Annotated in this window: 40 protein-coding genes, 1 tRNA gene and 2 rRNA genes (2 of these 43 running past the window's edge); 27 read left to right on the forward strand and 16 right to left on the reverse strand. The window is 66.7% G+C overall.

What is annotated here, in order from left to right:
* Positions 1-937, reverse strand: the 5' portion of a protein-coding gene (gene lysA, locus DESTE_RS05370; protein WP_035065812.1) for a diaminopimelate decarboxylase. 329 nt of this gene lie to the left of the window's left edge; 937 of the gene's 1,266 nt are visible here — the first part of the coding sequence; its start codon is at positions 935-937; the stop codon falls past the left edge of the window.
* Between the two features lie 62 nt (positions 938-999).
* On the reverse strand, positions 1,000-1,779 hold the full coding sequence (locus DESTE_RS05375; RefSeq protein WP_035065815.1) for a TrmB family transcriptional regulator: 780 nt from the start codon (positions 1,777-1,779) through the stop codon (positions 1,000-1,002).
* 459 nt (positions 1,780-2,238) lie between these two features.
* On the opposite strand from DESTE_RS05375, the gene DESTE_RS05380 reads away from it, so the two are divergent.
* The gene (locus tag DESTE_RS05380; RefSeq protein WP_035065816.1) at positions 2,239-3,441 is read left to right on the forward strand and encodes a M20 metallopeptidase family protein; all 1,203 of its coding nucleotides are present in this window, start codon (positions 2,239-2,241) and stop codon (positions 3,439-3,441) included.
* A 290-nt stretch (positions 3,442-3,731) separates the two neighbouring features.
* The gene (locus DESTE_RS05385; protein ID WP_035065819.1) at positions 3,732-4,154 is read left to right on the forward strand and encodes an FKBP-type peptidyl-prolyl cis-trans isomerase; all 423 of its coding nucleotides are present in this window, start codon (positions 3,732-3,734) and stop codon (positions 4,152-4,154) included.
* A 150-nt stretch (positions 4,155-4,304) separates the two neighbouring features.
* On the opposite strand, the gene DESTE_RS05390 is transcribed toward DESTE_RS05385, so the two are convergent.
* The 5 genes from DESTE_RS05390 to DESTE_RS05410 form a co-directional block, all read right to left on the reverse strand.
* Positions 4,305-5,963, reverse strand: a complete 1,659-nt coding sequence (locus DESTE_RS05390; protein WP_035065821.1) for a diguanylate cyclase — start codon at positions 5,961-5,963, stop codon at positions 4,305-4,307.
* A 370-nt stretch (positions 5,964-6,333) separates the two neighbouring features.
* Entirely contained in the window at positions 6,334-8,640 is a 2,307-nt protein-coding gene (gene feoB, locus DESTE_RS05395) for a ferrous iron transport protein B (RefSeq protein WP_035065824.1), read from the reverse strand.
* A gap of 2 nt (positions 8,641-8,642) precedes the next feature.
* Positions 8,643-8,900, reverse strand: coding sequence for a FeoA family protein (locus DESTE_RS05400; protein WP_035065827.1), 258 nt, complete (start codon positions 8,898-8,900; stop codon positions 8,643-8,645).
* A 123-nt stretch (positions 8,901-9,023) separates the two neighbouring features.
* Positions 9,024-9,266 (reverse strand): FeoB-associated Cys-rich membrane protein, encoded by a 243-nt coding sequence (locus DESTE_RS05405; RefSeq protein WP_035065828.1) that lies wholly within the window; start codon positions 9,264-9,266, stop codon positions 9,024-9,026.
* A gap of 214 nt (positions 9,267-9,480) precedes the next feature.
* Entirely contained in the window at positions 9,481-9,729 is a 249-nt protein-coding gene (locus tag DESTE_RS05410; protein ID WP_035065829.1) for a FeoA family protein, read from the reverse strand.
* Between the two features lie 418 nt (positions 9,730-10,147).
* Here DESTE_RS05410 and DESTE_RS05415 point away from each other — a divergent pair, with 418 nt between their 5' ends.
* The 3 genes from DESTE_RS05415 (at position 10,148) to DESTE_RS05425 (ending at position 13,558) form a co-directional block, all read left to right on the forward strand.
* On the forward strand, positions 10,148-11,440 hold the full coding sequence (locus DESTE_RS05415) for a M20 family metallopeptidase (protein WP_245590738.1): 1,293 nt from the start codon (positions 10,148-10,150) through the stop codon (positions 11,438-11,440).
* Between the two features lie 86 nt (positions 11,441-11,526).
* Positions 11,527-12,579: an ABC transporter ATP-binding protein gene (locus DESTE_RS05420; RefSeq protein ID WP_051384330.1), complete on the forward strand. Its 1,053-nt coding sequence runs from the start codon at positions 11,527-11,529 to the stop codon at positions 12,577-12,579.
* A 328-nt stretch (positions 12,580-12,907) separates the two neighbouring features.
* Positions 12,908-13,558 carry a response regulator gene (locus DESTE_RS05425; RefSeq protein ID WP_035065830.1) on the forward strand — a complete coding sequence of 217 codons (651 nt, stop codon included), beginning with the start codon at positions 12,908-12,910 and terminating at the stop codon, positions 13,556-13,558.
* Between the two features lie 220 nt (positions 13,559-13,778).
* Here DESTE_RS05425 and DESTE_RS05430 read toward each other — a convergent pair whose 3' ends face one another.
* Positions 13,779-14,714: an Hpt domain-containing protein gene (locus tag DESTE_RS05430; protein ID WP_156925275.1), complete on the reverse strand. Its 936-nt coding sequence runs from the start codon at positions 14,712-14,714 to the stop codon at positions 13,779-13,781.
* A gap of 232 nt (positions 14,715-14,946) precedes the next feature.
* On the opposite strand from DESTE_RS05430, the gene DESTE_RS05435 reads away from it, so the two are divergent.
* The 13 genes from DESTE_RS05435 to DESTE_RS05495 all read left to right on the forward strand — a co-directional run bounded on the left by DESTE_RS05435 (position 14,947) and on the right by DESTE_RS05495 (position 32,284).
* A tRNA-Leu gene (locus tag DESTE_RS05435) sits at positions 14,947-15,033 on the forward strand.
* Between the two features lie 312 nt (positions 15,034-15,345).
* Entirely contained in the window at positions 15,346-17,331 is a 1,986-nt protein-coding gene (locus DESTE_RS05440) for a helix-turn-helix transcriptional regulator (protein WP_035065833.1), read from the forward strand.
* A 654-nt stretch (positions 17,332-17,985) separates the two neighbouring features.
* Positions 17,986-19,914: a hypothetical protein gene (locus DESTE_RS05445; RefSeq protein ID WP_035065834.1), complete on the forward strand. Its 1,929-nt coding sequence runs from the start codon at positions 17,986-17,988 to the stop codon at positions 19,912-19,914.
* Between the two features lie 11 nt (positions 19,915-19,925).
* Positions 19,926-20,474, forward strand: coding sequence for a hypothetical protein (locus DESTE_RS05450; protein WP_035065835.1), 549 nt, complete (start codon positions 19,926-19,928; stop codon positions 20,472-20,474).
* A gap of 4 nt (positions 20,475-20,478) precedes the next feature.
* A complete protein-coding gene (locus tag DESTE_RS05455) occupies positions 20,479-21,090 on the forward strand; it encodes a hypothetical protein (RefSeq protein WP_035065838.1) in 612 nt (203 codons plus the stop codon).
* Positions 21,091-21,116: 26 nt separating this feature from the next.
* Entirely contained in the window at positions 21,117-22,775 is a 1,659-nt protein-coding gene (gene pilQ, locus DESTE_RS05460; protein ID WP_051384331.1) for a type IV pilus secretin PilQ, read from the forward strand.
* Positions 22,776-22,833: 58 nt separating this feature from the next.
* The gene (locus DESTE_RS05465) at positions 22,834-24,540 is read left to right on the forward strand and encodes a GspE/PulE family protein (RefSeq protein WP_035065841.1); all 1,707 of its coding nucleotides are present in this window, start codon (positions 22,834-22,836) and stop codon (positions 24,538-24,540) included.
* A gap of 28 nt (positions 24,541-24,568) precedes the next feature.
* On the forward strand, positions 24,569-25,789 hold the full coding sequence (locus DESTE_RS05470) for a type II secretion system F family protein (RefSeq protein ID WP_035065843.1): 1,221 nt from the start codon (positions 24,569-24,571) through the stop codon (positions 25,787-25,789).
* A 157-nt stretch (positions 25,790-25,946) separates the two neighbouring features.
* Complete coding sequence (locus tag DESTE_RS05475) at positions 25,947-26,420, forward strand: type II secretion system protein (protein WP_035065845.1); 474 nt, start codon at positions 25,947-25,949, stop codon at positions 26,418-26,420.
* A gap of 86 nt (positions 26,421-26,506) precedes the next feature.
* A complete protein-coding gene (locus tag DESTE_RS05480) occupies positions 26,507-27,826 on the forward strand; it encodes a type IV pilus twitching motility protein PilT (RefSeq protein ID WP_035065847.1) in 1,320 nt (439 codons plus the stop codon).
* 260 nt (positions 27,827-28,086) lie between these two features.
* On the forward strand, positions 28,087-28,569 hold the full coding sequence (locus tag DESTE_RS05485; protein ID WP_281172067.1) for a pilus assembly FimT family protein: 483 nt from the start codon (positions 28,087-28,089) through the stop codon (positions 28,567-28,569).
* Entirely contained in the window at positions 28,566-29,033 is a 468-nt protein-coding gene (locus tag DESTE_RS05490; protein ID WP_035065849.1) for a PulJ/GspJ family protein, read from the forward strand. Before DESTE_RS05485 ends, DESTE_RS05490 begins: the two co-directional genes overlap by 4 nt.
* An 11-nt stretch (positions 29,034-29,044) precedes the next feature.
* A complete protein-coding gene (locus DESTE_RS05495) occupies positions 29,045-32,284 on the forward strand; it encodes a PulJ/GspJ family protein (protein ID WP_035065850.1) in 3,240 nt (1,079 codons plus the stop codon).
* Positions 32,285-32,499: 215 nt separating this feature from the next.
* On the opposite strand, the gene DESTE_RS05500 is transcribed toward DESTE_RS05495, so the two are convergent.
* Positions 32,500-33,111: a DUF4124 domain-containing protein gene (locus tag DESTE_RS05500; RefSeq protein ID WP_035065851.1), complete on the reverse strand. Its 612-nt coding sequence runs from the start codon at positions 33,109-33,111 to the stop codon at positions 32,500-32,502.
* 11 nt (positions 33,112-33,122) lie between these two features.
* On the opposite strand from DESTE_RS05500, the gene DESTE_RS05505 reads away from it, so the two are divergent.
* Positions 33,123-33,851 (forward strand): lytic transglycosylase domain-containing protein, encoded by a 729-nt coding sequence (locus DESTE_RS05505; RefSeq protein WP_245590741.1) that lies wholly within the window; start codon positions 33,123-33,125, stop codon positions 33,849-33,851.
* Between the two features lie 76 nt (positions 33,852-33,927).
* Here the strand turns inward: DESTE_RS05505 and DESTE_RS05510 are convergent, their stop codons facing one another.
* Positions 33,928-34,731 carry a prepilin peptidase gene (locus DESTE_RS05510; protein ID WP_035065853.1) on the reverse strand — a complete coding sequence of 268 codons (804 nt, stop codon included), beginning with the start codon at positions 34,729-34,731 and terminating at the stop codon, positions 33,928-33,930.
* 192 nt (positions 34,732-34,923) lie between these two features.
* Between DESTE_RS05510 and DESTE_RS05515 the strand changes: the two genes are divergently transcribed.
* From DESTE_RS05515 to mtgA, 4 genes are all read left to right on the forward strand, one after another.
* Complete coding sequence (locus DESTE_RS05515; protein WP_035065854.1) at positions 34,924-36,042, forward strand: type IV pilus twitching motility protein PilT; 1,119 nt, start codon at positions 34,924-34,926, stop codon at positions 36,040-36,042.
* A gap of 50 nt (positions 36,043-36,092) precedes the next feature.
* On the forward strand, positions 36,093-38,135 hold the full coding sequence (locus tag DESTE_RS05520; RefSeq protein ID WP_035065858.1) for an AAA family ATPase: 2,043 nt from the start codon (positions 36,093-36,095) through the stop codon (positions 38,133-38,135).
* Between the two features lie 368 nt (positions 38,136-38,503).
* The gene (locus tag DESTE_RS05525; protein WP_051384332.1) at positions 38,504-40,090 is read left to right on the forward strand and encodes a PhoH family protein; all 1,587 of its coding nucleotides are present in this window, start codon (positions 38,504-38,506) and stop codon (positions 40,088-40,090) included.
* A 149-nt stretch (positions 40,091-40,239) separates the two neighbouring features.
* Positions 40,240-41,496, forward strand: a complete 1,257-nt coding sequence (gene mtgA / locus DESTE_RS17900) for a monofunctional biosynthetic peptidoglycan transglycosylase (RefSeq protein WP_035065860.1) — start codon at positions 40,240-40,242, stop codon at positions 41,494-41,496.
* A gap of 76 nt (positions 41,497-41,572) precedes the next feature.
* Here mtgA and DESTE_RS05535 read toward each other — a convergent pair whose 3' ends face one another.
* The 3 genes from DESTE_RS05535 to DESTE_RS05545 all read right to left on the reverse strand — a co-directional run bounded on the left by DESTE_RS05535 (position 41,573) and on the right by DESTE_RS05545 (position 44,549).
* Positions 41,573-42,421, reverse strand: coding sequence for a glycine betaine ABC transporter substrate-binding protein (locus DESTE_RS05535; RefSeq protein ID WP_035065863.1), 849 nt, complete (start codon positions 42,419-42,421; stop codon positions 41,573-41,575).
* 68 nt (positions 42,422-42,489) lie between these two features.
* Positions 42,490-43,356, reverse strand: coding sequence for an ABC transporter permease (locus tag DESTE_RS05540; RefSeq protein ID WP_281172044.1), 867 nt, complete (start codon positions 43,354-43,356; stop codon positions 42,490-42,492).
* A complete protein-coding gene (locus DESTE_RS05545; RefSeq protein WP_035065866.1) occupies positions 43,356-44,549 on the reverse strand; it encodes a quaternary amine ABC transporter ATP-binding protein in 1,194 nt (397 codons plus the stop codon). The genes DESTE_RS05540 and DESTE_RS05545 overlap by 1 nt, the downstream gene beginning before the upstream one ends.
* Positions 44,550-45,609: 1,060 nt before the next feature.
* On the opposite strand from DESTE_RS05545, the gene DESTE_RS05550 reads away from it, so the two are divergent.
* The 4 genes from DESTE_RS05550 to DESTE_RS05565 all read left to right on the forward strand — a co-directional run bounded on the left by DESTE_RS05550 (position 45,610) and on the right by DESTE_RS05565 (position 50,329).
* Positions 45,610-46,401: a 4Fe-4S double cluster binding domain-containing protein gene (locus tag DESTE_RS05550; RefSeq protein WP_035065869.1), complete on the forward strand. Its 792-nt coding sequence runs from the start codon at positions 45,610-45,612 to the stop codon at positions 46,399-46,401.
* Positions 46,402-46,486: 85 nt separating this feature from the next.
* Positions 46,487-47,053: a rhodanese-like domain-containing protein gene (locus DESTE_RS05555; protein ID WP_035065872.1), complete on the forward strand. Its 567-nt coding sequence runs from the start codon at positions 46,487-46,489 to the stop codon at positions 47,051-47,053.
* 380 nt (positions 47,054-47,433) lie between these two features.
* Complete coding sequence (locus DESTE_RS05560; RefSeq protein ID WP_035065875.1) at positions 47,434-49,029, forward strand: SEL1-like repeat protein; 1,596 nt, start codon at positions 47,434-47,436, stop codon at positions 49,027-49,029.
* Between the two features lie 34 nt (positions 49,030-49,063).
* Positions 49,064-50,329, forward strand: coding sequence for an MFS transporter (locus DESTE_RS05565; protein ID WP_035065878.1), 1,266 nt, complete (start codon positions 49,064-49,066; stop codon positions 50,327-50,329).
* A gap of 218 nt (positions 50,330-50,547) precedes the next feature.
* Here the strand turns inward: DESTE_RS05565 and DESTE_RS05570 are convergent, their stop codons facing one another.
* From DESTE_RS05570 to DESTE_RS05580, 3 genes are all read right to left on the reverse strand, one after another.
* On the reverse strand, positions 50,548-51,363 hold the full coding sequence (locus DESTE_RS05570; RefSeq protein WP_245590742.1) for an inositol monophosphatase family protein: 816 nt from the start codon (positions 51,361-51,363) through the stop codon (positions 50,548-50,550).
* A gap of 236 nt (positions 51,364-51,599) precedes the next feature.
* Positions 51,600-51,714, reverse strand: a 5S ribosomal RNA gene (rrf, locus tag DESTE_RS05575).
* 103 nt (positions 51,715-51,817) lie between these two features.
* Positions 51,818-54,657 (reverse strand): 23S ribosomal RNA (locus DESTE_RS05580); it runs 89 nt beyond the window's last position.

Here is a 54,657-nt window from a genome sequence, read left to right on the forward strand (position 1 = left end):
GCACGTTGAAGCCAAGGTCGGTGCCCACGTAGCGGGTGGGGCCGTTGTTCTTGGTGGCGTGCACGGCGCCCAGCAGCAGCCCGCATTCGGCCACCACGTAGCGGCCTGGCTCGATGTAGAAGCGGCCCTTGTAGCCGGTGCGTTCCGACCAGCCGGAAATGAGCGCGTGAAAACGTTCCGCCGTGGCGGCCAGGTCCAGCCGGGGCTGGTCTTCGTACTTGCGGTAGGGAATGCCGAAGCCGCCGCCGAAGTCGATGACTTCCACGGTGTCGAATTTTTCCGCCACGGACAGCAGGAATTCCGCCGCCGCCACGTACCCGTCCGGTTCCAGGAACAGCGAGCCGATGTGCTGGTTGATGCCCGCCAGGGTCATGTCGTGCTTGGCCAGAATGGCCCGCAGTTCGGCCAGCGAGGCGTCTGAGGGGTCCACGCCGAACTTGGTGGCCTTGCCCGCCGTGACCACCTTCTGGTGGTGCCCCGCGCCGATGCCCGGGTTGAAGCGCACCATCACCTTGCCGCCCCGGTTCACCCTGCCCAGGGTATCGAGCTGCGACAGCGAATCCACGCTCACCAGAAGCCCGTGCGACACGGCGTTGGCAAGTTCCGCCTCGGACACGTTGTTGCACACGTACAGGATCTGGTCCGGGGTGAACCCGGCGGCCTTGTTGACGTGGATTTCGCCGGGCGACATGGCGTCCACCACCAGCCCTTCCTCGCGCACGATGCGCAGCAGGGACAGGTTGGTGTTGGCCTTGGCCGAATAGTTCACGAAAAAGCCGGGATGCGACGACAGCCCCTTCATGTCGCGGCAGCGTGCGCGCAGCAGGGCCTCGCTGTAGACATACAGGGGGCTGCCGTAGGCGGCCACCAGTTCTTCGGGCGTGGTCCGGCCGAAGAAGCCGACCGCATCGGTGTACGTGGAACGAACGTTGGGCATGAAGGTCTCCGTCGTGTTTCCGGCGCGGGCCGCGTTGCGCGCGGCGTGCGTCCGGTGGTGCGTCAATTGTCCGAAAGGGGGTCCGCCCCGGCGGCAGGCATGATGCCCGGCATGGTGCCCGGCATGGCTGCGCGGATACGGATCAGTTCCATTTCGTGAAGTATGGCCTCGCGCATCAGGTACACTAGGTGCTCGTTGCGCGAATACAGGCAGCGCCCGCTTACGCCCGGTTCCAGCAGGCCGGCAATGACCTCGCTGGTGTCGGCAATGAGCTTCACGTGCCCGGTGCCTGCCTGGTTCTTCAGAAAGGTGGCCCCGGCAATGCCCGGATCGGCATTGGACAGCAGCACCACCTTCAGCCCCCGCGCCACGCAGTCGTCAAACTCGCGCCGGAACAGCGCCACATTGTCCGCGTGCATGGATGCGTACACCCGCAGCCGCGCCAGGTGCAGCATGTTGCGGATCTTGTCCTCGGTGTTGCGCAGGCCCGCCACGGTCAGATAGGGCGTCTCGTCCGGTTCGGTGTCCGGCAGGTGCGATTCGAGGAATGCCAGCGTGCCTTCGGCATCGCGCCGCAGGTTCAGCAACAGTTCCTCGCGCGGGACGGCCATGTACCGGCTGGTATCGCCGCTGGCCACCACGGCCCCGCCCTTTTCCACCAGGCTCGACAACGCCGCGTAGGCGTTGGAGCGCGAAATTCCGGCGGCCTTGGCCGCCTCGTACCCGGTCATGGGACCATGGGGACTATGGGGATTCTGGCCCGCGTGCCGCAGCAGGGTGAGGTACATCAACGATTCCTGCTGGGTGAAGCCGAACTTGCGCAAAGCCTGAATGAGTTCCATGCGCTTCCTTCCAAAAGCCCGCCGGGCGGCGGGGTACCGGTGCATGAGTGTCGGACGACCGGAAACCGGAGGGGCTGACGGGATGGCAAAGGACGGGGCTGACGATAACGCCACCTTGCGCTACACTGGCCGAGGTGCCGTCCCGGCATCCGACGATGTTTCTCCGCCCCGCTCCGTGCGCCCTGGCCAGTTGCTGGCCGTGACGCCACCGGGTCCCGTGCGCGGCGGGAAAGACTCATGCGTGGTACTTATTGGTACTACTAACGCCGCGTCCGCGATTTGTCAACGTCCGAAGCACGAAATCAAGGGTCCGGAGGCCAGCGGAAACGCCGCCACCGTCGGTCCGGCGAACATATGCTCCCGGGCCCAAAGCGCGCCGTGCCCGCGCCGTGCCCGTACCCATCGCACGTACATCGCCGCGCCCCGCCGCAGACAGGCCGGGACACGGCAGGAGAGCCCATGGAATCCCTTTCCGACCGCGTCCGCGCGGCCGCACCGCACATCGTCGACCTGCGCCGCCGCCTGCACCGCATCCCCGAGATCGGCTTCAACGAGGTGCGCACCGCCGCCCTGGTGGCGGAGGAACTGGCCGCGCTGGGCCTGCCGGTGCGCACCGGCATTGCGGGCACCGGGGTTACCGCCCTGCTCGGTTCCGGGCGGCCCGGCCCCACGGTGATGCTGCGCGCCGACATGGACGCCCTGCCCATCACCGAGGCCACCGGGCTCCCCTATGCTTCCGAGCACCCCGGCTGCATGCACGCCTGCGGGCACGACATGCACATGGCCATGTTGCTGGGCGCGGCGCGGGTGCTTGCCGGTCTGGCGGAGCAGAACCCCGGCGCGCTGCGCGGGCGCATCCTGTTCCTGTTCCAGCCTGCGGAAGAAGGCCCCGGCGGGGCCGCGCCCATGATCGAGGCAGGCGTGCTGGACGATCCCAAGGTGGACGTATGTCTTGGCGCGCACGTCTGGCCGGAGATTCCCGCCGGTTTCGTGGGGGTCAAGCCCGGCCCGCTCATGGCAGCCATGGACCGCTTCGAGCTGACCGTGCTGGGCAAGGGTGGCCATGCCGCCAACCCGCACCTGTGCGTTGACGCGCTGGAAACCGCCACCCAGGTGGTGGGCGCGCTGCAGCGGGTGGTCAGCCGCATGACCAGCCCGCTGGAGCCGGTCATCCTGACCATCGGCGAACTGCACGCGGGCACGGCGTACAACGTCATTCCCGGCGAGGCGCGCATGGCGGGCACGGTGCGGGCCTTTGCGCCCGAGGTGCGCAACCTGTGGGAGCAGCGCATCAACCAGGTGGCGGGCGGCGTGTGCGCGGCCATGGGGGCCACGCATCGGCTGGATTTCCAGTGGTGCCATCCGGCGGTGATCAACGACCCGCGCGCTGCGGACGTGGTGCGTCGGGCCGCGCTGGACGCCGTGGGCGCGGACAGGGTGATGGAACCGGCGCCCACCATGGGCGGCGAGGACTTTTCCATGTTCCTGCAACGGGTACCGGGGTGCTTCTTCTTTGTCGGCTGCGGCGGCCCGGGCGTGGCCCCGGTGCACAACCCGGCCTTTGCCCCGGACGAATCGTGCCTGCCCGTGGGCGCCGAGGTGCTCTGCCGGGCCGCCGCGCGGCTGTGCGCCGGGTGGGATACGCCCCGGGCAAGAACGTAACCGGTGACCGGGACGTAATTGGCGACCGGGACGTGACCGGCGACCGGGACATAACCGGCGACAGGATGCTCCATGCCCCGCCAGTCCGCGCGAATCCCCGACCGGTCCCCCCGGCAATGCCAGCTACGCGGCACGCCCCGCGCGCCCATCCCCGCGCCAGGAATAATCTTTGACATTCCCTACGGGGCGGGCGATGGTCCACGGGTCCGCCCGGTCGCCGCGGCTGTTGCCGCCCCATTCATTTCGACCGGCGGATACCCACCACAGATTCTCCCCCAAGGAGCCCCAACATGGCACTCAAGAACGGCGATACCGTCCGCGTTCACTACACCGGCACGCTGGACGACGGCACCGAATTCGATTCCTCGCGCGACCGCGAACCCCTGGAATTCACCCTGGGTGAAGGCATGCTCATCCCCGGCTTCGAAAAGGCCGTGCTGGGCCTTGGCAAGGGCCAGTCGGTGAAGATCACCATTCCCGCCGCCGAAGCTTACGGCGACCACGTGGAAGAAATGATCATCACCGTGCCCCGCGACCAGGTGCCCCCGCACATCGAACCCGAAGTGGGCCTGATGCTGCAGCTCATGACCGACGACGGCGAACTTGATGTCACCGTCACCGACGTCACCGAAGAGCACGTCACCCTCGACGCCAACCATCCCCTGGCTGGCGAAGACCTGACCTTCGACATCGAGCTCGTGGAAATCTGCTAGGCGGATTCCGGCCCGTTTCGGCCAACTGCCGATAAGACCGGCCACCCGCAGCAGGACAGCCACACCGCTGCCCGGCCACCGATACGCCAACGGCGCCTCCCTCACGGGGGGCGCCGTTTTCGCATCCGGAAGCCCGCAGCCCCGCCGCCGTCAGGAACCGCTCAGCGGTCCGCGCAGCCGGGCTGCCCCCTGCGGTTGCTCTCCATCGTCGGGCCTGCCCCACTCCTCTCCCACGGCGCGCTCGACATCGTCCCACAGCACCACCCGGTTGCGGCCCGCCTGTTTGGCCCGGTACAGCGCGTGGTCGGCCCTGGCCAGCAAATCCTCCAACGGCCCGTTGCCGAAACGCGGCGAGACGGCCATGCCCGCCACACCCACGCTGATGGCCACGGGCACGGGCACGCCCGCCTGGTGCAGGTCGATGCGCTCCACGTTGCGGCGCAGGCGCTCGGCCAGGGCCATGGCGTGCGGGGCGTCGGTATTGGGCGCGATGATGGCGAATTCCTCGCCGCCCATGCGCACCGCAAAATCGGACGAGCGCACCGTGCCCATTATGGCGGAGGACAGCTTGCGCAGCACTTCGTCTCCGGTGGCGTGGCCGTGCACGTCGTTGATGCGCTTGAAGTGGTCCAGGTCCAGCATCAGGCAGGCGCACGGCTGCCCGGCCCGGCGGCAGATGCTGACGATGCGCGCCCCCGCGTCGGCCAGCAGGCGGCGGTTGGCCAGCCCGGTCAGTTCGTCGGTGCCGGACAGGCGCTCCAGTTCGCCCACATGGGTGCCGATGCGCTCGGCCATGCGGCAGAAGTTGCGGTACAACCGCTCCAGTTCCGGCGGCATGCCCGAGGCATCGAGGCCGGGGCAGGCATTGCCGTATTCCCCGGCCATGATCCGCTCGGACATGGCCGAAATGCGCTCGATGGGCCCGGTGACCCGCCCCGCGAGGCGCAGCAGAAAGGGGGTAAGCGCGGCAATGGTCAGGCCGGACACCGCCAGCAGGAGCAGCAGCAGGCGGTGCATGTCGCCCAGCACGTCGGACACGGCGCGCTCCTGCACCAGCAGCCATTCGCCGTTCTTGAGCGGCAGTCCCGTCCCCAGCACCGCGTCACCGTCGCGGTTGCGGTAGATGGCCGGGCCGTCGGCGGGCGCATCAAGCGCGGGCAACGGGATGGGCTGCGTGCCTTCCGGGGCCAGCAGGGGCACGCCGGTGGCGGCGTCCACCAGAAAGGACGGGTCCACCGGGGTGCGCCGCAGGCTGCTGACCATGTCGAGCAGCGCGTCGATGCGCACCACGCCGAAGACCAGCCCGGCAAAGTCGCCCTGCGGATTCAGCACCGGGGCTGAAAAAATCACGATGGCCTTGCCCGAGGTGCGCCCCGTCAGCACGCGCGAAATGAACGGCTGCCCCTGCCGCGCCCGTAGGAAGTATTCGCGGTCGGAAAGGTCCACGCCGCCTTCGGGCATGTCGAAGTCAAGCACGGTGCGCCCGGCGGCATCCACGTAGACCAGGGAGCGGAAGTCGCCGTGGGCGTCCAGGAAGGCATGAAAATCCCGCCTCATGGCGGGCAGATTCACGGTACGCACCGCGTCGGTGCGCGACACGTGCACCACGTCGGCCAGGCGGTAACCCAGCCAGCGTTCCACGTCGAAGCGGTGGTGGCGCAGTTCCGCCTGCATCTCGCCCTGGGCCTTGCGCAGCCCTTCGGTACGCAGCACGCCGTAGAACGCCGCCAGCGACAGTGCCAGCGGCAGCAGGATGAGCAACAGCGAGTAGAACCGAAGTTGCGCCTTTATGGTACGGCCAGGCCGCATGGCGTCAGTCTCCCCCCCCTCGAATGGCCTTTCGGCCCGTCACGGCGAATTCGCCCCGCCTTCAACGCTCCATGCGGCAATATCCGGCAAGATGCGACAGATGCGGCACGCCCCCCGGCACGCCGTGCATGGCAAACAGGGACCAATGTAAACGGCACGAAACCCGCGCGCAAGCGGATGTGTGACGGACACGAGCCGGATGGCGGGAGGAGGACACCATGCTGTCGGCAGGCATCCTCCAGCCGGCCATGCGGTGGCGCGCCCCCAACGCAGACGGGGCGTCCCGAAGGACGCCCCGTAGTGGTTGCGCATGTTGCGCTGATGTCGCGCTGATGTCGCGCTGATGCCGCGCGGGCCCAGCCCGGCGGGGTTAGCCCCCGGCCAGCATGGCGGTGCCGATCTGGTAGACGGCCACTGACAGGCCGAAGGCCAGGATGGTGCTGAACACGGTGCTGAAGATGGCCCAGCGCCACGAGCCCGATTCCTGCTTGATGGCCACCACGGTGACGAAGCAGGGGGCGTACAGCAGCACGAAGACCATCAGCGCGGCGGCAGCGGCGGGAGTCCAGTGCGGGTCGGCCTTGATGCGTTCGGCCAGCGACCCGGCGTCCTCGGCATCCACCTCGCCCAGCGAATAGGCCGTGCCCAGGGTGGAGACGATGACTTCCTTGGCCGCGAAGCCGCCCACCAGGGCGATGTTGGTGCGCCAGTCGAACCCGGCCGGGGCCGTCACCGACTCCAGCGCGAAGCCCACGCGGCCCGCGATGGAGTATTCCAGCCCGGCGGCGGCTTCCTCGGCGTCGATGACCGCAAGCTGCGCCTCGAACGGATCGGTTTCCTCGCCTTCGGCGGCGGCCTCGCCGTCTTCGGCGGTTGCGGGATCGGCAGGGGCTTCGGCCACGGCCTGTCCGCTGCCCTGTTCGGCAGTTTCCGCCCCGGCCACGTTTTCACCGGGGGTTTCCGCCGCTTCCTTCTGGGCGGTGACGGCGGCGCGCTGCGCCTCGAACGCGGCGGTGCGGTCCTCGGGCAGCTGCGGGAAGGTCATGGCCGCCCACAGCAGGATGGAGATGGCCAGAATGACGGTACCGGCCTTCTTGATGTACTGCCAGGTGCGCTCCCAGGTGTGGATGAGGATGCCGCGCAGGGTGGGCAGGCGGTACGGGGGCAGTTCCATGACGAAGGGGGTGGATTCGCCCTTGATCACCGTGGAGCGCAGCAGGCGCGCCACGATGAGCGCCATGCCCCAGCCCAGCAGGGTAAGGGCGAACATGGCCTGGGCTTCCTGCTCGGCAAAGAACACGCCCACGAACAGGATGAACACCGGCAGCTTGGCGCCGCAGGTCATGAACGGCGCGGTCAGGATGGTGGCCAGCCGTTCGCGCGGGCTGCGCAGGGTGCGCGCGGCCATGACGCCGGGCACGGCGCAGCCGCCCGCGATGCCGCCGGACACGATGTAGGGCATCACCGAGCAGCCATGCAGGCCGAACAGGCGGAACACCCGGTCCAGCATGTAGGCCACGCGGGCCATGTAGCCGGAGTCTTCAAGGAAGGCGATCATCATGAACATCAGCATGATCAGCGGCACGAAGCCCATGACCCCGCCCACGCCGTCGATGATGCCCGAAACCACCAGCGACTTCAGCAGGCCGTCGGGCAACGCGGCGGATGCCGCCTCGTTCATCCAGCCAAAGAAGGCTTCCACCCAGCCCATGGGGTATTCGCCGATGGCAAAGGTGATTTCATAAATGCCGTACAGCACGGCCAGCATGATCACCGGGCCGAGCAGGCGGTGGGTGAGCACGCGGTCCATGCGGTCCGAGGCGGCCAGGCGCTGCGAAAGCTCGTCGTGGCGGGTCAGCACGCCCTGGCGCAGCACGCCGGAAATGTACCCGTAGCGGTAGTCGGCGATGACGGCTTCAGGGTAGCTGTTCAGGGTGGCTTCCAGATGGCGGGCCACCTCGGCTGCCATGGCTTCCAGCTCTGCCGCCAGCGGACCGGCGGCGCGGCCCAGGGCGCGGATGTCCTCGTCGCTTTCCAGATACTTCAGGGCCACCCAGCGGGCGGGATACTTTTCGGTAAGGAACCGGGCCGCCTCGATGCGCTCGACCATGCGGGCCAGCACCGGGTCAAGGTCCGGACCGTAGGAGATTTCCAGCGGCTTCCAGGGGGTGCCGCGCCTGGCGTCGCCATGGGCGACGGCGGCGGACATCAGGCCCTTCAGGCCTTCACCGGTGCGGGCCACGGTTTCCACCACGGGCAGGTCCAGCAGCTGCGACAGGCGCGCGGCGTCGATGCGCAGCCCCTGCTTGCGGGCCTCGTCGATCATGTTCAGGCCGAGGGCCACGGGAATGCCCAGTTCCATCAGCTGCACGGCCAGGTACAGGTTGCGCTCCAGCGCACCCGCGTTGATGACGTCGATGACCACGTCGGGGCGGTCTTCCACCAGCACGCGGCGGGCCACCACTTCTTCCTGGGTGTAGGCGGTAAGCGAATAGGTGCCGGGCAGGTCCACCACGCGCACTTCGCGCCCGTCCACGCGGGCGATGCCTTCCTTCTTTTCCACCGTGATGCCGGGGTAGTTGCCCACGTGCTGGCGCGAACCGGTGTACTCGTTGAACGCGGTGGTCTTGCCGGAGTTGGGGTTGCCCGCAAGGGCGACGATAACGTTGGCGGACATGGCTACTCCTGCGGACGGGGCTTGGCGTCGATCTCGACGGCGATGAAGTCGGCCTCGTTGTTGCGCAACGAAAGGGTGAACCCCTTCAGGCGCAGGGCCACCGGATCCATCAGGGGCGCACGGCCCATGACTTCCACTTCCGCACCGGGGATCAGCCCCATGTCACGGATGCGCCGCCCCAGTTCGCCATGCGCGTCAACCTTGGCGATGCGCGCCCGCTGGCCCACGGCCAGTTGCCGCAGGGGAATGGTTTTGCCCATCTTTGTGTCTCCTCCTCGCTGTGCGCGGGCTGGCTGCCCCCGCGAAATTGAAAATCTTTCTCATTGAATGGCGTTAAAAAAAGGCACGGCCCTCGGGCCGGCCATCACCAGCTTGTCACAGTGCTACTTGCCGCAACCGCAGGATGCGCCGGGCTTGGAGGCGATGTGCCCCCCGCCGCCGCAGCAGCCCGAGCCGCCGGAACTACCGGAACTGGCGGAACTGGCGGAACTCGCGGAACTGCCGGAACTGCCAGAGCAGTCGCAGCCGCAACCGCACCCGCCCGACTTGCGGAACAGGTACCGCCACGCCACATACCCCGCCGCCGCCAGCACGATGGCGACGACCACGAGAGTATCCCAAGTCATGTCTCTCTCCTTGTCGATGACCGTGACCGGACGCCCTCCACGTCATCTCGCGCCATGCGCGGGAATCATGGGGACGCATCCGCACGGTCGGCTTCCGAAACGGTTGGCCGGAGTCCTGCGGGGACGGACGGAGCCGGTCAGAAGCTGTCTGGGCCTGTCTGGATCTGTCGGGTGCCGTCAGCCACAACGGGCCACCAGGGGCCGCCAGGGTCCCTCAATCGCGCAGTTGCCGACCGGAGTGCACCGGCTCGCAGTAGACGTCGCAGGCCAGGGTGTCGCCCAGCACCAGCGAGGCATCGCGCACCCGGACGCAGCACGCGCCCCCCTGCGAGCAGACTTCCAGTTCCGTGCCGGGCGTAATGCCCAGCGCGCACAGCCTGCCCCGCTCGCCCTGCTTGTCGCAGAGACGACGCACCCGAACCCGGCATCCGGCGGGAACATCACTCAACTTGCAACAAGGCATACACGACTCCTTGGTCCAGCCAACACCGACCGTCTGCCCGCGCCACAAGCGCCCCGCGGAACGCGGACAACAGGCGCAACGCCGGGCGTGCACGCCCGACACCCCGGTTCTGCACCTCCTGAAAATGATTGTCAAGTTCCTTCTCGACAAAAACCGCCTGCCCGCTCCGGCCCGCTCCGGCCCGCTCCGCCCCCTTCCGACCCGCTCCGGCCCGTTCCGACCCGACGTGACCAGACCAAGCCCGGCCCGTCCAGGCCCGACCAGCCCCAGACCGGCCGCGCGCAGAAGCTGGACGCGCCCCGCCCGCTGCGGTAGCCTCTCGGTCCGCCGCAACCCGCCGCAACCCGCCGCCCTCGCAGGGACAACGGCGTGGCCCAGCGCATCCATATACAGAGCTTCAGCAGGAGTCTTCGCCGCAATGCCGCAATCCGCAGCCCCCAACGCCGTCGTGCCACATACGCCCGTCACGTCTGTGGCCACCGGATCCACGGACACCTTCGCCCATTTCGCGGAGCAGGCCCGCGCCTGCCTGCCGTCCGGACTGGACGAGGCCACCGCTTCGGACATCGCCGACATGGTGGCGCTGACCGCCCGACTCATGGCCATCCGCTCCACGGCCTCGCGCCCGGACGAGGTGGCCCGTTGCGCGGAAATCATAGCCGCCTGGCTGGCCGACAACGGCATCCCCTGCACCCGCATGGAGCACGAGGGCGTGCCCTCGCTGCTGGCGGGCAACCCGTCCCACGCCGCGCCGCTGGCCCTGCTGGTGCACTTCGACGTGGTGGACGGCGCGGACGCCATGTTCACCCCGCGCCTTGACGCCGCGGCAGGCGTGCTGCACGGGCGCGGCAGCATCGACGACAAGTATGCCGTGGCCGTGGCCCTGGTGCTGTGCCGCCGCTGCCTGCGCGAGCTTGCCGCGCGCGGCCTTGGCCCGGACGCCCTGCCCCTGGTGCTGGTGATCACCGGCGACGAGGAAACCGGCGGGCGCAATGGCGCGTTCCGGGTGCTGCCGCACGTCCACGCCGACTTTTGCGTGGCCCTGGACGGCGGCTCGCCGGGCTCGGTCATCATCAAGGAAAAGGGCGTCATCGACCTGGTGCTGACGGCGCGGGGCAAAAGCGCCCACGGCGCGCGGCCCTGGCTGGGCGAAAACGCCGTGGACGCGCTGGTGCGCGACTACGAGGCGCTGAAGCCGCTGTTTCCGGGCCTGTATCCGCAACTGGCGGGACTGGCGGCATCGGACGCGCCCTCCTCCCCTGCGGCGTCTCCGCAAGCGGAAGCCCACTGGCACCGCACCCTGAACCTGGGCCTGCTGCACGCGGGCACGGCAGTAAACCTGGTGCCCGGCGAAGCCGTGGCCCATCTGGACGTGCGCTACACGGAACACGACGATCCCCACCAACTGGTGGCCGCCATGCGCGCCGCCGTGCAGGGGCAACTGGACGTCACCCGCATGGAGCCGCTGTTCGTCACCGGCGACACCCCGTGGCTGGACAGGCTGCTGCGCCACGCCCCCGGCACGGCCACCGGCTGCGCCCACGGGGCCAGCGACGCCCGGTTCCTGACCGATCTTTCCATGGCCGGGGTGGTCTGGGGCGCGGAAGGCGAAACCAGCCAGCACACCGACCAGGAGCATCTGCTGGTTCCCAGCCTGGCGCCGGTGTATCAGGCCCTGCTGGCCCTGGCTCGCGAGGCGGTCAGCAGATAGTGGCGGACACCCCTCTGCCGACGGCCTTGCACCAATGCCCCTTCACGGCACTGGCGACATCCCCCGGAAACAGCTACAGGCCAGACATGACCGACGACAACGGAACATCCCGGACGGCACACCTGCTGGACGTGCGCGACCTGAGCGTGGAATTTCCGGGGCGGCCCGGCGCGAACGGCGCCCCGAACGCTCCCTTGCGCGCCGTGGCGGGGATATCCTTTTCCATAGCGCCGGGGGACACCCTGTGCCTGGTGGGCGAATCGGGCTGCGGCAAGAGCATGACCGCGCTGGCCCTGCTGCGCCTGGTGCCCGAACCGGGGCGCATCGCCTCCGGCTCGGTGCGGCTGGAGGGGCAGGAATTGCTGACCCTGCCGGAACAGGACATGCGCGGGGTGCGCGGGCGCAGCATCTCGATGATCTTTCAGGAGCCCATGACTTCGCTGAACCCGGTGTTCCGGGTGGGCGAGCAGATCGCCGAGGGGCTGCGGCTGCATCTGGGCCTTTCCCGATCCGATGCCGCCGCGCGCGCCGTGGACCTGCTGCGCCAGGTGGGCATTCCCTCGCCGGAACTGCGCGCCCGCGACTTTCCGCACCAGATGAGCGGCGGCATGCGCCAGCGTGTGATGATCGCCATGGCGCTGGCCTGCGACCCGCGCCTGCTCATCGCCGACGAGCCCACCACCGCGCTGGACGTGACCATCCAGCGCCAGATACTGCGCCTGATGCGCGACCTTGCCGCCCGCAGGGGGGCATCCGTGCTGCTGATCACCCACGACCTGGGTGTGGTGGCGGAAACCGCCGACCAGGTGGCCGTGATGTACGCCGGGCGGATCATGGAGCATGCGACGGTGGGCGACTTTTTCGCACGACCGCTGCATCCCTATGCCCAGGGGCTGATGCGCTCGGTGCCGCAAGCCGTATCCGGCCCGCGCGCCGGACGGCTTTCGGCCATTCCGGGCACGGTGCCGCCACTGTGGGCGCTGCCATCCGGCTGCACCTTTCGCGACCGCTGCCCGCACGCCTTCGCCCGTTGCGCGGAACAGGAACCGCCCCTGCTCGCCATGCCGCCGCGGATTGCCGGTGACGACGCGTCGCAGGTGCACGGCGTACGCTGCTGGCTGCACGCCCCCGGGGAATGACGGGCGGCTGCAATTCCGCCGGGCCTCGCCCCGCCATGTCTGCACGAAACGCCCCGCAGTACGCAGCCCGCGCCTCCGCATCGCCCTCAACCGCACCATGCAGACGGCCCGCGCCGCATGCGCCTGCACAGCAGCGCGCAGGCGTGCCGCATCATCGCCGCCCGCGTTGCGGTGGCACTGTCATGCACTCCCTCTCGTGCACTCCACCCTACGTTATAATGGGGAATAACCCTACTGCGACGAAAGCAGGTTTACAATTCCACCGGGGGCACATATAACGTACCGTGTTATTTTCAGACCAGCCACATCATAGTCAAAGGCTGCCGACATGTCGAAAACCGTTGTGCTCGTCGAAGACCTCGATATCGTCCGTGAGGGGCTGAAGGCCCTGCTCGGGGCATATCCCGCGTTCACCATCGTGGGAGAAGCCCCGGACGGCATCCAGGCCCTGAAAATCGTTGAAAAGCACATGCCGGATATAGTGCTCATGGACCTGACGTTGCCGCTCATGGACGGCACGGAGGCCATCCGCGAAATCAAGCGGCGCTGCGAGCGCACCAAGGTGCTGGCGCTGACCGCCCACAAGAAGGACAGCCTGATCTACCGCACCCTCAGCGCGGGCGCCGACGGCTACGTGCTGAAAAACGTTTCCAGCGACATCCTGGTGCAGGCCATGGAAACGGTGCTTTCCGGACGCCGGTACATCAGCCCCGAAATATCCGAACTGCTCATCGAAGACTTTCTGCGCCACGGTCGCCGCGAAAGCGGATCGCTGCTGGACCTGTTGAGCGACCGCGAAAAGCAGGTGCTGAAGCTGGTGGCCGAAGGCCACGGCAACAAGATGATTGCCGACAAACTGTGCATCAGCCACAAGACCGTGGAAAAGCACAAGGCCAACCTCAAGCGCAAGCTGGGCGCCGACAGCACGGCGGAACTGGTCAGCTTCGCCATCGAGCACGGGCTGACGGTCACGCCATAACCCGAAGGCGCGCCGCCCACGGCACGGCCTGGCCGACCAGCCCAGAATAGTTGCAAAACGACGGGCCGGACTCCATTGCGAGTCCGGCCCGTCGATGCGTTTACGGCGGAAAGAATGTTGCAGAGGGCCAGTCCCGACGCGCGCCCCCTGCGTGCTCGTCAGGAGGACAGGCCGTGCGGATCGGGCGTTGCGCCTCCAGCGGCCAGTCCCGACTGGCCTGCTAACTCGACTTGCCTGAGTGGCCTGACTGACCTGACTGGCCTGACTGGCCTGACTGACCTGACTGGCCTGATTGCCCCGGCATGTCGGGCAATTCAGGCAGGGCAGGCAGGCCTAAGATGGCTGACAGGGCTGACAGGGCGGCCCGCAGCCACGCCAGGGCGTCGGCCGAGGCGGAAATGTCGGAGGACCGGGCGGCGCATTCCAGCGCCGCCGCGCAGGCGGCCCATTCCGGCATGGCGTAGTTGCCCGCCATGCCGCGCACGGTATGCGCCACGCGGGCCAGCAACGTCATGTCCTGCGCATCCAGCGCATCGTCCGCCTGGCCGATGAGCGCCTGCGCCGTACGCCACACGCCGGGCAGCAGCGGACGCAGCATCTCCGGCATGGCCGCGACCAGGGCCTCCCCGGAAAGCCGCTGTCCCGGCGGCACGCCGGGTTCGGCCACCCGGCGCAACTGGCCGCACCGCGCCAGCGCCAGCGCCACGTCGGCAAGATCCACATATCCGGATGCGAGGGCGGAGCCCGAAGTTTCGGCGCCATGGGGCTGGACAGCCGCCGGGGCACCCTCCTCGCCGTCCACGTCGCGGGGGCGCACCACCGCCACCGGGGCGTCCTCCCAGCCGGAAGGCACGGCGGCGCCTGCCCCGGCAAGCTGCATCACCAGGCGCGGAGGCGGCGCGGGCATGCCCGTGGCGCCAGATGCGGCAAGCGCCTCTGGCGCATCCTTCGGGCTTCCGGCGTGCAGCCGCGCCCCCGGCAGCAGCAGGACCACCTGCGCCGCCAGGGCCTCGCGCACGGGTGAACGCCCGTCGCACACAAGCACATGGGGGTGCCCCGTGTCCGTTCCAGGCACTGCCGCGTCGGCATGCGCCTGGTCCGGCTGTTTCCGTCGATTCGGAGACGGCGTGGCGCCGCCCTCCCTGGCCTTGGGCATCGTGTTTCCTCTCCCCCCGGTGGACGGAACGGCGCTGCGTTCCTGTCCGATGTCTGCTCCGGTGCTATCGGCAGGCATGACGCTTTGCCTTAGCCCCAACCCGACACGCAAGTATTTTTCCGCGCCCGGCAACGGCATTCGTGGCAAGGAAGGACGATGCGCCCAGGATTCGCAAGGTTTTTGAAAAAAACGCTTGCCAACCGCACGGCGTTTGGCTAGAAGACCCTCCTGCGCCGAAGTGGTGGAATTGGTAGACACGCTAGGTTCAGGGTCTAGTGGGGGTTCCCCCGTGGGAGTTCGACTCTCCCCTTCGGCACCATCGACGGTAAAGGTCCCGGCATTCGCCGGGACCTTTCTGCGTTCTGGGCCCTGCCCCCGCCATCACATTCCCGCCCTTTCGCTCCACACCCCGGCCAATCCCGCCAGCCTGCCCGTGCCCGCCCCGCCATCCGCCTTCATACCCAGCATCCCCCATTCCCCCCCCCACTGCCCCCCATATATTCCCCATACGCGCCCCAGGCGGGCCCGCATGCCGTTACATTTTCTCTAACCTCGTTGCTGCAAACGAAAAAATCGTGCATGCAGCAGGGATATTCCATTCCTGATGGTGCAACCTTTGGGGGGGAGTGCCATGCCATTTCCAACGGATCGCCAGCCATTGCGTTCCGCCGTCATGTTGCTGCGCGGTGGCGTGGGGCTTGGAGTTACCATCGCCTGCGTGTGGTACCTCATGCGGGCGGGCCTGCTGCGCGCGCATCTTCCGCAGGCTCTGGCCCTGCCGGAAAGCTCCGGCGAATGGGTGATGCCCATGGCCATCGCCACCATGCTGGCGTGCGCCCGTTGCGTGGCACTGCTGCCGCATGCCGTGCGCCTTTCGCGGGTGCATGACGCGGCGCTGGCGGCCCTGTGGCTGCCGCTTTTGGGTATGGCGCCGGGAATCGGCCTGCACGGCACGGCCATCGAGGTGGTTACAGGCACCTTGGCCGTGGCGGGCGCCGTCCTGCTCTTCCATGGCTGGGGCGTGCGGCTGGCCGCCCTGTCCGGCCTGGACGCCGCACTGTGCTTCGCCATGGCCACCTTCGTTGCGGAATCGGTGCTGGCCGTGTCCCTTTCCGGCCTTGACGACACGACCACCTGGCTGGTGCTGGGCGCGGGGTTGCCCGTGCTTTCCCGGTTGCTGCTCGGCAACATCACCCTGCCGGAATCCACCGACGACAGGGAGCCCGCCCCGTTGCGCCCCCTGCCCGCCGCACTGCTGGCGGCGTTGTTCCTGGCCAGCGCGGCGTGCGGCCTGTTCTACCAGTTGCTGGAGCAACTGCCCCCGGAAAACGACGCCACGGTCATGGCCTCCAGCGTGGTGTTCTGCGGGGTGGCCCTCTGTGCTGCCATCCTGCTGCGCATCTATCCTTCGCTGGCCCCGCGCCACCTGTTCCGCCTGGCCCTGCCGCTGCTGGGGCTGGGGTTTGCCACGCTGATGCTGCTGGGCCAGCGCATGCCCCGCGTGCCCATGTTCATCCAGCTTTCCGGCAGCGCCCTGCTGGACGTATTCATGTATTCGTCGCTGCTGCACAGCGCGGGCCTGCATGCCGGACGCAACCGCGCCCGCATCGTGGCCCTGTACTGGGCGCTGCTGTTCGGCTCGCAGTGGGCGGGCAGCCTGCTGTCCATGGCGCTGGGGCTGCTGTTGCCGCCGGACATCGCCCACATCCAGGTGCTTTCGCTGGCGGCGGTGTGCGCCATCATTTCCATCATGCTGGTGGTACGGCCCGACCCGGCCACCTACATGGGTTGGCGGCTGCCCGGACACGTACCCGACAACGACGCTGACGAGCCGGTTTGCGCTATCGATGATGCCGAATGCGACGACGATGCCGCCCTGCGGACCATCCTTTCGGACCTGTCCGGCAACAGGGAGCACCCGGCACCGGAGATGCCCCCCCGCATGACGACGGACGCTGCGCCGTCCGCGACCGCCGCGCCCAACCCCATCGCCCAGGACGCGGCCACCGCGCAGGATGCACCGATCGGACATGCCGCGCCAACCTCCCCGATCGACCCGACCGACCAGATCGACCAGATCGACCCGGCGCCCCGGACAGCCCCCTCGCCCCCGTCGCACCGGATGGCCGCCAGTACCTGGCGTACCCCCGCACCGGTCGGTGCGGACGGCGCGGAATTGTCCATGCCCGAAAGCTTCGGCCTGCATGGCGTGGAGGCCACCACCGTGGCGACCGTATCCGTAACGCAGGGCACATCAGGCGCACCGGGCACATCGGGCGCACCGGGCGCATCGGGCGCATCGGTCGCATCGGGCGCACCGGGCGCATCGGTCGCATCGGGCGCACCGGGCGCGGCCCCGCGCACCTATCCGTCGGCCCCGCCCCCCGCCTGCCTGGCCGATTCGCTGCGCCGCATGGGCCTTACCCGCCAGCAGGTGGCGGTCACCCTGTTGCTGGCAGACCGGCACAGCGGGCCGGAAATCTGCGACAGGCTGAACATCTCGTACAACACCCTCAAGACGCATGTGCGCAACATTTACCGTCAGCTCGGCGTGGCCAACCAGCAGGAATTGCGCAGCGCGGTCACCCGGTTCGACCCGGCCCGCCCTTCCGCGTGACAGCATGACCGCAAACCCGCATGACTGACGGCCCGTTGCGGACATGACGCTGCGAACCGCCCCCTCACCCCGTGCATCGGTTCCGCAAGCGCGCATGGCGCGTTTCACCATGGGGTGAGCCCGCCCATGCCGCCACTCCCCAGAAAAATCACCCGAAATATCACCCGTAATTCCGGTATCAGGTGATTGTTTTTTTTCTTTCGCCAGATATGCTGGCGATACCGTTGGCTTTCCCTCATGCAACACAACCTGGAATGCCATACGGCAAACCGACCGTGTTTTGCAGCCGGTTGCGTGATGGCAGTGGTCTTTTTTCTAGAAAAGTTATAACACGCTTGCGCGGCAGCACATTGTCGCTGCAAGGCCAGAGCCGCTTAGAGGGGGGGATTCGCCGGGCCGCAGGGGGGGCCTTTCGACCCGGCGCATTCCATACATCCACACGAGCAGAACCGGACGGACACCTCACCGTCATAACCCACCGCTACCATTGTCGGTATTGGCGGGTCATGGCGAGCGGCCGGGCATCATCCTGCGGAACGCCTTCACCGCCACGGCGGCGGGCGCCCGTGCTGCATGCCCAGGCCTTGCGATACGGCACGACAACAACGGGTGGCCCCGTGCCCCCCGCGAAACCGTAATCGGGATGGTGGTTCCATGGGTCTGCACGCCAACGCGTCCTCCACCGGGCGACTGCTCGAACTCATCCGCAAGGGCGATGCGGCACGCCCCGCTCCCGGGCGGGAGCCCGCCCCATCGATTCCGGCGGGCCCCGGCAAGTGGAACATCCCGCTGCTGCGCCCGCTGAAGGAACGCCGCGTGCTGGGCGTGGAATGGCGGGGCCGCTGCCTGTACCTTGCGGAAAGCCGTCACGGCCGCACGGGCCTGCCGGTATTGCAGGGGGTGCAGGCCATCCGCATTCCCGCGGGCATCCGGCCCGGCGACGACGCCTTTTCCTCCTTCCTGCGCCAGCAGATCCTGGACTTCTGCGGTCCCGCCCCGGAACTTGAGGTCTGGGCCGCCCTGCCCGACGAACACGCCGAGCACTGGCACTTCCGCATTCCCAAGGTTTCGGCCAAGGAACGCGACGACGTGGCCTTCTGGACCGCCCGCAAGGAACGCGAGTTCGACGAGCGGCAATCGGTGTTCGACTGCACCATCGGCAGCGAAATCATCGAAAAGGGCGTGCCCAAGCTCCCCGTCACCGCAACGCTGGCCATGCGCGCCTCCCTTGGCGAGGTGCGCAACATCGTGCAGCGCGCGGGCTTCGCCCTTGCCGGTGCGGCCACGCGGGTCATCGCCTCGCACAACCTGTTCACCACCGGCTGGCTCGACCCGGCAACGGAACAGTTCGCGGTGCTGCACATCGACGAGGAATCGACCCGCATCGACATCTATTCCTCGTCCCAGGTGGTGCTGAGCCGCATGGTCAAGACCGGCTTCGCCAGCCTGGCCCGCGCCCTGGTGGAATCCACCGCCGGTACCGCCGCCCCCCTTTCCGATGCCGCAGCCCGCGCCCTGCTGCTGCGTGACAGCGCCTGCGTTCTGCCCCCTACGTCCGGGCACGGCGCCACGGGGCACGGCACCACGGGACAGCCCGTGCCGATGCCCGCCGCGCCTGCCGCACCCGCGCCCATCGTGGCCCCGCCGGTGGCCGACATCGGCGCCAGCATCGCCCCTGCCGTGGAACGCCTGGTGCGGCAGTTCGAGCGCACCATGGACCACTTCGCCAACACCCTTGGCTACCCCGCCGTGTCGCGCATGTTCCTTTCCACCCCCGGCGGCTGCCTGCAACCCCTGGTGGACGAACTCGGGCGGCAGGTGGGCATTCCGTGCGCGGCGCTGAACAGCCAGCGCGGCCCGGCCACGCCCGGGGCCGAACTGGACCTGGCCAAGCTGCCGCCGGACTGCGCCGAGGCCCAGTGGGCCGTAGGCCTTTCACTGTCCGACGACGAGCGCACCCAGAACTGCGTCAACACCTTTCGCGAGCGCAAGCAGGCCCGCCAGCGCGAACGCCTCCGCCTGGCCGTGGCCGTGGGCAGCATGGTGGTGGTGCTGTGCACCGCCGTCTTCGCCAGCATTCAGGGGGCGTCCCTGATTTCGGCCCGCACCGAACGCGACGGTCTGCGCCGGCAGTTGACCGCCTACGGTGAAACCACCGACAAGGCCAGGCTGCTGGCCACCTCGGCCAAGGGCAAGGCCCTGCGCCTGGCCGTCCAGTCCATGAGCCGCCGCCAGATGCCGGTGGCCCTGCTGTCGGAACTGGCCGCCGTCACCCCGTCGGGGGTGCGGCTTTCAGGCCTGCGCCTGACGCAGCTGGACCACGGCCAGGTTCCCGGCGCCAAGGACGCCAGAGGCAAGACCGCGCAGCCGCAGGCCAAGACCGATGCCGCCGCCGAAGCCATGGCCGTGGTCACCGGGGTGGTTTCCGGCGACATGCTCCAGCGAGAGGCCATGCTGGCCGACTTCCTGTACCGGCTGGAACGTTCGCCCATGGTGCTTTCGGTGACGGTGGAGAAAAAGGCCCCCGAAACGGGCGCCGCCACCGAATCCCTGCAGTTCGTAGCCACCCTCAAACTGGTGTGACGGGCACAGCCATGCAAGCATCCAAGAACACCTCGCCCTTTCTCGTCCCCGGGCTGTCCGTTGCGGCCATCGTGGGCATGGCGCTGCTGCTCATCATGCCCGCCATGCGCGAGACGGCCCGCGTGCGCGAAGAAGCGGCGCAGATCCGCGCCATGCTGCAGATGCAGCAGGCCTTTGCCCCGGTCATCGCCGAAATGAAGGCCGACGCCGCCCGCTTCGACGCCACGCTGTCCCGGCGCACGGCCCTGGCCGCGCCCAACCCGCCCGCCCTGGCGGAAGCCATCGGCACCCTGCAGGACATGGGCAACCGCGCCTCGCTCAAGGGCGTGCGCTTTGTCCCGCTGGCGGAATCGGTGCTGGGCGGCAGCAACATGGTGCGGCTGGACGGCGTCATGGACGGCCCGCTGGAATCATTCCGCGCCTTTCTGATGCAGGTCACGGCGCAGCCGTGGCTGGACCGCGTGGAATCCATGGAAGTGACGGCAGGCACCCAGTGGCCGGGCTACAGGGTGTCCATCTGGGTAAAGGTGAACGGCAACGCAACGCGCATCGGTGGGTGACGGCATGACCCGCAGGGAACAGATTCTGATCGGCATGGCGGGCATTGCGGCCATTGCGGCGGCGGTCATCCTGCTGCTGCCGTCGGGCGCTTCGCGGCCCGTAACCGCGGCCAGCTCCCCTGGCGCCCTTTCATCCAGCCTGGCCGCACCGGCCAATGGCGGCGCTGCATCCGCGGCCTCTTCCTCTTCCGCCTCTTCCGCTCCCTCGCCGCTGGCGGGGCTGCTGCCCCCCGGCGCCGAGGCCCCCGGCCCCATCGTCGAACAGGCCCGCAAGACCCTGGCCGAAGCGGTCATCACCCCCAGCCAGCTCTACGTGCTGGACGCGGCGGTGCGCCAGGCCGCGCCAAACCCCTTCCACCCGGCGCCGGGCAAGGGTGACGGCACGGATGCGGGCAACCCGGACGGCAAGTCCGCCGCGCACGACATCGCCTATACGGGCTACGTGGCCATCGGCAACAGCGTGCTGGCCATCCTGGACGGGCTTGAATACCGCGTGGGTGAAACCGTTGCGGATACCGGATACGTGGTGAAGTCGATAACGCCGGGCAAGGTCGTCCTGGCATCGCCGGGTGATGTGACCGACAGGGAAATCCCCTACTCGGGCGACGACCTGTAACCTGCGAGCAGTACGGGAGAATTCTGATGCGCTCCATGAGAAGACACGTTCCCCTGGCCCTCGTCGTCCTGCTTGCGGCGGCATTCATCCTTGGCACCCTGGGCTGCGCCAAGCGCAAGGAAGAAACCGATCCGTTCTTCGACAAATGGAAGGCCATGGCCACCAATTCCACGGGCTACTCGCCCTCGCGCGAAACGCGCGAGATAAAGCCCCGCGCCGTGCTGAAGCAGGACAAGGTGGCCGAAGAACAGGACCAGCAGTCCCGGCCCCTGCCCACCGTGCCGGTTACGCTCAAGCTGCACAACGTGGACGTGGGCGTGGCCCTGCGCAGCCTGGCCGCCGCCGCGGGCAAGAACATCATCCTCAGCCCCGGCGTGAAGGGCGCGGTCAACGTCAACGTCAACCGGGTGCCGTGGGCCGACGTGTTCAAGGGCATGCTGGACAGCAACGCGCTGGACTATGCGTGGCAGGGCGAACTGATCAAGGTCATGACCCTTGCCGACAAGAAGGCCGACCTTGAACGCACCACGCTGGAAAACCAACGCATGGCCCAAAAGCTGAAGGGCCGCAAGGTGGGCCCGCTGATCACCACCGTGCTCGACGTGCGCTACGCCGAAGCGGCGGAACTGAAAAAGAACCTGGAAGGCTTCCTGTCCAGGGACGAGCAGAACAAGCCCGTGGGCTCGGTGGTGGTGGACACCTTCACCAACTCGCTGATCATCCAGGCCGTGGAAGACGACCAGCACAAGCTGATGACCCTGGTTTCCAACCTGGACAAGCCCCGCGCCCAAATCCAGCTGAAAGCGCACATAGTCGAAGCCACCAAGGAAACCGCGCGCGAACTGGGCATCCAGTGGGGCGGCGTGAACCGGGTGGGCAACATGGCGGGCAGCAACGACCTGTGGATCACCCCCGGCGGCACCGGCGGCACGGCGGGCGCCAGCCCGTACACCGGCGGCTACACCCCGTTCTTCGGTTCGTCCGGCGTCAGTGGTCAGGGCAACGGCATCAACTTTCCCATCGACACCACGGGCAAGTCGGGCGCGGGGTCCCTTGGGCTGATGTTCGGCACCATTGGCGGCAACATGCTGGAAATGCAACTTTCCGCCCTGCAGGAAAACAGCAGGATCAACATCCTGTCGTCGCCGTCCATCTCCACGCTGGATAACCAGATGGCCTACACCGAAAACGGCGAAAAGGTGCCCTACGTTTCCACCAACGCCCAGGGCGACCGCGAGGTGAAGTTCGAAGACGCCGTGCTGCGCCTTGAAATCACCCCCCACGTCATCGACGACAAGAACCTAAAGCTGAAGGTGCTGGTCAAGAAGGACGAAGTGGACCTTACCCGCACGGTGGAAGGCAACCCCTTCATCATCAAGAAGCAGACGGAAACCACCCTTATCGTGCAGGACGGCGAAACCATCGTCATTTCCGGCCTGACCAAGGACCGCAAGAGCACGGGCCGCAGCGGCGTGCCCGGCCTGCACGACGTGGAAGGGCTGGGCTGGCTGTTCGGCAGCGATTCCAAGGCCAGCAAGCTGGAAGAAGTGCTGATCTTCATCACTCCGGCGGTGCTGCCCTACCGCGAAATGGCGGAACAGGGCGCCACGCAGCAGATCACGGTGCAGCCCGGCCTTGCCGGTCAGGCCCCCACGGTCGACCAACAGGTGCTGCCCCGCCAGTAGCCGCACGGGCCGCAAACCATGACGCAACACCATCACCCCGAAGCAAGGTAGGAACGCCGTGCGTCAGCGTGTACGATTGGGCGAACTGCTGGTGCAGGCCGGGCTGCTTACGGACGAGCAGCTGAAGGCCGCCCTGCGCGAACACAAGAAAAGCGGGCTGCGTCTTGGCCAGTACCTGACCAAGACCAACCTGTGCCGCGAAGCCGACGTGGTGGAACTGATAAGCCACCAGCTGAAGATAGAACGGTACAGCCCGCAGTTGCACCCGCTCAGCCTGAACATGGCGGAGCGCCTGCCGCTGGACGCCGCGCAGAAGTGCAGCGCGGTGCCCCTGCAGCACCACGGCCACGTGCTGGTGGTGGCCATGGTGGACCCGCTGGACATCGACGCGCTGGACACGCTGGAGTTCATCACCAACAGCGAAGTGGAACCGCTGATCTGCACCGAACAGGAGTATAATCAGCTGTTCAGTGCCATCTACGGCATGTTCACCAACCTTGACGGCGTCATCGAAAGCCTGGGCGAGTTGCAGACCGCCGCCACCAGCCAGACCGACGCCGCCGAGCGCGACGTGGCCGTGGACGAACTGGCCAACCAGGCCGACCTTGCCCCCATCGTGCGGCTGGTCAACTCCATTCTGGCCCAGGCCGTGCGCGAAGGCGCCAGCGACGTGCACATCAGCCCGGAAAAGGACAGCGTGCAGGTGCGCTTTCGCATAGACGGCAAGCTGCGCGAGGCCCCGGCCCCGCCGCGCAGCGTTGCCCCTGCCGTTGTTTCGCGCATCAAGATCCTGGGCAACATGGACATTGCCGTCACCCGCGTGCCGCAGGATGGCCGCTTTACCATGCACTTGGACAACCGCGAGATAAACGTGCGCGTTTCCAGCATACCCACCATCTACGGCGAAAACATGGTGCTGCGCCTGCTGGACATGAGCGGGCGCGACTACACGCTGGACATGCTGGGCATGCAGCAGAACGACCACGTGACCATCGAGGGGGCCATCCACAAGCCCTACGGCATGATCCTGTCCACCGGCCCCACGGGCAGCGGCAAGTCCACCAGCCTGTACGCCATCCTGAAAAGCATCAACCGGCCAGACATCAACATCATCACGCTGGAAGACCCGGTGGAATACCGCATCCGGGGCATCCGGCAGGTACAGCTGAACCGCAAGGCGGGCATGACCTTTGCCAGCGGGTTGCGCTCCATTCTGCGGCAGGACCCGGACGTGGTGATGGTGGGTGAAATACGCGACGCGGAAACCGCCGCCATTGCCGTGCAGGCCGCCCTTACCGGGCACCTTGTGCTGTCCACCCTGCACACCAACGATGCGGCGGGCGCGGTGACCCGGCTTATCGACATGGGCATAGAGCCATTTCTGGTGTCATCGGTGCTGCTTGTTTCGTTTGCGCAGCGACTGGTGCGCCGGGTGTGCACCAACTGCGCGGAACCGTACGACCCGCTGCCCGCCGCGCTGACCGCCTTCGGCCTTGCGCCGGACACGCCGGGGGCCACGTACCTGAAGGGGCGCGGCTGCCACCATTGCGCCCACACCGGCTACCGGGGGCGCACCGGGGTATTCGAGATATTGCCCATGACCCAGATGATCCAGGAACTGGTGATAAAACGCAGTTCCACGCAGGTCATCGCCGAGGCGGCCACCAGCACCGACCTCATGCGTACCCTGAAGCAGGACGCGGCGCTGAAGATTTTGCGGGGCACCACTACCGTTGAAGAAGCCGCCACATCGGTAATGTTGTAGCAAACGACAACTTAGAAACAGGCGCACCATGCCCACCTACGTCTACACCGCGCTGAACGACAACGGCGTGAACATGCAAGGCACCATCGACGCGGACACCGCCGACTCGGCCCGCGCCCTGCTGCTGTCGCGCGGCTACGTGCCCATGAAGGTCAAGGCGCAGGGAGCCAGCTTCGATTTCGGCGTTCTGGGCGACATCCTGAACCCGGTGAAGCCCAAGGAACTCATCCTGTTCACCAAGCAATTCCGCACCCTGTTCCAGGCGGGCATACCCATTACCCAACTGTTGCAGGTGCTGCAGAACCAGACCGAAAGCAAAAAGCTCAAACGCGTGGCGGCGGACATGACCCAGGCCATCATGGGCGGCTCCACCCTGTACGACGCCTTCAAGGCGCACCCCCGCGTGTTCAGCGAACTGTACTGCTCCATGATGCGCGCCGGGGAAGCCAGCGGCGCGCTGGGCGACGTGATGGAACGCCTTGTGTACCTGCTGGAGCACGAACACAAGATACGTTCCGACATCAAGTCCGCCATGCGCTACCCCAAGATGGTGCTGGGTGCGCTGACCATCGCCTTCTTCGTGCTGCTGAACATGGTCATCCCCAAGTTTGTCGCCATTTTTTCCAAGGCCCACATCGAGTTGCCGTGGCCCACCAAGATCGCCATGGGTATGCATTATGGCGTCACCCATTACTGGCCGCTTTTGCTGGGGGGACTTGTGACGCTTATCGTGGCCTACAAGTGGTGGGTGCGCACGCCCACCGGCAAGTACTGGCGCGACAGCCTGCTGCTGCGCGTGCCCATCATTGGACCCGTATTGCAGAAATCCGTCATGGCCCGCTTTGCCTCCATTTTTTCCATCATGCAGTCCAGCGGCGTTTCCGTGCTGGACGCCTTGGACGTGCTGACCAACACCATCGGCAACGAGGCCATTGCCAGGGAATTCCGCAAGATACAGGACAAGCTGCGTGAAGGCCGAGGCATAGCAGACCCGCTGAAGTCCGCGAAATTCTTCACCCCGCTGGTCATCAACATGGTGGCCATTGGCGAAGAATCGGGCAGCCTCGATTCCATGCTGAAGGACGTGGCCGCCCACTACGACGAGGAAGTGGAATACGCCGTGGCAGGCATGGCCGAAGCCATCGGCCCCATTCTCATCGTGATGCTGGCGGCGGTGGTGGGCTTTTTCGCCCTCGCCATCTTCATGCCCATGTGGGATCTGACCCAGATGGCGGGCAGGCGACGCTGACAACATCGCCCATGCATGCCGGAGCATGGTGCGCGGACTCTCTGGGGGGGCTGCGCACGCACCGGCACCACATAGGGAGGGGGACGGAAGGTCCGGAACCCGAGTGAATTTGAAAACATCAAAGATTCGTAACACCACGCATCAGGAGGAACATCCCATGACCCAGAGCAAGAAGGATCGCAAGAAGGAGCAGGGCTTTACCCTCATCGAAATCATCGCCGTGCTGGTCATTCTCGGCATTCTCGCCGCCGTGGCTCTGCCCCGGTACTTCGACCTTGAAACCCAGGCCCGCGCCCGCGCGGTGGCTGGCGCTGTTGCCGAAGTACAGGCCCGCATCAATCAGGTGTTCGGCCAAAACCTGCTGAACCCCGCCATCACCGGCACCACGGGTGAAAACGCTCAATCCCGTTGCCAGGTGGCTGTCGCCGCCATCACGCCCACCGCGCTCGACCTGGCCGCCGTCACCGGTGGCGGTTCCAACATGGGTGATTTCACGGTCGGTGGCATTCCGGACGCTGGCACTCCCGACACCACGATCCCTCTGACCGTCACGTTTGATGGCACCACGTACACGATCGGCACAGCCCCTGTGGCGAACATTCCGCTCCCTCGTTACCCCGCGTGCAACTAATGTTGCGCGGCGTGTAGCGCCTTTTCCCGGCGGCGGCGCACACCGCGCCGCCGCCTTTCCCCTCCACCCCTGCACAGGTGTCCGCCATGAACGACGCATTCAGCCACATCATCTCCCAGGCCGTGGCCTACGGCTGGTCCGACGTGCACATCGTCGGCGGCCATCCCGTGGCGTACCGCAAGGACGGCGATATCGGCATGCTGCGTGACACCGTGCTGGCCCCGGCAGAGGTGGACGACCTTGCCCGCGGCCTGCTGAACCCGCACCGGGCGGACATATTGCGCCGCCGCTGGTCGGTGGACTTTGCGCACTCCGTGGCGGGCATCCGGGTGCGGGTGAACATCTTCAACACCACGCGGGGCCTCAGCCTGGCCGTGCGACTGCTGGCCGGGCGCATCCCCACCCTGGCCCACCTGAACCTGCACCCATCCTTGGAAGAATTCACCCGCCTGCGGGCCGGGCTGATACTGGTGTGCGGGGCCACGGGCAGCGGCAAGACCACCACCATGGCCGCCATGCTGGACGAGATTAACCGCAACCGCCCGGCGCACATCATCACCCTGGAAGACCCCATCGAATACCGCTTCGCCTCCAAGAAAGCATTCGTCGAGCAGCGGGAACTGGGGGCACATTTTCCGTCCTTCGAGCGCGGCCTGCTGGACGTGCTGCGCGAAGACCCGGACGTGATCCTGGTGGGCGAACTGCGAGAGGCGGAAACCATCCGCCTTGCCCTTTCCGCCGCGGAATCGGGCCATCTGGTCATAGCCTCGCTGCATTCCGCCACGCCGGAAGAAGCCCTGTACCGGCTATGCAACGCCTTTCCGCTGGAGGCGCAAGACCTGGTGCGGCACCAGTTGTCCTCCACCCTGCACGCCATCGTGGTGCAGCAGTTGCGCATGCACCCCGTGGCGCGGTTCCGCGTGCCGGTGCTGTCCATGCTCATCGGCACCCACCCGGTGCGCATGCTGGTGCGCGAGGGCAAGTTTGCCCAGTTGCACAGCATCATGGAAATGGGGCGCGGCGACGGCATGTTCACCATGGATGCCTACTACGACGACTACCTGAACAGGCCGCAGCGCTTTTCCGCCCCGTCCAACGTGTTTCGCCCCGCCCCGGAAGAGGAACAACTGCCGGACCACGAATCGCCCCTGGTGGATCGCGGTCTTGGCACCACCCATTACGCCCCCGAAGCGGCCCGGCACCTGGCACGCGCGGGCGCCCACCTGGCGGATGTGCCCCTTGGGGATGCCCACGCGCCGGACCATGCCCCGTCCGGTGCATCTGGCGCGTCTGGCGCATCTGGCACATCTGGCGCGACACGGACGGATGAACACGGCGAAACGGTGTACACCCTGACCGACGAGGGCAGGCTGGAGGATGTGCTGCGCGAGTTCACCAGCCGGTAGCGCGCAGACAGTCCGGACGACACGGCCCGGACGGCACGGGGGTACACCGCCACGGCACGGATGCCGGAAAAATTTCCACGCCTTACGGGCGGGCCAGCGCCCGCCGCAACAGCCGGGCCGCACGCCCGGCAGGCACGCACATGACGACGCACACCACGCTTCACCCAGCCATGCCCCCCCGGGGCGACCATGCCATATGCCGCGCTGTCGATGGTCGGCACGCTGTGGGCACGGTCGCCCTTTTTTCCCTTGCCCCCCGCGTGGCCCATGGCAGGGCCGGGCAGCGCGGCTTCACCATGATAGAAATCATAGCCGTGCTGGTGATCATGGCCATCATCACCGCCGTAGCCGCCTCGCGCATCTTCGACCAGACCCCCATGGAGCTTGGTGGGATAGAGGCCAGCGTGCGCAGCCACCTGCGCTATGCCCGCACCCGGTCCATGAACAGCGACCAGGTGTTCGGGATGCAGATCATCTCCACCACCACCTACGCCGTATTCCGCAACGGCAACACCGGCACCCGCGTGGTCCTGCCCGGCCAGCCGGACACCGGCATCATCACCCTGGAAGACGGGGCCACCTTCACCACCGGAGCCACCATCATCAGCTTCGACCAGTGGGGCAGGCCCTGTTCCAACGCGGCGGGCACCACCCTGCGCACGGCCAACACCACCGTCACCCTCAGCTACCTTGACCAGACGGCAAACATCGTGGTCACCCGCAATACGGGGCACCTGCAATGAACCGGCACACCCACCGCACAAATGCAACGCCCCCTGTACCTGCCGACCGGCGCGCGGGGTTCACGCTCATCGAAATCATCGTCACGGTCGTGCTGGTCGCCCTGGTGGGCGCCATGATGCTTTCCGTGTCCGGAACGGCCCTGCGCGGCAGCGCGGAAAGCCTCATCCGCGCCACGGCACAGGCCCAACTGACCGACATCATCGAATCCATGACCGCCGATTACCGGCAACTGTACGCCACGGCCACCGACCCCATCACCACCATCATGGGGCGCATCGGCGCGGCGGGCAGCACGCAGAACAATCCCGAAGGTTACGGAACCTACACCGTGGTGGTGAACCGGCGCATCCGCTTTGCGGGCAGCGCGCCCAACTTCACGGAACAGGCCGACAGCAACGGCGACATGTTGCGCGTGACCATTGAAGTGGACGGCTCCACCGCCACCACCGTGTTTTCGCGCTAGGGGGACATGCCATGAACGCCAAAGGCTTTACCCTCGTCGAAACCATCGTGGTGCTGATACTGGCGGGCCTGCTGGCCGCCGTGGCGGGAACCGGCATCGTCACCGGGGCGCGCAGCTTCGTGGATGCGCGCGAAGCCAGCGAACTGGCGCAGGAAGCGCAACTTGCCATGGACCGCCTGACCCGCGAGATAGTGGAACTTGTGGACATACCGGCCAACAGTTCCTCCACCCTGCTGGTGCTGCGCAACGTGGGCGCGGAAGGCACGGCGCAGTTCAACCGGTCCATCCAGTACGTGGCCAACGCGCAGGCGATACGCATTGCCGACGGTACCGGCGGCGCGGCCAACGGCGATACGCTCATCGACAACGTGACCGCCTTCAGCCTGACCTACTGGCAGGAAGACGCATCGAGCACATCGTGGGCCGCCACCACCGACGCCCGGCTGCTTTCGGCCATAGACGTCAGGTTCACCCTTACCGCACCCGGCGGCACCACGCGCCAGTTCGTCAACCGCATCGTGCCCCGCAACAACGAAAACCGGGGCGGGGCCAGCCCCAATGCCGCCCCGCCATCGCTGGACCGGTACGATGTGTGCTTCGTGGCCACGGCGGCGGCGGGCGATGGTGACCACCCCGTGGTGGTGCAACTGCGCGAATTCCGCGACAGGCTGCTGCTGCCGTGGTCCGGCGGGCGGGCGCTGGTGCGGGTCTATTACGCCGTGGGGCCGGGCATGGCCCGCGTGGTTGCCGCGCACGAACCGTTGCGGGCCGCCACCTTGGCCATACTGACGCCGGTGGCCGCGCTGGCGGGGCTGGCCGTGCACGCCCCCGGCTGGTTGGCGGGCACGCTGGTGCTTTCCGTGCTGCTGGTGGCGGTGGCGGGCCGTGCCCTGCGCCGGGGCCGCGCGGTCGCGCCCGCGGGCAGCGTCCTTCCCGTGGGCAACGCCGGGCAGCGCGGGGCGGTGCTGCTCAGCGCCATCGTGACCATCGTGGCCTTTTCGGTGCTGGCCGCCACCATGGTGCCCATGATGACCGGGTCCATGATGGGCGAAATTGCCGCCGTACAGGGCGACCAGGCCTACTACCTGGCGGAATCGGGCTTTGGCGCTGCGGGCAGCATGTTTCTTGCGGCGGGCGACGAGCAGGCCCGCAAGGACCTGCTGGAAACCATGGACGGTTCCACCTACACCCTGGCGGGCAATGCGGGCTCGTTCACCCTGGGGGTGGAACCCTACTGGTACGAGGTGACCAACAACACCGGCACCACCCTGACCACCAAGGCCTACGGCACGCCGCCCACCCTGCCCGCCAACACGTCGGGGCGCATTCGCGCGGGCACCGGGTCCACTTTCTATGCCTACAGCAACATTTCCGTTTCCGGCGACACGGTAACCTTCACCCTTACCAGCACGCCCTCGCCGCTTATCGCTTCGGGCACGGACATCTTTCTGAGCGGGCGGCCCAGCGCCGGACAGACCGTGACGGAACGCGGCAACCTTGCCCTTGACGCCAGCAACGCCGCCGCCTTTCCGCTGGTAAACGGCATGTTCACCATACGCGACGGCGCCACCCACACCGGACGCGTGGCCTACGTGTACCGCCGCAAGAACGGCAGCACCCTGGAAGACGTGCGGCTGGTGGAAGGACAGGGGGTGTCGTGGTCCAACCTGGCGCTGACCACCGGCTCCAACATTACCCTGGAAGCATATCTGCGCCTGCACTCCACGGGCACCCCGCCCGGCGGGCTGCCGCGAGAGGTGATCTACAACGTGCCCATCGGCTGGATATTGGGCGGCGGCAACTTCAGCAAGGAACAGTATCAGGATACCTTTGCCAACCTGAACGCGTGGTATACCGGCAGTTCAAGCGAGGGGCATCTGGGCGGGCATGCCGTGGCCACGGCGGACGGCAGTTCGGCGCTGGACATCACCGGCATGGCCACGGCATCCACCAGCGGGGTGGGGGCGTTTCTCAACTGGCTGACGGGAAGCAACCAGTGGAGCACGCTGTTCTTCAACTGGGGCGCCACCAACGTGAACCTGGCCCGTGGCTGGAGCGATGCGGAAGGCTTTCTGAGCTACGATCTGCAATTCAAGATGTACGACCCGGACCAGGGCAGCGCGCAGGAATTCTTTGGCGGGCTGCTGTTCCGCGCCCGCAACAACGCAGCGGGCACGGACCTGGATTCCTTCGGCATCTCGTTCGTGCGCTACCGCATGACCAGTTTGTTGTGGAGCGACTGGTACTGGGAGGGGGACGTGCCTTCGTCCCTGGTGCCCGGCTACAACAGTGCCGCCGACCCCGGCCCGCTATTCCTTTCGGACAGCAACAGCGAGATACGTTCCGGCTTTCTTGGCATTACCCGCTACAAGTATTCCGTGCCCGCCATCGTGCTGTGGGAACGGCGCAACGGCAACTTCCGCTGGCTGGCCTACAAGGCGCTGTCGGGCAGTTCGTCCGGCATCGTCACCTACAGCGACAGCAACAAGCGCTACCGTCTCGCCAACTGGCCGACGATGCTGGTACGGCTGGTGGAAGGGCAGGCGCTGGCCTTCCAGAACGGGGGCGGCGCGGACGGCGCTGGCGGTACCCTGCGCATCAACTATGGCGACGAGATAACCACCGCCACCGGGGCCAAGGCGCGGGTCATCGGGCCGCCCATCGTTACCGGCGGGGCGTGGTCGTCGGGTACAGCATCCGGTACGCTGGTGCTGACCAACATCGATGCCACGCAGGGCAACTTCGGCGCCAGCCAGGCCATCCGGGTGGATAACGTGCAGCATGCCGCCACCGGATCTGGCGGCCTGGGCAGCAAGAGCAATTACATCCGCGTCTACTATTCCGACGCGGGCAGTTCGACATCGGGCAACGCCACGCCCTACGACAACACCCGCAGGTCGAACCCGCGCCTGACCACCACCGATGCCAAGCTGAACTGGATACCCGACGACTACGAGCAGTGGACATCCACCACCGACTACTTCACCCTGGTGCAGTGGGACGGCGTGAACACCGTGGGAGCCACCGGCATGAACGAACGGCTGACGGACAGTACCGACCGGCTGACCATCGTGCGCAGCACCAACCTGCTTTCACCCGCGTACGACGCCAGCAACCCGGTGTTCTCGCCGTCGGAAGGGATATCCGTAGTCACCAGCGGCCCCAGCGGCGACAATCTGTATTTCGACGACTTCGGGTTGCAGCTTGACCTGCGTGGCGGCAAGGGCTTTCTGCCGCCCATCCAGCAATAGGAGCAGCACCGGACGCGGGTGACGTGAACGCCGAACGGACGGCAAGACCGGCGGCGAGGCGGTGCGCGGGGGCGGGTCGAGGGAACACGGAGCGACGCGGAGAGCGGCGCGCATGCAGTGCCGTGTGGCGCACGCAACGCGGCCAGCGCGGAAAAACGGACGCGCCCCCCGATGGTTCAGGGGGCGCGCAAACGTGGCGATGGGGATATGGCGGGCTACTGCGTACCTTCGCCGCCGGAGGCTTCACCGCCCCCGTCCAGCAGGCGCAGGCGGCTTTCCACCTCGTTGATGCGGCCTTCCACTTCGTTCTGGTGATAGCGTGAACGCTGCTTGGCGTAGCCGTCGCCCTTGGAGCGGGCGCGCCGGTTGTCGAGGTCGTAGGCGTCCTTTTCCTTCTGGAGTTCCTCCAGGCGACGTTGCAGGGCCTCTCGCTCTTCCGCCTTGGGGTCCGGCCCGGACTGGATGGTTGGCGGCATCTGACCGTCGGGGCCGACATGCACGGGCTGGCCATCGGGCCCAAGGACGGGTGTGCCGTCCGGCTTCATCAGCATGCCGTCCACCACATGCGCGCCGCCCTGCAACGCGCCGCTCATGTCGGGAATGGCGTAGGTGGATGCCGGGGCGTCGGGCCGCCCCTCGTTGGGCGTGGCGGAAAGACTTTTCATGTCGGCGGGGGCCTGTGCCGGGGGCTTGTCGGAGATATGCTTCACGCCCTTCTCATCGGTCCAGATGTAGACCTTGCCGCCCAGGGCCACGCCCGGCGCAACCAGCAAACCGGCCACCAGCAATGCCGCCAGCGGCGCACCCGGCTTACGCAGTGAGAACATCAGTACCTCCCATGCATCACATGACATTCAGGCCCAGTCCGGTGCCCGTTGCGGCACCCGGCCCCCACGGTGCACCATACACCACCAAGCCTGCATCGGCCACGCCCCTTAGATGGCGCGGGCGGGGCCGCGCGGCCCTGCTGGCCGCCGCGCTGACGCTGGCCCTTGCCGCCCCCCTTGGGGGTACCGGCGGCCTCGTCCGCCCCGCCGCCGCTGCCCCCCCGTCCGAAGTCGTCACCATCTACCGCTACGTGGACGAGGACGGCGTGGTCCACCTTACCGACAAGCCAAAGGGCGACACGCGCTACCGGGTGTTCGGGCGGTTTCGGGTGCAGGAACTGGTAAAGGCCGTGGGGCCGGTGGGCATCAAGGGGTTGGCCGCCAGGCACGGCGCGCGCCACGGGGTGGACCCGCGCCTGGTGGAGGCGGTGATTGCCGTGGAATCGAACTACGACCCCACGGCGGTTTCACCCGCCGGGGCCCAGGGGCTGATGCAGATCATGCCCGGCACCCAGCGCGACCTGAGGGTTTCCGCCCCGTTCGACGCCGACGCCAACGTGGAGGGCGGCGTGCGCTACCTGAAGTCGCTCATGGACCGCTTCGGCGATCTGCCGCTGGCGCTGGCCGCGTACAACGCCGGTCCGGAACGGGTGGCCAGGCACGGCGGCATTCCCCCCATACCGGAAACGCAGCAGTATGTGACCAAGGTGATGGATACCTATGCGCGCCTTTCACGGTAGGGGCTGTCTCTAAATTGTCCTTTCGCCCGTTGGAAAGGGATGCCTGCTGGCCGCGGCGATTCCGGATCACGATGGCTCAGACCGGCTTTCCGGTGACGAACCCGAACCACCAGCGCACCAGCGCCGGGCCGTACAGCATGTACACCACCGCGCCCAGACTGAGGAACGGGCCGAAGGGAATGGCCACCTCGCGGGCGGACTGGCCCTCTGCGCGGCGGCGCAGAAACCACGCGGCGGCCAGCAGGGCCGAAAGGCCCGCCAACAACGTGACCACGGGCAGGGCCTGCCAGCCGCACAGCCCGCCGATGAGCGCCATCAGCTTCACGTCGCCAAGGCCCATCCCGTCTATGCCGCGTACCCGCTTGAAGCCAGCCAGCACCAGCCAGAACACGCCGCCGCCCGCCACCGCGCCGATCAGGCTGTCGGCCAGGGGCATGTCCAGCAGCAGCACGGCGGCCACCGGGGCGGCCACGATGCCGGGCAGGGTGATGACATCGGGCAGGATGAACGTTTCGAAATCGATGAACGAGGCCACCAGCAGCGCCCCGCCAAACACCATGTACACGGCGAAGGGCCACGCGGCGCCAAAGCGCAACGCCAGCAGCAGGGCCAGCAGGCCGGACGCGGCCTCTACTATTGGATAGCGCGGGCTGATGCGCTGGCCGCAGGCGTGACAGCGCCCGCGCAGCGCAAGATAGCTGAAAATGGGCACCAGATGCCACGGTCGCAGGGGCGCGGAACAGTGCGGGCAGTGCGACGGCGGCCACAGCAGCGACTGCCCCTCGATGGCCCGGTGGATGCACACGTTGTAGAAGCTGCCAAGCACAAGGCCCAGCACCAGCGCAAGCCAAGGAAAGACGGCGGGATCAGTGTACGGCATGGTGTCGGCTCCTTCTTCTGCGTTGCGCAAGCGACTTCTAGCAGAAGGGGCCATGACACGCCATTAGTATACGATACTTGATTATTCCGCCCATCCGCATAGGATCGGGCCAGCCTGAAAGGCGGCAGACGGCCCACCCCGAACCGGCGCACACATCCCCCACCGCCGCCCGCGCGGCGCAAGGAACCACGCATGGCACGCATCGACCAGTTTTTCCACATCCTGCACCAGCTTGGCGGCTCCGACCTGCACCTTTCCAGCGGCTGCACGCCCATGGTGCGCGTGCACGGCACGCTGCAACGGCTGGATCACCCCACGCTGGACGACACAGAACTTGCCGCCATGCTTGACGAAATCATTCCCCCGGCCCGACGCGACGAATTCGCCGCCAGCGGCGATCTGGACTTCGGCTACGCCGTGCCCGACGTGGCCCGCTACCGCGCCAACTTCTACCATCACGAGCGCGGCGTGGGCGCGGCATTCCGAGAAATCCCCAGCAATATTCCTTCTGTGGAGGCGCTGGGCCTGCCCCCGCTGCTGCGCGACCTGGCCATGCTGCCCAAAGGCCTCGTGCTGCTGACCGGCCCCACCGGCAGCGGCAAGTCCACCACGCTGGCGGCCATGATCGACCACGCCAACACCCACCGCCGCGACCACATCATCACCATCGAAGACCCGGTGGAATTCGTGCACGCGCCGCGCGGGTGCCTGATCAACCAGCGCGAGGTGGGCCGCCACACCAAAAGCTTTGCCGCCGCCCTGCGCGGCGCCCTGCGTGAAGACCCGGACATCATCCTGGTGGGCGAAATGCGCGACCTGGAAACCATCAGCCTGGCGCTGGAGGCGGCGGAAACCGGGCACTTGGTGCTGTCCACGGTGCACACCATCTCCGCGCCCAAGACCATCGACCGCATCGTCGAGGTCTTTCCGCCGGAGATGCAGGCCCAGATCCGCACCAGCCTTTCGGAAACCCTGCAGGCCGTCATTTCGCAGGTGCTCTTTCCGCGTGCCGACAAGCCGGGCCGGGTGGCCGCGCTGGAAATCATGCTGGGCGTGCCCGCCGTGCGCAACCTGATCCGCGAAAGCAAGACCTACCAACTGGCCAGCGTGCTGCAAACCGGCAAGAACGCGGGCATGCAGACCCTGGACGACGACATTCTGCGGCTGCTGGGCGCGGGGCTGATACACCCGCGCGACGCCGCCGTGCACGTGGCCGACAAGCCGCGCTTCAAGCCGTATCTGACCGGGGTGAACGCCACGCCCATGGGGCGAGCGGGAAGCGCGTCGGACATCACGGATGACGATTTCTGATCGGCGGCCCCGCCGGGGCCCACGTATCCCGAGGCTCCCAAGGACATGTCATGAACTATCTTGAATTGCTGGGGCTTTCGCGCGAGCCGTTTTCCACCTCGCCAGACCCGCTCTCGTACTACCGCGCACCCGGCCACGAGCTGTGCCTGCACCGGCTGGAAATCGCCGTGCGGTTGCGGCGCGGGCTGAACGTGGTGCTGGGCGAGGTGGGGACCGGCAAAAGCACCCTGTGCCGCTGCCTGCTGCGCGCCTTTGCCGAACAGCCGGAAGTGACCGCGCACCTGATACTGGACCCCGGCTTTGCCAGTGCCGAGGCCTTTGCCCTGCACCTGTGCGACCTGCTGGCAGGGCCGGATGGCGGCGCGGGTAAGAGTGTGCAGCCGGGTACGGGGAGTGCGGGAGGGGTGGCTGCACCCGCAAGCGAATCCACCGCCGGTGTGAACGCCAGCCATGATGGCGAGCAATCCGGCATGTTGGCGGCGAACATCACGGTCAGCAGTGCGCCTGCGCAAGGACCAACGCACGGTTCAACACAAGGTGCTGCACAAGCGCTGGCCGACACACCGCGCACGCCCCCCGGCAGCGAACTGCGGCGAGAAGCCGTGGAGCGCATCCAGACCGCCCTGCTGCGCCTGACGCAGGAACAACCCGGTCAGCACGGGCAACGGGAAGGCGGCCGCATCGTGGTGCTGTGCATCGACGAAGGCCAGAAGCTGCTGCCCGAATGCCTGGAAGTGCTGCGCGAACTGCTGAATTTCGAAACCAACACCGAAAAGCTGCTCCAGATCATCCTGTTCGGCCAGCGCGAACTGGAAGACACCATTGCCGCACTGCCCAACTTTCGCGACCGCATCAACGAGTACCTGCCCCTGCGCCCCCTTTCGCGGCGAGAAACCATCCGCATGGTGCGCCATCGGCTACGCCTGGCGGGCGGCCCCGCCGGGGAACGGCTGTTCACCCTGCCCGCGCTGCTGGCCGTGCATCACGCCACCGGCGGCTACCCCCGCAAGATCATGCGCCTGTGCCACCAACTGGTCATGAACCTGCTGATCAACAACCGCCGCCGGGTAACCTGGCGCGAGGTGCTGGCCTTTGCCCGCCGCGATGCGGGGCTGGGCGGCAGGCTGGACACCGGACCTGCGGTCGGTACGGGCCGGGTCGGGACAAGCCCGCTCCGCGTGGTGGGCTATGCCGCGCTGACCGCCGTACTGCTGGGTGGGGTGCTGCTTGGCGGCGGCGTGCTGACCGGGCGCATGCCGTCCGGGCACATGCCATGGAACGGCGAACTGCACCTGCCATGGGCATCCGGCGGAGGACAGGCTGCCGCACCCGTCGAAGGGCAGGCGGATGCTGCGACAAAAGATGACACGGGGGGGATGCTCCGCCCGGTGCTGGCCCTGTTGGGGTTGTCCGGCAAGGGCACCACGTCGGAGGATGGCGCGGGCATGCGACCAGACAGTGCACAGGCTGGACCGCCCAGTCTGCCCGGTTCACCCAGTCTGCCCGGCTCACCCAACGCAGCAAGTCCTGAAAGTCGCGCGGGCACCGTGTCCCGCCCGCTGGCGACAACGCCCGTGGCGCAGTCCCCTGCGGCAGGTGCCGTCCAGACAACCGCCGTGACCACCCCCCCCGCCCGGCTGGGGATGGTGGTGCTGCCGCGCGGCGAAACCCTGCTCGGCCTGCTGGACACCGTGTATGGCCGGGCCGCTGCCGTGCTGGACGCCGTGATGCAGGCCAACCCGGCCATCGCCAACCCCAACCGGCTGCCCTCGGACACCATTCTGGCCCTGCCCGCCCTGGCCATGGAACCGGGCATGGAGCGACGCGGCCAATGCGCCCTGCTGCTGGAAAGCCACGCCACGGTGGAAGAAGCCTACCGCGCGCTGCGCGCCAGGGGCGGCAAGCGCGACGTTGTGCTGGCCCCGGTGTGGAAGCCCGACCGGGGGCTGCGCTTCTACCTGATGCCGCCGCGCTTCTACGCCAAACCCGCCGATGCCCGCGCGGCGGCGGAGCGGCTGTTCCCGCGCTTTCCCGCCGCCACCGTGGAACCGGCCTTTGGCGACGGCGCGGTGTTCTATCGCAATTTCGACTGATCACGCGGGCAAGCCGCCCGGACCCGTCCCCGATTTCACGCGCTCCTCGTGCTGCCTCAAAGCGGCCCGGCCCTATGCCGGGCCGCTACGCTTTTTCCATGCCCACGCGACGGACGGAACGCCATCGTCGCCAGTCCGTCATTGCGCCGCACCATATCCGGTGTCGCCCGGCGTCGCCGGCTGCACCACCCCGCGTCCCTGCCGCAATCCCCGTCACACCGCCGTCACCGTATCCTCACGCAACACTCTTCGCGGGGTGCTTCCGTATTCCCGAAAAGCGCGCTAAAGAATTTCTAGAGTTCTCAGACAACGGAGCGCACGTCGCCCCGCCCAATCCGCCGCGAGGCCCCCGCAACAGAGGAGCACCCATGGCGAAGAAGAAGGTGGACGCAGGCAACGGCAAGCGCCGCAAGGAACGGGCAGCCCCCGTCACCGGCGCCACATCCGTCCCCGCGCCTTCTGCGATGCAGGAAGAGGCCCCGCCCCTGCCGGAACGCAACGGCAAGATCAAGCTCACGGCACTGGAGGATTTCGAGGAACACCGCCAGTCGCACCACGCCGACCTCAAGAACGCCGCACGCACGGCCCCCCGCCCCCCCGGCAAGGCGAACGGCAAGGCCGCCCGCGCGCCCGCCGCCCCCGCAACGTCTGCCGCATCCGCCCCGACGGGCCCGGCGAGCCGCCGCAAGCCCGCCACGCGCCCCACCACCGGAGAAATCCGCAAGCATTACGTCATCGACACCAACGTCCTGCTCGAAGACCCCGGCTGCATCGAACAGTTGCGCAGCGACAACGAGAACGCCTGCTACCTGCCGCAGACCGTGCTGCAAGAGTTGGACAAGCTGAAGCGCCAGCCCGCCAAGGCCCATCTGGTGTCCCGCGCCGTGTCCGCCGTGGAGGCCGCCGTCACCCGGGGCCACCTGCGGGTGGTCACCGGCGACTATCAGGCCCTGGCGCTGCCCTCGTCCGCGCCGGAGGTCAAATCCTCTCCCGACCAGTACATCATCGCCGATGCCCGCTCGCTGCTGGCCACCGTGCCGCGCGAGGAACCCGTGGTGCTCGTCTCCAATGACCGGCTGCTGCGCATCATGGCCGACACCAGTTCCGGCCTGCGCAGCGAGGAATACCGCTGCTCCATCCCCTTCCGCTCGGAATCGGAACGCTACACCGGCTTCGTGCCGCCCGCCGACGTGGTGGCCAACAGCTTCACCTGGGAAGGGGCGTACCCCGTGTTCCACGACCACGCGCTGGACACGCAGGAAATCAAGCTCGCCCCCACCCCGTGGAACATCGTGCCGCGCGACGTGTACCAGGCCCTTGCCATGCGCCTGATGCTGGACCCGGACATTCCGCTGGTCAGCCTGCAATCCACGGCGGGCAAGGGCAAGACCTTCCTTGCGCTGGGCTGCGCGCTGGAAATGGTGCTGAAGGAAAAGCGCCACAAGCGCATCTTCATCTCGAAGCCGCTGGTCGAAATCGGCCCCAAGCTGGGCTACCTGCCCGGCGACCTGACCGAAAAGACCGACCCGTACATGGAATACATCGTGGACCTGATGCTGAAGCTGCACAACGAGCACCGCCGCGCCCCCAACGCGCTGGCGGCCACGCCCAACGGCACCAGCCTCAGCCGCCTGAACCCAAAGGTGATCCAGGTACTGCCCATCAACTACACGCGGGGCCGCAACCTGGAAGACTGCGTGGTGATTCTGGACGAAACCCAGAACCTCTCGCGCGAGGACCTGCGCACCCTGCTCACCCGCATGGGCCGCAACGTGAAGGTTATCTGCATGGGCGACACCCAGCAGGTGGACGCCCCCTTCAACAGCCCGGAAAACAACGGCCTGAACTGGCTGGTGCGCCTGCTGCGCGGCAACCCCGGCTACGCGCATCTGGTGTTGCGTGGCCGCAAGAGCCGCGGCCCCATCACCGACATGGTGGTGGCGGCGGGGCTGTAGCGACAGTCCCGGTGATACCGTAAGAAACGGAACGGGCGGATGCCGCAAGGCGTCCGCCCGTCTTCGTGGTGCCGTCCGCCCCAAGGCGAGGGACAAAATGGCCTCACTGGTCCCTTGCGCGCCCGGTGCGGCACGGATAGCATTCCGACATGTCCACCAGATATGGCCGATATGGTCACCATACCACCCACGGGGACCATGCCCCTGCCACGCCCGCAGCCGATCTGCCGGACATCCAGTTGCCCGCGCCGCAAACCGAAGGCGGCCTGACCGGTCGCGCGCTGCACGGCGTGGGCTGGCTGGTGGGCCGCGTGCTGCGCGGGCTGGCGCTGGGTACGGCGCGGGTCGCCACTGCGACAGGGCGGGGAATTTGCGGCGCATTACGCTGGCTGGCCGTGTCGGTGTGGCGCATGGCGCGCGGCCTGTGGGCGATCATCGCCCACGTGGTGGGCGCCATGTTGGGGCGCAAGGGCGGCAAGGCGGCAGGGGCGTCGGGCGCGACTGGACCCTCTGATACGTCGGGCCCATCGGGCGTGTCGTCCAATTCCGACGGCAGTTCGGCATCCGGGGCACGCGGGGAACGCGCTGCATCGCCGCAGGGCGCAGACCGAAGCGACTCCCCCTACCTCAGCATGCAGCCGCCCTCCACTCCAGCCACACCATCACGCAAGACACCGCAAGGCCCCACGCGCCCGCGTGCGCCGCGCTCCGGCTGGCCGCTGGCCGTGCGGCTGGTGCTGCTGGTGGCCCTGCTGATGGGCGGCGACATCGCCCGCTACGTGGTGTGGCCGCCCGTCGGCACGCTGGCAAAGCAGAACCCCGCCGTCACCTCGTTCATGGAGTACCGGCAGGGGCAGTGGGCGCGGCAGGGACGCGGCCCCAGCTACCGGCAGAACTGGGTGGGGCTTGGCAACATCTCGCGCTACCTCGTGCTCGCCGTGACCATCGCCGAGGACGACAAGTTCTGGCAGCACGAGGGGTTCGACCTTGACGGCATGGAAGATGCCTTCCTGCGCAACATCGAGGAAGGGCGCATTGCCGCCGGGGGCAGCACCATCACCCAGCAGCTTGCCAAGAACCTGTGGTTCACCCCGGAAAAGAGCCTGTCGCGCAAGGCCAAGGAAGCCATCATGGCCTGGCGGCTGGAGCGCGAACTGCCCAAAAAGCGCATCCTTGAACTGTACCTGAACGTGGTGGAATGGGGCGACGGCGTGTTCGGGGCGGAGGCCGCCGCGCGCCATCACTACGGCAAGTCCGCCGCCGCGCTCACCTCGTGGGAAGCGGCCCGCCTTGCTGCGGTACTGCCCAATCCCCTGCGCTGGTCGCCCACGGGCGCCTCGCGCGGGGTGCAGGTGCGGGCGTCGATCATCCATTCGCGCATGGAGCGACGGATGGGAGAGGGGTAGCGGTTCTCCCCACGGACGATGAAAAGCGCGACGGTTACCCGCCGCGCTTTTTCATTTCCATCTTCTGTCCTTTGCCCTACTTGGCCAGCCACTCCTTGACCAGTTCGGGGTGCTCCTTCATGAACCGCCGGGCGTTGGCCATCAGGTCGGCGCCCTTTTCCTGATTCCAGGCCATCAGCGTTTCCAACTGGTTGGCGTCGGCATAGCGGAAGCGGTCGAGAAAGGCGTAGACGTCGGGCATGTCCTTGTCCAGGCCGTTGCGCACCACGGTGTGGATGCGTTCCTCTTCGCCCAGCACCTTCTTGGGGTCATCCAGGTAGTGCAGCTTCCAGCGGCCGAACATCCAGTGCGGCGACCAGGCGGTGACCACGATCCATTCCTTGCGGCGGATGGCGTCGTCCAGTGCGGCGGTCATGGTGGCCCCGCTGCCCTCGACCAGGGTCAGCTTGTTCAGGCCGTATTCCTTCATGGCCTTTTCGGACAGCTTCATCAGGCCGGAACCGGGGTCGATGCCGATGACCTTGCCCTTGAACTTGTCCGCGTTGGCGTTCAGTTCCTCTATGGACTTCAGCGGCACATAGTCGGGCACCGCCCAGCCAAGGCGCGCCCCGCCCACCAGCGGGCCAAGATCCTTCACCTTGCCTTCCACCTTCTTCAGGTAGTCGCCGTGGGTCACGGGCAGCCACGCGGTGACCATGCCGTCCACGTCGCCGGAGGCCACGGCCATCCACATGGCGGCGGCGCTGACGGGCAGCACTTCCACCTTGTGGCCCAGATTGTCCTCGATCACCGCCTTGGCCAGATGGGTGCTGGCCGTGGCGCAATCCCATTCCACGTAGGCAAGGCGAACGGGCTTGCCGTCAGCCGCAACGGCCTGCGTTGCCAGCAGCAGGACCGCCAGGGTCATCAGCAGTATCTTCTTCATGTCGTGCTCCTCTGTTGGAGGTTATGCCGCGCACTGCGGCGATGTGATGCGGGGCGCGCGGACGGGGTTTAGCTCCCCACCCGCTTCCCCACATGCTGCAATATACGGTCAAGGCAGATGGCCACGATGACGATGCCTATGCCCGCTTCGAAGCCGTTGCCCATTTCCAGCCGCTGGATGGCCTTCCACACCTCGCCGCCCAGGCCGCGCGCGCCGATCATGGCGGCAATGACCACCATGGACAGGGCCAGCATGACGGTCTGGTTCACGCCCGCCAGCATGGTGGGCGCGGCCAGGGGCAGTTCCAGCTTCACCAGCCGCTGAAAGCGCCCGGTGCCGAAGGCTTCCGCGCATTCCACCAGTTCGGCGGGCACCTGCCGGATGCCCAGACAGGTGAAGCGGATGGCGGGCGGCATGGCAAAGATCACCGTGGCGAACACGGCGGCCACCTTGCCAAGGCCAAAGAAGGGAATGGCGGGAATCAGGTAGACGAAGGCGGGCATGGTCTGCATCACGTCCAGCACGGGCATGACCACGGCGCGGGCCCGGTCGCTCATGGCCGCTGCGATGCCCAGCGGAATGCCCACCAGCACGGCCAGCAGGGTGGCCACCAGCACCAGTGCAAGGGTGCTCATGGTGGCCTGCCACAGGCCCATGTTCCAGACCAGGGCCAGCCCGGCCACGGCAAATACGCCCAGCGCCACCTTGCGGGTGACGCGCCACGCCACCAGCCCCACGAAGGCGATGACCAGCAACGGCGGCAACGCGTCCAGCCCGGCCTCCAGCAGGTTCAGGCCGCTTTCGGTCACGGCGGAAAAGGCCCGCGTGGCCGGGGCCAGGTGGGTAACCAGAAAGTCGATGGCTGCTTCCAGCCACTGTCCAAGGGGGATGCGGGGAACAATGCCCTCTGCCCCCATCAGGTTCGTCATATCCATCAGGCGTTCCCTCCTCGTTCAGCCAATGCACCCAGCAGCAGCCCGCGCACGATGACCCCTGCCAGCCGCCCGCGTTCATCGGTGACGGCCAGCGGGTGGGGCAACCCGGCCATGAGCGGAATGAGTTCGGAGGCGGGGGTATCCGTGGATACCGTGGTGATGTCGGTGCGCATGATGGCCGCAAGGTCGCGCTCGCCGCCCGCCATGTGGTCGGCGATGTCGTCGGCGGTGACCAGCCCCACCAGCTTGTGGTTGCGGTCGAGCACGAACAGGGTGGCGATGGCGTGGTTGCGCATCTTGCGCAGGGCCGTGCGCGGGCCGTCCACGCCCAGCACCGCCACCGCCTCGGACCGCTTCATCACCGTGCCCGCCGTGAGCACGCGGGCAATGTCCACGTCGGCAACAAAGCGGGCCACGTAGTCGTCCGCCGGGCTGGTCAAAATGTCTTCCGGCGTGCCCACCTGCACCACGGCCCCGTCGCGCATGAGCACGATGCGGTCGCCGATCTTCAGCGCCTCGTCCAGGTCGTGGCTGATGAACACGATGGTCTTGCGCACGTCGTCCTGCAGGCGCAGCAGTTCATCCTGCATATCGCGCCGGATCAGCGGGTCCAGCGCGCTGAAGGCCTCGTCCATCAGCAGGATGTCCGGGTCCAGCGCCAGGGCGCGGGCCAGGCCCACGCGCTGCTGCATGCCGCCGGAAAGCTGGCCGGGCCGGGCCGCTTCCCACCCGGCAAGGCCCACGCGGGCCAGGGCTTCCGCCGCCTTGTCGCGGCGGGTCGTTTTGGCGGCACCCATCACTTCCAGCCCGTATTCGGCGTTTTCAAGCACGGTGCGGTGCGGAAACAGCGCGAAATTCTGGAACACCATGCCGAAGGTGCGCTGGCGCAGGGCGCGCAGGTCCTTCACCGAAAGGGTGGTCACGTCGGTGCCGTCGATGCGCACCGTGCCGTCGGTGGGCTCTATGAGCCGGTTCAGGCAGCGCACCAGGGTGGATTTGCCGCTGCCGGAAAGGCCCATGACCACGACGATCTCCCCCTCGTCCACGTCGAAGGTGGCGCGGTTGACGCCCACGGCGTGCTTGGTGCGCTTGTATATCTCGTCCTTGGACTTGCCCTCGCGGACCATGGCCAGTGCCTTTTCCGGCGCTGGCCCGAATATCTTGGTCAGATCGCGAATCTCTATTTTCGCCATGTTTCCTCCTGTGCTGCGCGCGCCACGGGCGCCCGTTCCGGAAAAACCGAACGGTGCCAACGCCCCCGAACGGAATCCGCCGTAACCGGGGACCAGTCGGGACCAGCCGTCACCGGGCGGGACCGATCGGAGCCGGTCGGAACCGGTCGGAATCGACCGGAATCGGTCGGAACCGATCGGAGCCGGGCAAATCCGGGCAAATCCTGGCAGAGCCGGGCGAGACCAGTCAGCCTGATGCGGCCGATGCGAGCGAAATGGTCCCACCGAAGATGCCGAGGTGAACCGCCATTGGCGTCAGCGCCGTTTGGCGAAAAACGGACCACCGGCAAACCGGTGTGCGGCACCAGTCATCGGCACACACCCGGCAAGGGCGCGCGACATGTTGTCATGGGGATGCACGGGAGGGAGGCACGGAACGGGATGCAGCACCGACGACGCAGGGAGCAAGCGCTGCCCACAGCAGGGTCGGGGGCAGTGGCACGCGGCTCGCGCAACGCGCCATGCCTGTTCGCGGGGTGGAGCGGAAAGGCCCCGAAGGATTTCCCCGCGATGCCCGCCGCACACTGCGCCGCCCGTAAATGCCGGACGGCAGAACCTGCGGGGCAGGCTGCGGCAAGACCACGCACGGCCACCATCCTGCCGGGCCGCAAGGGCACACCAGAGGAGACGCAAGCCGTGCACAACAACTGCATCCTGATCGTTGTCCACCGAAAATTCACACTATTTCGGCGACAAACATCAGACCGAACTCATATGCATACGGGCAGACATTCCTTGGCCCTTGCCCGTACACTCAACATCCTCCCGGACATCGAAGCATGCTATTTTTATTCGGCACAGGCTCACGCTTCATTCATGCAATGAAGCCTTCTGCCCATGCCATTTTTACAAGATAAAGCAAAAATACCTCCATGTCCACCCGCAATGTATTTTCATGACAACCCCTGCCGTGTCGGGGTTTATGCCCCCCTGCGCGTCACCAATCGCAAAGGCCCGCAGAGCCATTGCACCCGGACGGAAAACATGCCATCCATGGGGGCAGTACGCTGCGGAGGTATGCATGGCCATGGACAGTTTTTCCTTGCGACAAGCGGCGTTACGATGGGGGGCGAGCCTGTTCGGCGTGGCCGACCTGGACCGCCTGCGCACCCTGCCCACCCAGCCGGAAAACCTGCTGGACGGCTGGACGCGGGCCATCAGTCTGGGCGTGCGCCTGGCGGACCCGGTGCTGGACGACATCGTGGACGGCCCCACGCCGCTGTATGCCCACCACTACCGGGCCGTGAACACCCGGCTGGACGACACCGCGCTGCGCCTTGCCCTGCTGATCCAGGAAGCGGGCGGGCGCGCCCTGCCGCTGCCCGCCTCGCTGGCGATTGATCCCGTGGCCTGCACCAGCATGATCTCGCACAAGGCCGTGGCCGTGGCCGCCGGGCTTGGCTGGCAGGGCAAGAGCCTGCTGACCATTTCGCCGCTGTACGGCCCGCGCATCCGCCTGTGCACGGTGCTTACCGATCTGCCCCTGCAACCGGGCCGCCCGCTGATGAACCGTTGCGGCAGCTGTACTCGCTGCGCCGATGCCTGCCCCGCCGGGGCCATCAAGGGTACGGTGCTGCCCAACGAACCGGGCGCGCACTACCAGAGCCGCGACGAAGCCCTGCACTTCGAACGTTGCCGCACCCTGCTGCAGGAAGACTTCGCCAAGCGCCCGCTCATCGGGCATTCGGTATGCGGGGTTTGCGTCAAGGTGTGCCCGTGGGGTGCGCGGGGCAAAGGCGTGCTGCACGGGCGCGACGACGTGCCCATGACCATGATGGACGACCAGTTCACCCTGTTTCCGCAGTCGTCCTGAACGCACCGGCTCGCCATGCCGGCGCGCACACGTTCCGGCCCGGTCCACGGGGCGTTTGTCCTGCACCGCAGCCAAGGGAGGCACCATGGTTCGCTCCATCACCCCCCGCGAACTCGACGATGCCCTGTGCGGCGAAGAGCGCATGCTGCTGCTCGACGTGCGCAGCCGAAACGAGCGCGATCTGCACCCCGAAGCCATTCCCGGTTCGCAGTGGCGCGACCCGGCCATGACGGACGCGTGGCTGCCCTCCATCCCCGAGGGCGCCAGCGCCGTGGTGTATTGCACGGGCGGGGGCGAGGCCAGCCGGGGCATCCAGTCACGCCTGACGGCGCGCGGGGTTGCCGCGCGCTATCTGGAGGGCGGGCTGGCCGCATGGCAGCGGCAATATGGCGGTGAACACGGCGAGCGGGGCGGCCCCGCCGTCCGGGCGGGTGAAGGCTGTGCCCATTCCCCGCTGCGGGGGGAACCCGGCGGACACGTTCCCGCCGGGGGCGAAAGCGGGCTGCACCGTCCGGCGGCCAACGGCGCCAACGGCCAGCCACGGCAGGCCGCCAGCGAGGCCGGCGGGCACGAACACACGCATGGCGGGCGGTTCGAAGGGACTGGCGGCGCGGATGGCCGCAGCGGCGGCGAAGGCGGCGGAACACGCTAAGGGCCGCGCGCACACCGACGGTCAGCGGAAACGCCACCCGCTCCCCGGTCGCGCGTTCCATCATGTTCATGCGGTCCCCCCGACCAGAAAGCCCGTACCGCCCCTTCCGCGCCCGGACGCAGTGAGCCCCTCCCGGCCGATGCCTGGGGACTTCTGCGCCCTGCCGCCCGCGAGTCCGTCGCGCTGGTCCCGTTCACTACAGTCGCTATCCGGCAGCACCGCTCCTCCCGCCCGAAATCCTGCCCGGCGATGCGGCCCCGCGCCCGTTTACCCCCACCCCGGCGCGTGCTATGCCCCTGCTTCGGCGCGGCCACCCGCGCGCGGCGCCTTTCGGATGCCCGCGCGGCATGCCCGCCCCCAGCCGCACATCCGGAGTGATCATGAACACAGCCCGCCGCATTGCCGCGCGATTCCTTACGTCCCCTGTTTCGCGAGCCTCCACCCAGCACCGCGCCCCGCGCCCTGCAGCCCGCATGGCCCTTGTGGCCCTGCTGGCGGCGGGCCTGCTGCTGGGCGGTTGCAAGCCCCCCAAAAAAGGCACGGCAGCCCTGCCGGAACGCCCCACCTACATCCGCGAAGCCACGGACCCGGATACCGCCGCTGCCGACGCCTCCACGTCCGATACCGCCCCCACCGGTACGAACCCGACGGACACCAGCGCCAACGCCACGAAGCCCGCCGTTCCCGATCTTGTGGTCGCGCCGGACAGCATGGCCGACAACCGCCAGCCCGAACCCGAGCCGCAGCAGCAAGATCGCGCCGCCGCCCCCGTGGGCGAACTGGTCGAGCTTTCCGACGGCACCAGCATAGAGGCCCCCACCCGCCCGCAGGACCAGTTTGCCTTTGCCATGGCCCTGCTGCAGGGGGCAGACGGCCAGCCCGACCCGGCCCGGGCCGCACCATGGCTGGAAAAGGCCGCCGCGCAGGACTTCGGCCCCGCGCAGGACGTGCTGGCGCGCCTGTATCTGGACGGCGCCGGCGTGCGCAAGGACGAGGCCAAGGCCTTTTCGCTGGCCATGTCCGCCGCCGGGCAGGACATCATCAACGCGCAGGCCCTGGTGGGCGTGCTGTACACCTACGGACGCGGCACCCGGCGCGACTTCATGCAGGGCGAGAAATGGCTCTCGCTGGCGGCGGAACGGGACCACCCGCAAGCGTGCGACCTGCTGGCCGAATATTACCGCAAGGGGCTGGCCGGACCGGAAAACCAGAAAGAGGCCTTCCGCTGGACGGAACGCGCCGCCGACCTGGGCGTGGTGCGTGCGCGCTTCTGGCTGGGCGTGCACTACCGCTACGGCATGGGCACCCCGCGCGACGACGCCAAGGCCTTGCAACTGCTGCGCGAAGCCGCCGACGCAGGCAACCCCGACGCCATGGGGCTGGTGGGCGAAATGCTGTACCGGGGCCAGGGCAGCGAGCCGGACATGGCGGGCTCCGTGCACTATTTCCAGATGGGGGCCAAGGTGGGCGACCTGCATTCGCTGCTCAACCTGGGCATTCTGCACCACGAAGGAAACGGCGTGCCCAAGGACTACCCGCGCAGCCTGCAACTGTTCGGGCAATGCGCCGAGGGCGGCCACCCGCGCTGCATGACCCTGCTGGGCAGCATGCTGTCCGAAGGCGAGGGAACCGAGACCGACATGGTCACCGCCCATTCCTGGCTGACCCGCGCGGTGCTGTTCGGCGACGGCGACGCAGCACCGGTGGCAGCCGAGATACAGCAACGCATGACACCCGACCAACTGGTGCATTCCAAGAACATGGCCGCGCAATGGATGCAGGCGCACCCGCAGTTCCAGCCCGGCGTGCCCACGCAACTGGAACCGGAAGCATCCCCGGCGGTTCCGCAGGTATCCTCCAACGCCACGGCCCCTGCCCCCCAGACTGGCAAGACAGGCGAGGCGGGCGCCACCACTCAGGCACCCGCAAAGAAGAAAAGCTCCAAGGCCGCCAAGGCCACCCGCACCACCAACTGATACGCGCCAGGCCCGACGACGCAACGGATACAGCATGCCTCCCTTCCCCGATCATCAGTCCCATCGCGCCCCCGGCCCGTTGCGAGTGTTCCGCCACCGCAACTACCGGCTGTTCTTCGGCGGGCAGGCCATCTCGCTGCCCGGCACGTGGATGCAGTCCATGGCCCAGTCGTGGCTGGTATACCGGCTGAGCGAATCCAGCTTCGTGCTGGGGGCGCTGGGCTTTGCCGCGCAGTTGCCCCTGTTCGTGCTGTCGGTGTTCGGCGGCGCGCTGGCCGACACGCGCGACAGGCGCGCCATCCTGGTGGGTACGCAGGTGGCGTCCATGCTGCTGGCGCTGACTGCCGCCACACTGACCATGACCGATGTGGTGCAGGTATGGCACGTGTTCGTGCTGGCCACGGCGCTCGGCATCGTCAACGCCTTCGACGTGCCCACGCGGCAGTCCTTCATCATGGACATGGTGGGGCGGGACGACCTGCCCACGGCCATCGGCCTGAATTCATCCATGTTCAACGCCGCGCGGGTGGTCGGGCCTACCCTTGCGGGGCTGGTGGTGGCCGCAACGGGTGAAGGGTGGTGCTTTCTGCTCAACGGCATCAGCTTCGTGCCGGTCATCGCCGGGCTGCTGATGATGCGGCTGCCCGCGCACGTGCCCCCGCCGCCGGGCCCTTCAACGTTGCAACGCATCCGTGAGGGGCTGGGGTTTGCCGTGCACCACGAGGGCATTCGCACCACCCTGCTGCTGGTGGGGGCCACCAGCCTCATCGGGGTGAACTATTCGGTGCTGATGCCCGTGGTGGCCGACAAGGTGCTGGGCGGCAACGCCAAGACCCTGGGCCTGCTGCTGGGGGCTGCCGGGGCGGGAGCGCTGCTGGGCGCACTGTGTCTTGCCCTGCGGCGCAGCAGTGACGGGCTGTCTCGCTGGGCGCTGTATGCAGCCGTGGGGTTGGGGGCCAGCCTGACGGCCTTCGCGCTGTGCCGCTCGGTGTGGGCGGCGCTGCTGGCGCTGGTGCCCGTGGGCATGTGCATGGTGGTGCTGATGGCGTCGGCCAACACGCTGCTGCAAATCATGTCGCCCGACGCCTACCGGGGACGGGTCATGGCGTTGTACTCCATGATGTTTCTGGGCATGGGGCCCTTCGGCTCATTGCTGGGGGGCACGGTTGCCCATGCACTGGGGCCTTCGCCCACGCTGTTGTTGTCCGGCATCGTCTGCCTGGGCAACGCGCTGTGCTTCGGGGTGTGGCTGCGACGACACGGCCAGTCGCTGGATGCCATGGCGCGCGAGGTGAACTGAGGACGTTGGCGCCATGGCGGATGGTGGCGTAGCGGGAGCGTAGCTCCTGAAGGTCACTTCAGAAACTACGCTCCGACAGCGATGGCATGGATATCTGCACGGCACGCGGCGTTGCACACGGTGCCCGAAATAGAGTGCAATAAAAATGCAAGGGGAGACGGCAGCCACGGCAGCCCTCTCCCCTGTTTTTTCAGCCCAGCGCAGGGTGTGGGGTATGGTCAGCGTGACTGTAACCGTTCCAGAAGCGCGGGGAGCAATATGGCGTTGGCCGCTGCCAGCCGGTTGGCGTGCAGAGGGTCCGGATGACCGTCAATGTCGGCCACAGCGCCGCCCGCCTCTTGCACCAGCAACGCCCCTGCGGACAAATCCCAGCGCTTCAGGCTGACGACAAAGAATCCGTCCAGCCGCCCGGCGGCCACATACGCCAAGTCCAGCGCAGCGGCTCCGCCCCGGCGCATGCCCGCCGCGCTACGGGCCACACCGCAGAACTGCGCCAGATACCCATCCATGCCAGGCCATTTGGGCGGCGGCACCACGGTACCGATGACTGCTTCGTCCATGCGGGCACGCCGCGCAACATGCAGCGGACGCCCATTGCAGAACGCCCCCTGCCCGCGCACGGCGGTGAAGAACTCGCGCCGACTCGGATCCGCCACCACGCCCAGCACGGCCTCTCCGTCCATCTCCAGCGCCACCGACACGGCATAGTACGGGATTCCGCGCACGTAGTTCACCGTGCCGTCCAGCGGATCGACGATCCAGCGGAACGGAGATGCGCCGGAATCACCCGCGCTGTCTCCCGACTCCTCGCCCAGTCGGGCATGGTCCGGGTAGGCCTGTCGGATGCATCTGAAAATGGCCGCCTCGGAACGGGCATCCAGTTCGGTGGTGATGTCACCGGGGCTCTTGGTTGTGGTGTGCACGCGGGCAAGGCGCGAACGCCCCCGCGCCAGCACGGCGCATCCCGCCTTGGTTGCTTCAAGGGCCACGGCCAGCGCGGCATTGAGGTCAAGGGCTGCAGTCAGGTTCGTCAAGGATGGTTCGGCAACGTGGGGGGAAATGGACATCGGCAATCCTTGTCTGTTCTGGTGCGCGGCAACGGCACGAATTGCCACGCGTCGTCCTTTTCACTAGCACCCCGCAGCAACAGGGGAAAGCCCTCCCGTGAGGACATCCCCTCCCCCTCCCAGACGCACGAAGGCCCCGGTGAATGTTCACCGGGGCCTTTCGCGTGAAGGGTCGGGATGCGGTTGCGTCCCTGATAAATAAGTGCTGGCATCGGCCTACTTTCCCACGCAAGAGTACGCAGTATCATCGGCGATGGAGGGCTTAACTTCCGAGTTCGGAATGGGATCGGGTGTACCCCCTCCTCCATGGACACCAGCACAAATTTCTGGTCACCGTCCGGCAAGGCTGGCTATTGAGCGCCGCCACATCGGCCGGGACCGAAAGATGTAATCAAACAGGGTGGAAAGGAAGTGTAGAGAAGAAAACAAGGCGCACGGGCTATTAGTACTGGTCAGCTGAATGCGTCACCGCATGTATACCTCCAGCCTATCAACCGGGTTGTCTACCCGGGCCCTTCAGCTCCGAAGAGAGGGAGACCTTATCTTGAGGCAGGCTTCCCGCTTAGATGCTTTCAGCGGTTATCCCTTCCGCACATAGCTACCCTGCTGTGCCACTGGCGTGACAACAGGACCACCAGGGGTGCGTCCATCCCGGTCCTCTCGTACTAGGGACAGGCCCTCTCAAGTCTCCTACGCCCACAGAAGATAGGGACCAAACTGTCTCACGACGTTTTAAACCCAGCTCGCGTACCACTTTAAACGGCGAACAGCCGTACCCTTGGGGACCTGCTTCAGCCCCAGGATGTGATGAGCCGACATCGAGGTGCCAAACCGCGCCGTCGATATGAACTCTTGGGCGCGATCAGCCTGTTATCCCCGGCGTACCTTTTATCCAATGAGCGATGGCCCTTCCATGCGGAACCACCGGATCACTAACGCCGACTTTCGTCCCTGCTCGACATGTCTGTCTTGCAGTCAAGCTCCCTTATGCGTTTGCACTCGACGCCTGGTTTCCGATCAGGCTGAGGGAACCTTTGCGTGCCTCCGTTATTGTTTGGGAGGCGACCGCCCCAGTCAAACTACCCACCAGACACTGTCTCCATCCCGGGTAACGGGTATGGATTAGAGCCTTAGACTTGCAAGGGTGGTATTTCAAGGTTGGCTCCCCCCATACTGGCGTACAGGGTTCACAGCCTCCCACCTATCCTACACATGCAAGCCCAAAACCCAATGTCAAGCTATAGTAAAGGTGCACAGGGTCTTTCCGTCTTTCTGCGGGTACACGGCATTTTCACCGCGACTTCAATTTCACCGAGTCTCTGGCCGAGACAGTAGGGAGATCGTTACGCCATTCGTGCAGGTCGGAACTTACCCGACAAGGAATTTCGCTACCTTAGGACCGTTATAGTTACGGCCGCCGTTTACCGGGGCTTCGATTCAAAGCTTCGCTTGCGCTGACCTCTCCTCTTAACCTTCCGGCACCGGGCAGGCGTCAGTCCCTATACGTCGTCTTGCGACTTAGCAGAGACCTATGTTTTTAGTAAACAGTCGCCACCCTCATTTCTCTGCGGCTCTCGTGGGCTTAGAGAGTAAATCCTTCACCCATAAGAGCACCCCTTCTTCCGAAGTTACGGGGTTATTTTGCCGAGTTCCTTGGCCAGAGTTCTCTCGAGCGCCTTGGGTTATTCACCCCACCCACCTGTGTTGGTTTCCGGTACGGTTCGCACGCGCTAAACTTAGGAGCTTTTCTAGGCAGTAGAGGCTCAACAGCTTCAGACCTTGCGGTCACGGACTCGCGTCTCGGCCTTGAAGAGGGCGGATTTGCCTACCCTCAAGCCTACCTGCTTGCACCGGCTAAGCCAACAGCCGGCCTGCCTACCTTCCTGCGTCCCTCCATCGCACACACGCGCAAGTACGGGAATATTAACCCGTTTTCCATCGGCTACGGCTTTCGCCCTCGCCTTAGGGACCGACTAACCCTGGGAAGATTACCTTTACCCAGGAAACCTTGGGTTTACGGCGAACAGGTTTTTCACCTGTTTTATCGTTACTCATGTCAGCATAATCACTTCCCTGCAGTCCAGCATGCCTTCCAGCACACCTTCTGCCCGCAGGGAACGCTCCCCTACCGATCGCCTAAGCGATCCCGAAGCTTCGGTACCATGCTTAGCCCCGTTACATTTTCGGCGCAGAGTCATTAGACCAGTGAGCTATTACGCTTTCTTTAAACGATGGCTGCTTCTAAGCCAACGTCCTGGCTGTCTGAACAACTCCACCACCTTGACCACTGAGCATGGATTTGGAGACCTTAGCTGTCGATCTGGGCTGTTTCCCTTTTGACGACGGACCTTCGCACCCGCCGTCTGACTCCCGGGGTACATCTTGGCGGCATTCGGAGTTTGAAAGGGTTTGGTAATCTGGTGAGACCCCTAGCCCTGTCAGTGCTCTACCTCCGCAAGACAATTTCCCGAGGCTATACCTCAATATATTTCGGGGAGAACCAGCTATCACCGAGTTTGATTGGCCTTTCACCCCTATCCACAAGTCATCCAAAACGTTTTCAGCCGTTACTGGTTCGGTCCTCCACACGGTTTTACCCGTGCTTCAACCTGCTCATGGATAGATCACCCGGTTTCGGGTCTACTCCGCCCAACTTATCGCCCTTATCAGACTTGCTTTCGCTACGGCTCCGCTTGCGCTTAACCTTGCTGGACAGAGTAACTCGCTGACTCATTATGCAAAAGGCACGCGGTCACACCGTAAAGATGCTCCCACAGCTTGTAGGCAACAGGTTTCAGGTTCTATTTCACTCCCCTGACAGGGGTTCTTTTCACCTTTCCCTCACGGTACTGGTGCACTATCGGTCGCCAGCGAATACTTAGCCTTGGAAGATGGTCCTCCCGGATTCCCACGGGGTTTCACGTGCCCCGCGGTACTCAGGTGCCCCTAGAGTGACGTTCGGGTTCGGATACAGGGCTATCACCTGCTATGGCGGAGCTTTCCAGCTCTCTTCTCCTGCCTAGTAGTCAATCCCACGTTGGGGTCCTACAACCCCGGCTGGTCGAAACCAACCGGTTTGGGCTAGTCCCATTTCGCTCGCCGCTACTTTGGGAGTCTCGCTTGATTTCCTTTCCTCCGGGTACTGAGATGTTTCACTTCCCCGGGTTCGCTTCCTGCAACCTATTTGTTCAGTTGCGGATGACCGGACATGACTCCGGCCGGGTTGCCCCATTCAGAAATTCCCGGCTCACAGGGTGTTTG

It is taken from the genome of Nitratidesulfovibrio termitidis HI1 (assembly GCF_000504305.1).
GTDB classification, from domain to species: Bacteria; Desulfobacterota; Desulfovibrionia; order Desulfovibrionales; family Desulfovibrionaceae; genus Cupidesulfovibrio; species Cupidesulfovibrio termitidis.

Bases quoted from the DNA above. Each gene is read 5' to 3' on its own strand.
- DESTE_RS05375 (WP_035065815.1), bottom strand. From the start codon at position 1,779: ATGGAACTCATTCAGGCTTTGCGCAAGTTCGGCTTCACCCAGCAGGAA.
- DESTE_RS05380 (WP_035065816.1), top strand. From the start codon at position 2,239: ATGGAATCCCTTTCCGACCGCGTCCGCGCGGCCGCACCGCACATCGTC.
- DESTE_RS05385 (WP_035065819.1), top strand. From the start codon at position 3,732: ATGGCACTCAAGAACGGCGATACCGTCCGCGTTCACTACACCGGCACG.
- DESTE_RS05390 (WP_035065821.1), bottom strand. From the start codon at position 5,963: ATGCGGCCTGGCCGTACCATAAAGGCGCAACTTCGGTTCTACTCGCTG.
- feoB (WP_035065824.1), bottom strand. From the start codon at position 8,640: ATGTCCGCCAACGTTATCGTCGCCCTTGCGGGCAACCCCAACTCCGGC.
- DESTE_RS05400 (WP_035065827.1), bottom strand. From the start codon at position 8,900: ATGGGCAAAACCATTCCCCTGCGGCAACTGGCCGTGGGCCAGCGGGCG.
- DESTE_RS05405 (WP_035065828.1), bottom strand. From the start codon at position 9,266: ATGACTTGGGATACTCTCGTGGTCGTCGCCATCGTGCTGGCGGCGGCG.
- DESTE_RS05410 (WP_035065829.1), bottom strand. From the start codon at position 9,729: ATGCCTTGTTGCAAGTTGAGTGATGTTCCCGCCGGATGCCGGGTTCGG.
- DESTE_RS05415 (WP_245590738.1), top strand. From the start codon at position 10,148: ATGCCGCAATCCGCAGCCCCCAACGCCGTCGTGCCACATACGCCCGTC.
- DESTE_RS05420 (WP_051384330.1), top strand. From the start codon at position 11,527: ATGACCGACGACAACGGAACATCCCGGACGGCACACCTGCTGGACGTG.
- DESTE_RS05425 (WP_035065830.1), top strand. From the start codon at position 12,908: ATGTCGAAAACCGTTGTGCTCGTCGAAGACCTCGATATCGTCCGTGAG.
- DESTE_RS05430 (WP_156925275.1), bottom strand. From the start codon at position 14,714: ATGCCCAAGGCCAGGGAGGGCGGCGCCACGCCGTCTCCGAATCGACGG.
- DESTE_RS05440 (WP_035065833.1), top strand. From the start codon at position 15,346: ATGCCATTTCCAACGGATCGCCAGCCATTGCGTTCCGCCGTCATGTTG.
- DESTE_RS05445 (WP_035065834.1), top strand. From the start codon at position 17,986: ATGGGTCTGCACGCCAACGCGTCCTCCACCGGGCGACTGCTCGAACTC.
- DESTE_RS05450 (WP_035065835.1), top strand. From the start codon at position 19,926: ATGCAAGCATCCAAGAACACCTCGCCCTTTCTCGTCCCCGGGCTGTCC.
- DESTE_RS05455 (WP_035065838.1), top strand. From the start codon at position 20,479: ATGACCCGCAGGGAACAGATTCTGATCGGCATGGCGGGCATTGCGGCC.
- pilQ (WP_051384331.1), top strand. From the start codon at position 21,117: ATGCGCTCCATGAGAAGACACGTTCCCCTGGCCCTCGTCGTCCTGCTT.
- DESTE_RS05470 (WP_035065843.1), top strand. From the start codon at position 24,569: ATGCCCACCTACGTCTACACCGCGCTGAACGACAACGGCGTGAACATG.
- DESTE_RS05475 (WP_035065845.1), top strand. From the start codon at position 25,947: ATGACCCAGAGCAAGAAGGATCGCAAGAAGGAGCAGGGCTTTACCCTC.
- DESTE_RS05480 (WP_035065847.1), top strand. From the start codon at position 26,507: ATGAACGACGCATTCAGCCACATCATCTCCCAGGCCGTGGCCTACGGC.
- DESTE_RS05490 (WP_035065849.1), top strand. From the start codon at position 28,566: ATGAACCGGCACACCCACCGCACAAATGCAACGCCCCCTGTACCTGCC.
- DESTE_RS05495 (WP_035065850.1), top strand. From the start codon at position 29,045: ATGAACGCCAAAGGCTTTACCCTCGTCGAAACCATCGTGGTGCTGATA.
- DESTE_RS05500 (WP_035065851.1), bottom strand. From the start codon at position 33,111: ATGTTCTCACTGCGTAAGCCGGGTGCGCCGCTGGCGGCATTGCTGGTG.
- DESTE_RS05505 (WP_245590741.1), top strand. From the start codon at position 33,123: ATGCATCACATGACATTCAGGCCCAGTCCGGTGCCCGTTGCGGCACCC.
- DESTE_RS05510 (WP_035065853.1), bottom strand. From the start codon at position 34,731: ATGCCGTACACTGATCCCGCCGTCTTTCCTTGGCTTGCGCTGGTGCTG.
- DESTE_RS05515 (WP_035065854.1), top strand. From the start codon at position 34,924: ATGGCACGCATCGACCAGTTTTTCCACATCCTGCACCAGCTTGGCGGC.
- DESTE_RS05520 (WP_035065858.1), top strand. From the start codon at position 36,093: ATGAACTATCTTGAATTGCTGGGGCTTTCGCGCGAGCCGTTTTCCACC.
- DESTE_RS05525 (WP_051384332.1), top strand. From the start codon at position 38,504: ATGGCGAAGAAGAAGGTGGACGCAGGCAACGGCAAGCGCCGCAAGGAA.
- mtgA (WP_035065860.1), top strand. From the start codon at position 40,240: ATGTCCACCAGATATGGCCGATATGGTCACCATACCACCCACGGGGAC.
- DESTE_RS05535 (WP_035065863.1), bottom strand. From the start codon at position 42,421: ATGAAGAAGATACTGCTGATGACCCTGGCGGTCCTGCTGCTGGCAACG.
- DESTE_RS05540 (WP_281172044.1), bottom strand. From the start codon at position 43,356: ATGGATATGACGAACCTGATGGGGGCAGAGGGCATTGTTCCCCGCATC.
- DESTE_RS05545 (WP_035065866.1), bottom strand. From the start codon at position 44,549: ATGGCGAAAATAGAGATTCGCGATCTGACCAAGATATTCGGGCCAGCG.
- DESTE_RS05550 (WP_035065869.1), top strand. From the start codon at position 45,610: ATGGCCATGGACAGTTTTTCCTTGCGACAAGCGGCGTTACGATGGGGG.
- DESTE_RS05555 (WP_035065872.1), top strand. From the start codon at position 46,487: ATGGTTCGCTCCATCACCCCCCGCGAACTCGACGATGCCCTGTGCGGC.
- DESTE_RS05560 (WP_035065875.1), top strand. From the start codon at position 47,434: ATGAACACAGCCCGCCGCATTGCCGCGCGATTCCTTACGTCCCCTGTT.
- DESTE_RS05565 (WP_035065878.1), top strand. From the start codon at position 49,064: ATGCCTCCCTTCCCCGATCATCAGTCCCATCGCGCCCCCGGCCCGTTG.